Raw genomic sequence first — 57,671 nt, 5'->3', positions numbered from 1 at the left:
GAGTTCCTTCTTCGAGATCTATCACAAATTTTCCATTTGCATCGGTAGTGGTTGTTCTGCCAGGAGTGGCAATAGTTACACCAATCAGGCTATTATTAAGTGAGTCTACTACATTTCCCGTTACCGTTATAATGTGTTTATTTTTTTGAGCGCATAAACAGTTTGAGGGATCAGCAATACCAAATAGAAACAACAGTAAAAGCAGCAAAATCTGTCTTTTTAACATGGCAAAACAATTTTTAAATTGTGGTTTAAAATTTTCCACAAGAACGGATTTTTATCAAAAAAAGTAAATGGATAAACCTATGTTTCGTATGGACGATTCATCGAATTAGCAGGTTCTTTATACCATTACATACAAAAACGCGTTGAAGAGAAAATAACTGTACCCTTATTATAAATGTGTGCGACCATATCACAAATTGATTAACTTTAAACTGATCTTATATCTTGCGAATATGAACTATAAAAAAGATGGGTTCAATGGCCAGCGGGCGATTGTATTACCCAAGTCCGTCATTCATAAATTTTGTTTGCCTAATCAAATCATAAACAGGTTTTATTTCACAGATATCGGGCACTATCCAAAAGCAATGTTTCATTTTAGAAAAAGGCCACTCGGTTGTGCACAAAATATATTAATCTATTGCATAGCCGGCTCCGGAGAAGTAACCATACAAACAAATAACTATACTATAGGGCCAGGAGATTATTTTATAATACCCAGCAATACACCTCATTATTATAAAAGTGATGAAAAAAATCCCTGGACTATTTATTGGTGTCATTTTAAGGGCGAACAGGCTGACGCCCTGGCTCAGGCCATCGTTAATAAATATGCTTCTCACAAATCTAAGGTTGGATTTGTAGAAGAACGGATAGACATTTTTAATACGCTATATGCCAGCCTGGAAAAAGGTTACAGTCAGGATAATCTGGTGTTTGTCAATGTGCTGTTTTTCCAGTTCGTGTCTAGCTTTCTCTTTAGTGATAGATTATATTCCAGCTTAAAAGATGATACAGATGAGTTTTTTGAAAAAACAATTATTCATATGAGAAATCATATTGGAGAGAACCTTACTTTATCAGATTTTGCCACACATGTGAATTACTCTGCCAGTCATTTTAGCTACAGATTCAGAAATAAAACCGGATTTTCACCGATCGAATATTTTAACCAATTAAAAATACAGAAGGCTTGTCAATATTTACAGTTCACCAATTTACGCATCAATGAAATTGCATCTAAATTAGGAATGGCAGACCCTTTTTATTTTACAAGGCTTTTTAGAAAGACCATGGGATTTTCTCCAAAGTATTATCGCCAATCGCTCACCTTCGCTAAATAAATGTTCGCTGTTAAATAGCTTCATATGGTATATGCATAAAGAATACCGTAATAAATATATTTGAATGTAAAGATTGCCTTAAGCGAATTACTCTTATTAACGTGTAAGCGACGGTATAAGCTGGCAATGTTGTTTAGCGCCAAGATGTGCTGCATCGTTTTCCAAAACCCATTGGAAAGCCTTTTCTGCCAGTACGTAATGACTTAAACCTAAATTGCCTAACCCCTGCAGGTAGGAACAATGTACTTTATTTCGGAGATTTAAATCATCATCAAAGGTTAAAAGGTCCGGTAAAGAAACAGCGAAATAATCAATCTTTATTTCGTCATTAAAATGAGCGGCTCCATATTGGATTAATTTATCAAACATTCTATCCGCCTTATCTGAATCTCCCAATTTTCTCCAGGCCATTGCCTGGTAGAAAAATTTATCAGGCTGCTGATCGTTATAATAAATAGCTGCAGACAATTCACCCAAACCTGAACTTGCTTTTATGAATGCTTCTTTAGCGTTTTCCTCCTCCCCTTTTCCTGCATACGCAACCCCAAGCCAATAATAAACATCGTTTTCCTGCATACCGTATAATTTCCCCTCGCCCAAATTATGAGGATAAGAATCTTTCTTAGCCATATTTAATAATCCAATAGCTACATCATAGTTCTTTTGTTCAATTTCCTTTCTGGCAGATTGCACTAACGCATATAAATACTGACCGGTTACTTTTCCCTCGCCGCCTTCCCATGGATGAAATTGCCTGGACGCTATCAACTGTAGTACTTTTGCGTGATCACCTTTAAAATTATACAAGGACAATTTCTCTAAATAAATATCATCTCTTTCAGTTACCACATCAGCGTTTTCTTCCAGGAAAGACAACCTTCTTGCAACCGGGTAATTCATTCTTTTGTACAATTGATCAAGCTCCATAAGCACGCGAGCATCTGTATTATCTAAAGAGTATGCTTTCTCGTAATAAGCCAATGCTTTGTCTCTGTCATTTTTTTTATTGAAATAAGCAATACCCAGATTACGATAAACCGTTGCAAAATCCGCTCCCCTGCTTTCAGAAAGCTCCCAATATTTAATCGCATCATCATACTGACGCTTATCATAAAACAAATTACCAAGATAGTATGGTGCTTTATAGTCAGCAGCGTTATTTTCAATAGCAAATTGTAAAACACCTATATCCTGCAATCTGTCGGGAAAACAAAGATAAGCGTCTGCCGAAGCCGCGTGTTGTAAGCAACCCAACACTTCTTTTTTATTAAACAAATGATTATGGAAGTATGCCAGGTAATAATACAGCATCGGGTATTTACTATTTTCCAATGCAAGATTTATTAATGAAACAGCTTCCTTAAACAACCCCGCATCTGAATAGTCCAATGCATACTCGATAAAATTTCTCGGGTCATTGCGAGCCAGTTTTTTTAGTTGACTGATATGTATATCAGCAACATCTTTATCTAGTAAACTTGATTCATACCATAGACCTAAATTGAACTTATCGCGTTGCAAGCCCGTATGGCAAGTGAGTTTAGCATCATTCAATAAACTCAACTTTCTTGCTGCGGCAGTTTTCAATACATAAGCTTTACTGCTGTTTGCATTGTTGTCAATTGCATAAGTTGAGTGTTCCAGAGCTAATGCGTAATTACCACGAAGCATATCAATTTGAGCCAGGGACAAATAACCAATATCTTTCCAGGCAGAACTCCATACTGCTTTATAAAAAGCATTATAAGCTTCATCAATGCTGCCCTGGTATTTCAAACTTAATCCCAGGTTATAATAAGGTTCGTTATCATAAGGGTTCGGATTTCGCTGTGTAAGGGTTTTGATGGCAGTGCGAAAATAAGGTTCGCTTTTTGCAAACTTTCCACGACGCAGATACCACAATCCCAAAGCATTATTATTTCGCATATCTGTTGTATCTCTTTTCAATGCTTCTTCATAATATGGAACAGGGTTATATGTAGCATGCCGATATTGTTCTAAATGCTGGCCCGTCAAAAATAGTTGCTCACAGGAATTGATTTCTTCGGGCTGTAACGCAGGCTGCGCAGGTTGCGGAATATCGTTCTGCTTATTCAGGGAAGGCTCATATTTTAATAATTCCTGTCCGGTCTTTGAGCTGATAACAATTTTGACTTTGCCTTCATCATATGGCTCATCAAGATCTAACTCTTTTTTAAAAACGTTTTCGGGACAAACAGTTGCAGTTTCGTCGAATACCCTTTCATTATTAATGAATACAGCTATTTGAAGTTCTTTTTGCTCAGATGTTACATATACATTCAGTAATAACTTTCGGGCTTCATTTTTTACAGAAACCAATACATCCTTTGTCGCATTTTTTACTACGCCCAGCTCTCGATAAGGCATAAAATATTGCGTAAAAACCTTGGTTTCATAAGGATGTAACCACGTAAAATCAGGTTGATTATCGGTATAAACGCCCGTCATCAATTCAATGTATGGGCCGTCTTCATCTGTAAGGTTCCGGTCCCAGGCCTGTCCGAAATCACTATGCCCCCAGGTCCATTGTTTCTTGCCTGGTGACACATGATGGTTGGCCACATGTAATAAACCTGCCTGTGTATCATGTTCATAACCTCCTACAAAATCGTAATCAGAATTGATTGCCATGTACGAAGTCGGAACAGGAATATTTTTGTACATGGAGATGTCCGTTCCCGGCGCATAATTAACCTTATAATAGGTTCCAGTTGCTATGGGAAAGGCAGACACGTCCCGCTTTCCGTGATCGAGCACAGCATTTACATCCGAAGGAAAAACGGATTGGTAATCATCATTCACTTTAACGGCGGGGTTTGCCCACCATAAAAACGTTTGTGGCAACGGGGAGCGGTTGTACAGCTTTGCTTTAATTTCAATATATGCAGTATCCGGATATAATGTAAAAGCAACAGTTGATTTGGTATGAAACATCTTTTCTACTTCATTTATCCATACGGTTTTACTACCGTCAACGTTTTCTTCCAGCATAAAGTCAACAGGTTCAAATGTGCTTGGACGATGATGCTGGGGCCAGTTAAACTCAATTCCTCCTGATATCCATGGACCGGTTAAACCAACCAGCGCAGGTTTAATTACCTGGTTATAATAAATGAAATGGCGCTCTTTTATTTTGTCATAAGCCATTTGAATGCGGCCGCCGAGCTCAGGCAGGATCATCACTTTAAGAAATTTATTCTCTAAGTATAAACCTATGTATTCTTTGTCAGTTTTCTCATCATAAATTTTTTCAATCACGGGATTTGGGTACACCACTCCACTGCTACCCTGATAAACACGCTTTTCAAAAAACATAGGGTTTTTATCAGGCTTACCCGTTTCGTATGTCGGTATCTTGACTTTTTCCTCCCAAACCCTTACAGACTGATTCATATATCGTTCTTTAATTTTATTTAATGCCCAACCAGATTTTCTTCTAATTCTTCCAGCGACTTACCTTTGGTCTCTTTTACTTTTAATAATACAAACATAAAACCCAAAGCACATATAGACGCATAGATATAAAATGTATGATCTTTAAATTTTTCAAACAAAGGAGGAAATGAAAAGACTAGCAGAAAATAGGCGCCCCATAAAAAAATAGTTGCAATAGAAATAGCTGCGCTCCTGATTTTTGTAGGGAAAATTTCGGCAATCAATACCCAGGTCACCGGGGCCAGCGACATTGCATAAGTACCAATTGCAGCCATCATAAACCATGAAACCGACGAAGAATTGGTTCCTAATAGTTTTACGATAATAATGTATAAAATTGTTAATCCTCCTGCACCAATAAGCATTAATGGCTTGCGTCCTGCTTTATCCACCAGCAACATAGCAAGAATAGTGAATACCAGGTTAATACCGCCTATAAAAACCGTTTGAATTAACTGGTCGTCCTGCGATGCGCCGATGCTTGCAAAAATCTTTGGCGCATAATTAAAAATAACATTGCTGCCGCACCATTGCTGAAATACAGCTAACCCTATACCAATAAGCGTTACAGGCAGAAATGTTTTAGAAAACACTTCTCCATAGTTTACTTTTATTATACCACTTAAGGATTTCTTTATTTTGTTTATGGATTCGTTCGCATAAGCCTCATTGCCAATTTTTCTCAAAATATTTTCGGCTTGGTCATCCCGTTTTTCTTTCAACAGCCATCGCGGGCTTTCAGGCAAAAAACACGCACCGAGTAAAAATAATCCTGAAGGAATTACACCCAAACCAAACATCCATCGCCATGCATCTTCGCCTATATCTCTTAAAGCATAGTTTACTAAATTGGTAATTAAAATTCCTATAACCACCGTTAGCTGGTTAATTGCCACCATCCTTCCGCGCATATGTGCAGGTGATATTTCAGCAATGTACATAGGAGATAACATAGAGGCCATACCTACTCCCACACCTGATATAAACCTTGCAGTGATGAAAATATTTCTTGTTGGCGAAAACGCCATTAGTATAGAAGAAACAGCAAAGACAGCGGCTGCTGATAGTAAGCCTGGGCGACGGCCATATTTATCCGCAATTCTTCCGGCAAATAAACAACCGAGCATTGCTCCAAGTGCCAAACTGCCGGTTGCAAACCCTTCCCAATAAGCATCTAACATAAATTTCTTTTGCAGAAAAGGTAATGCCCCTGCAATAACGGCAAAATCAAAGCCGAAGAGGTACCCGCCCAAAGCAGAAATAAAAGAGATGCCAAGAATGTATCTATTATCAAATTTCATATTTTATTTTTTCACACCCAACGGAATTAAAATTTTAAAAATCTATCTTATAACTCTATTAAAACTACTTTTATTTTTTGAAGGATCGCAATCACTAATAACAAACTGCTACAAGTGAGCCATGCAATTACCCTCATTAACTTTTGCGTTAATATTGAAATAATTTCTTTCATGCCAAAGTTGGCATCTAACGAATTATTAAAAAATAGAGAAAGTGATGATAAAGCTGGATTAAATAATTTATTATCAATTCTGTTTATAGTTAAAATGGCCCCAATCAGCATAGCGCTTATATAAAATACAAGTAGTTATTATCGTTATTTAGTCCAGTTATACCGTAACAACGTCTATTGTGTCAGATCATTCTCTTCTTTATTTTTGAAAACAAATCTGCCTCAGGCCTCTGGCCCGAACCAGGTTTGTGTGCGTCTTGCCTTTAATGCAGAAAGAGCTTACCACTCCTTCTCTTCTCTTTTCTTTAATCGAACCAGACAATAAAAAATGACAACTATGTATAAGCAGGCAATCAAGCTCAATATTGTTTTTCTACTGGTAACAGTAGCCGCTTTTGGGCAAAAATCGAAAACCGGGTCCGGAAATGACCTGATGGGGAATCGTTTCCTAACCCTCAATACCGTAATCCGGGTAAACCAGATAGAAGTTTCCAGGACACGGAATGTAGGAGAAGATGAACGGGCGCTTCACACACCTGAACGAGTAGCCGCATATAGAAATGCTGTAACGGAAGGTTTTCCTGGAGGAAAAATGACCTGGTCTTTCAGTTGGCTTGCCTTAAACGATACCAGCGCTGATTACCGGGCTATAAGAAAGCTTGTTGTTGATTATCACTACAAATATGGAGACGATGTTACATTTATACCCGGTGCTTACTTTGCTAATGCATATAATACCACCGATCAGGTGAACAGGGATATTCATGATGCCTTGCAGATCATAACAAAAATGGTTGGGAATGGTTACCGGCCCAAGAGTATTGTAGCCGGATTTTTGTCATCGAAGAACCAGCAATACCTGGCTGAAAAAGAAGGTATACATGTATGCCAGGGAAATATCTGGAGCCAGTTCAATATTGATAACCAGGATGGGGATGGTTCGGTTGCTTATCCATTTTATCCTTCCAAAGAGCACTTTTGTAAACCGGCACAAAATAAGTCAGATTTTATTGACTGTGTAAACCTGGATGGCTGGTCGATTGACTTTCTTGCCGGCAGAAGGGCTGGTTTTGCAGAAGGGTTTAACAGCCGTATGGGAGTAGGACCGATAGAAACCATCGGTAAGCATGGAAAGGAAAAGGGATTAAGAGAAATGATGCATACCACTGCCATTCATTTTGATGAGGGGTTTAAGCTCAATGGTTTTGGATGGGTAACTAACTGCTGGGAACTTTGCCTGCCTTACGATGTGGCCTATTTGAAAGATTGGTTGGCTGCTATACGGAAGCGTTGGCCCGATACCAGGTTAATAACACAGGGTGAATTCGGCTTAATCTGGAGAAAACATTATAAAAGCAATAGTTTCAATTACCGGTTTGTAGAGAAAGGCTCAGGCATAGGAGGTTCGGATGCAGATAAGGAAATTAAATGGTTCATGAATAAAGATTTTCGTTTAGCGCTATTGAAAGATCTGGCGGGGCAAACTCCCGAAAAGGTAATCGACTTTACAAATTACAAAACTCCCGCAGCAGAACCTACGGAAATGACGCGCCGATGGAGTCTTTTAGGATTGATCAATCAAAAGCAAACAAGACCACAGGATCGTCCGGTCCCGATTGATTCGCTATCTGCAGAAGCACGAAACCTGATAAGCAAGCAATACAAAGACCTGATTAAATAATCTTACAGTTTTTCATCGGCCGCTTATACTTAAAAATCGGATACAGATATCCGAAGCGCTTATTTATTAGAACATTCTTAGAGAAATCTATTCACTTTTTATCATACAAAAGATCCCATGACGTTTAGAATATTTAATTACAAAATAATATCTGTAAAAAGTATCTTCTTATTACTAGGAATATTCCCGGTTCAGTTAAAACTAACCGGTCAAATCATCAATTTTGATAAAGGTGGCAGACAACTGGTTAAGTTTGATTTGTTAGGTAATGCAGTCGATGCACACGACGGAGAGATTGCTAAATTTAATGGCGTTTATTATCTTTATGGTACAAGTTATAACTGCGGTTACGAGTGGGGAAATAAAGATGCCCCGTTCTGCGGATTTAAAGTTTATACTTCTACTAACCTAAAAGATTGGAAAGACAATGGGTTTCTGTTCGATGCTCAAACAGCAATATGGCAAAGAAGGTGTAATGGCAAAACCTATGGTTGTTATCGTCCTCATGTTATTTACAATAAGAAAACCAAATTGTATGTACTTTGGATTAATGTATACGACAATATAGTAGGTTACCGCGTGTTTACATCACCTACGCCGGCCGGGCCATTTTCAGAAGTGGCAGAACCTAAATTGGCTGTTAACGCTAACATGCCGGTTGCTGGTCTCAACAATGGCGATCATGATACCTTTATCGATGATGATGGAACAGCTTACCTGGCTTATACCGACTGGCGTGCCAATGGCGTTATCATGATTGAACAATTAAGTGATGATTATTTAACCGGCACAGGAAAACATGTAAAATCAGTTACTGCAGAAAAAACAGAAGCACCATGTCTGTTCAAAAGAAATAATTTATACTATGTCGTATATTCTGATCCTAACTGTGGATACTGTTCCGGAACAGGCAGTTCTTACAAAACCTCCGAATCTCCATTAGGTCCCTGGTCTGATCCGGTAAGTATCAGTAACAATTCTTGTGGTGGCCAGCCTTCTTTTGTATCCAAACTTAAGGTGGACGGAGAAATCATTTATCTCTATGGTAGTGACCTGTGGAATAACGCAGCGAAGAATGAAGCCTTAGCGAATTACTACTGGGCGCCTTTGGAATTTACTGAAACCGGTGCAATCAAACCATTGGCCTGTGCAGAGACTTACCTGATGAAGAAGAAAACTCAGTCAGCAGCATCATCTAAAAACAAAACAGGGGCTGATGGTTTCAGCATAAAAGATGATATAAAAGATGATAGCCATTATGCACAGTCATTTACCATAAGACGATCGGGCAAATTAAATCATATTTCAATTACGTTGTTTAAAAACAATCATCCGGATAGTGATCTTATGTTGGAATTGTATAACACAGATAAAAATGGATTACCAACAGGTAATGTTGTTTTTAGTAAATACCTGAAACCCGAGCAACTCGGATGGTCTCCCCGCAAGATAGTTATCCATCCTGAGATTCAGGTTGTAAAAGGTAAAGTATACTCGTTGGTATTACGTACAAATACTACCACCGGCAATTACGGCTTCGTTATGAAAGAAACAAGCACTCCCGGAGAAACGCTCGCGTGGCGAGGCGGAAAGGCACAACAATTCACTTTGCTACCCCAAAAAACTATCCAATTGGAGACTAACGTAATTTCTATAAAGTAGTAACGGTTGCCCAAAAACGACTCAACGACCAACTCAAAAAGTATAATAATGGATAAAACAAAAGCGAATAATATTAAGGTTGGTTTATTCGGAATAGGCCTGGAGGCTTACTGGCGCCAGTTTGAAGGACTAAAAGAAAAGCTCGAAGGCTATCTTGATATCGTTGAAAGAAATATAGCAAAAAATGGAGTTACCGTCATCAACCCCGGATTAATAGACACGTCCGAAAAGGCATTCGAAGCAGGGCGTATATTCCGCACAAATGATGTAGATATCATTTTTCTATATGTTACTACCTATGCCCTCTCTTCAACGGTATTACCTGTTGTGCAAAGAGCAAAAGTACCAGTGATTGTATTGAATCTTTCACCAAAAGCAAGTATCAACTACCAGGAGTTCAATATAATGAAAGACCGGGTAAAGATGACTGGCGAGTGGCTGGCTTATTGCTCAGCATGTCCTGTGCCTGAAATAGCCAGTGTATTTAAACGGTCAGATATTGCGTTCTACCAGATAACAGGGGTATTACAGGATGATCCTTCTGTATGGAAGGAAGTGAAAGATTGGATAGAAGCAGCAAAGGTTGCTTTTACGATGTACCACAACCGTCTGGGTTTGATGGGCAGTTACTATAGCGGAATGTTGGATATTTATTCTAACCTGACATTACATTGTTCGTGTTTCGGCGGCCATATAGAGATTATTGAGGTAGATGAGCTGGCAGCACTCCGAAACAATTTAAGTAATACAGAAATCAAACAACGGGTTGAGGAATTTTATGAGGTATTTGAAATACAAGATGACTGTTCTTTAGCAGAACTGGAGCGAGCAGCAAAAACCTCGATAGCGCTTGATTTGCTGGTAGCAAAGTATAAGCTTGGATCTATGGCTTACTATCATAAGGGAAGCGGTAGTGATGCCAATCAGGACACTATGAGCTCTGTTATACTTGGTAATTCTTTGCTTACCGCACGCGGTATTCCTGTTGCCGGCGAGTATGAAGTAAAGAATGCTCAGGCAATGAAAATCATAGATAGTTTTGGTGCAGGAGGATCCTTTACAGAATATTATGCAATGGACTATAATGACGATGTGGTGCTGATGGGACACGACGGCCCTGGCCATATTAAAATAGCAGAAGGCAAAACAAAAGTTCGTCCCTTAAATGTCTATCACGGAAAAGTAGGAAATGGGCTTTCAGTTGAAATGTCCGTTAAAAACGGCCCCGTAACTCTATTATCAGTAGTGGAAAGAAATGATGGCACACTCATGCTGCTTTGTGCTGAAGGAGAATCAGTACCCGGCCCAATTTTAGAAATTGGCAATACCAATAGCCGATACCGGTTTTCAATCGGTGCAAAAAGATTTGTTGAAAACTGGAACAATGAAGGACCGGCGCACCATTGTGCAGTTGGCGTTGGGCATATTGCAAAAAAAATACAAAAACTGGGTAAACTTCTTAATATGCAAGTCATTCAGATATGTTAGCATAGTTTGAAATCTAAGAGTTTTAAATTTTTATGAAACGTTTTTCACCCTTAACTGCTAGCCCAATAGGTAAATTTTCAAAAATCAAGCGACCTGCGTTTAAATAGTCGTTTGGATCAACTTCATATTCAAATATCGGCTTGATAGATTCTTTATTTAAAGCACGTTTATTTGAGTGGCCCTCCGGAATCTGGTATTTTTGGTCAGCTGAATATTCTGAATGCTCCACCAGGGTGCATATTCCCTGCGTGGATCCCATTCGCTTAACAGGGGCAAACGCATGGGACCATACAGGTTGCCCGTGTAGTCAACAGTTAGCCCGATAATAAGTTAGATTAATCTAATAAAATTATTTTTATACCATTCTGCATCAGGAGGCATTAATCTGGTGTATTTTCGTTTTATGATTTCCCAGACAGAAGAAAACTATCTGAAGGTGTTGTATGCCTTAACCAGCATAAAAGGTGAGGCCAGCGTAAATGAACTCAGCAAGCAACTGGATATAAAAATGCCTACCGTAAACAGCATGATGAAACGCCTGGCGGGGAAAGGAATGGTATTGTATGAAAGTTATAAGCCGTTAAAGCTTACAGACAAGGGAAAACATACGGCTGCTTTAATCATACGGAAACATCGTTTGACGGAAATGTACCTGGTAGAAAAAATGGGGTTCGGGTGGGAAGAGGTTCATGATATTGCCGAACAGATAGAACACATACAGTCGCCGCTGTTTTTTAATAAAATGGATGAGCTTTTAGGATATCCGGAAGTAGACCCACACGGCTCGCCTATACCGGATATACATGGAAAGATAAAAACGGATCTGCAGTATAAGAAGCTAAGCGACTGCAAGGCAGGTGACAGCGTTAAGCTTATGGCAATAGGCCATTCCTCTGACGAACTGCTTCAGTTTTTGAACAGCCGCAAACTGCTATTGGGCACTACGATTACCGTTGTATCGCGGGAAAATTTTGACAACAGCATGACAGTGTCTTACAGCAAAAAAAAGGAAATGTTCAGCAGCAAGGTATGCGATAAGCTGCTGGTACAATCTAAAAAGTAAGATTACTATTATAGCGTGCGCGGTGCACATTTACCATATAGGGAACGCCTGCTACACTTGTTATAACAAATACAAATTGTCTCAAAACCTTATTACAGGCCAATCTGCAAACCTACATTTATCACCCGCTGGTTCATATACGCATCGCCTGCCGTATTACCGGCTACTTCAGGATCCTGCTGGTACAAATTGTAATTTGTAAACGTAATCAGGTTGTAGGCGCTCAGATATATACGCGCATTATTGATCTTAAAAGGAAGCAGGCGACTGGGCAACTGATAGCCCATATCAACAGTTTTTAAGCGCACGTACATCGCATCTAACAGCCAGAAATCAGACGGATAAGACGAAGGGCTGTTTACTGAACTGGGATTAGTAGTGAGCCTGGGAAACTTCGCATGATCCGCATTATCGGGAGTCCACCTTAACTCGTGTATGGGTTGGAACTGGCTTTGCAAAGGTTCTATACCTGTGCCTTTAATATAAAAGCTATAACCGAACGATCCCTGGAACAGAATACTTAAACTGAAACCCTTGTAATTCATGCCCAGGGTTAAACCTGCAGTAGTATTAGGTAAATTAGGCTTACCTATCGGGCCCATATCGTTTTCATCAACCACGCCGTCTCCATTCAGATCTTTGTATTTAAAATCACCGGGCTGTACCGGAACCAATGGTTTGGCGCTGTTGTCAATATCCGCCTGATCCTTGTAAAATCCAAGGAAAGTATATCCAAACTCCTGCCCTATCGGGTGGCCGGTTTTCAGCAGCCAGGGAAATGCAGGCGTTGCCTCATCCTGAAATATAATTTTATTTTTTGCATAGGATAGCACACCCCTTATATTGTACTGGAAGTCATTTATATGGTTGTTATAGGATATGTCTGCTTCAAAACCACTATTGCGCACTTCTCCCATATTAAACCTTGCCGTACCCACGCCCAGTATTTGCGAAACAGATCCTCTTTGAATAAGCTGGTCAAACCTGTTATCCCTGAAATAATCTAACGTTACAGCTATTTTATCATTAAGTATATTCAGGTCAATACCTACAGCAAACTTTTTCGCTTTTTCCCAGGTTACATTATGGTTTCCCAGATCACCTTCTTTAACAGACCCATAACTTTTAATGCTGCTTTCTCCAAAAGGATAACCGTCCCCGTTCTCGTATCGCTGATAGTAAAGGTACCTGTTGCCCACCACAACATCCGATCCTACAACACCATAGGTAGCGCGTAATTTCAGCAGGTTGATCTCTTTTATATTAAAGAAGCTTTCTTTACTGATATTCCAGCCTAAACCAACAGCGGGAAAAAAGCCATAACGCTTACTGGCCTGGAACCTGTCGGATCCGTTATACCCCAGGTCAAAGTCAAACATATAGGTTTGTAAATAATCGTATCCCAATTTAAAACTATATCCCTTAAACTTGCTAGGAACCGAAGCACCTTTCTGATCGGTAGCACTTTGCTGGTTATACAGTAACATCGATGTAAAATGATGCTCTTTAAATACTTTCTCATAGTCCAGCCTACCCTGCAAGTTGATATTTTTATTATAATCGTTTGTTATACCCAGCAGTGTATATCCCGATAGCTGGTACTGCCCGCGCGGGTCTAAAGTATAGCTTCCATCTTCAGGATTGTAGTAGTACGATGGAGGAGAATAACCCTCAATCGGTCCGCCTCTGAATAAATGACGTGCTGCAGATTCGGTACTGGCATAAGCCACACGCCCTGTAAACGACAGTCCCTTAGTGATCATATCCAGCTTTTCAACGATTCCGAACAGCACGTTCAGGTCGGTTCTTTTATCTCTTGAATAACCGCTGTTAGCCAGGCGCGCGTTAAGCGTGGAAAGGTTTCCGGGATTATAGCGGTCATAGGAATAACTGCCGTTGGGGTTAAGGAACGGAGCCGAATAAGGTCGTATCTTTTGAAAATTATAAATCTCCGAAACGATATTCTGGGCATGCGGCTGGTTTACGTCTCCAAACCTTGTAGTAACATCCAGTCTTACCGACAAACTTTTTGAAGCCTTAATATCGAGGTTGCTTCTGAAATTATACCGGCGAAAATAATAGTTGTTATCCAGCTCATTTCTTGGATCCGAAAAATCCTTCAATGCCCCGTTTTGCAGGAAGCCGCCGCCGGAAACAAAATATCTTATGATATCATTGCCTCCCGACACATCAATATTAGCATTAGTTTGCTGCGAGTACCGCTTGAATATAGCCTCGTACCAATTTACATCAGGATGCCCGTACGGATCATCACCGGTTCTGAAATGCTCCAGGTCCGACTGTGTGAACGGAGCATTTAACCCGTCATTGGTGTAAGCTTCATTTTCGAGCAAAACGCTGTGATAAGCGTCCAGGAATTTTAGCTTCCGTACGGGGCTTTGCATACCGCCTTCAACACGGGCATTGATCCTGGGACGGCCGGTAACACCCCGCCTTGTGGTTACAATCAATACACCATTGGCTCCTTTAATACCATATACGGCGGTGGTAGAAGCATCTTTCAGGATAGAAATATTTTCAATTTCATTTACATTGATCTGCGCTAACTGATCATAAGTATATTCGATATCATCAACAATAATGAGCGGTTTGTTTCCATCAGGATTTAACGAGCTTATACCCCTGATAAAAAAGTCAGAAGCATCCTTACCCGGCTGCCCCGAGCGTTGCTGAGAGAAAAACCCGGGAAGCCTTCCTACAAGGGCATTCTGAACATTTGCCGTTGGTACGGTTCTTATGGCATCGGCCGATATAGAGCTTACAGCCCCGGTAACAGTTACCCGCTTTTTGGTACCATACCCCACTACCATCACTTCATCCATTCCCTGCTGGTTGGGCTGAAGTACAATATCCAACGTTTTCCCCTGTTCGGCACGGGCCTCGAAAGGCATGTATCCCACTAAAGTAAAAACAAGCGTGTTGGTATCCGCAACTGCAATAGAAAACCTGCCATCCTGATCCGTTACTGTACCCTCCGGCTGCCCCTTTATGGTCACAGAAACTTTTTCGAGGGGCCCTGTTTCACTTTTAACCGTACCTGATACCGTTCCTTTCTGGGCAAAAACAACTGCCGAAAAAAACAAACAAAGGATCAATAAATATATTCGATGCATATAAGAGCTATTAAAGCAGTTTATTAATTAATTTTTTTCTATTACAATGAACATTTACCAGCCCGGGTTCTGAACCATTTTCGGGTTTTTAACCTTTTCATCATAAGGAATGGGATACAGGTACTGCCTGGTTTTAAATACCGGTGTAAAAACCGGGGTTTTGCTATAGGTAACCCTTCCCGACGATCCTTTTACAATGCTCATTCCATGCAATGGTGTATTGGCAACGGTTTCTGCTATTTTCCATCTTCTTATGTCCCAGAAACGATGTTCTTCAAAAGCCAGTTCGATACGGCGTTCGTTCCGGATCGCTTCTCTCATTTCCCCTTGGGTCATACCCGATTTAAGCCCGTACATATCACCGGCTCCCGCCTCAATACCCGCGCGCTTTCTGATATCTTTTAACGCCTGGTACACATCAGCATCAGGGCCTGCAAACTCATTCTGCGCTTCGGCAAAATTCAGCAGCACTTCGGCGTACCGGAACAGGATAAAATCGTGATATACATCGGCGAAATCATTAGTGGTTTCAAAAGGCCCCAGGAACTTACGCATATAATAACTGGTTCTTGTTTCCTGGTTTAATGTGTTGGGATGGCTTCTGCCGCCTTCGAAGGTTTCGAGCTGTGTGCCAAGCCAGAAATGACCATTATAAAAAATACTCATACCCAGCCTCGGGTCCCTGTTCTCGTAAGGGTTGCTTACATCATAGCCCGAGCCTACATCGTTTATGCCAAGACCGTTTTTCATAGGGAAGGCATCTACCAGCTCCTGTGTGGGACTTGTTGCTCCATTTGCTGTACCAGGCGCATAACCTACCGGGCCGTTGTTCACCTCCACACTCTTACTTTGTCCATCTTCTCTTACAAAAATCACTTCTTTATTGATCTTACTGTTCATGCCATCTACAGTAATAAATACATCGGAGAATAGCTCCGGCAACAGGCTGTATTCATTTCTGTTTATTAACTCCTTTGCCGCATCGGCGGCCAGCTTCCAGCGGTTGGCATTATAACTGGTGTAACCCGTTTTATCATTGCCTTCGTCTATATTCTGGCCGTTAAATAATGGGCTTGCTGCATATAATAACACACGTGCCTTTAAGGCCAGGCAGGCACCTTTGGTAACCGAGTGGTATTCGCCTGTGGCTTTTGTCTGCGATAATGTACGCAGGCTGTCCTTTATCTGGTCGCATTCGCCAACAATATAATTCACACAATCCCCGAATGAACTGCGGGGCAACTGTACATCGCCTTTGAGATCGCGTACTTCATCACCAACAAGCGGCACACCACCATAACGTTTTAGGAGTTCAAAGTACATGAGCGCCCTTATAAACCTTACTTCTGCCTTGTAAGCATGCTTTTTAGGAAAACCGGGCGCCACCATCTTATTCAGCGGCACCACATCAATATTATTGATAAAAATATTGGCTTTCCTGATGCCTGCGTAACCAGTGCCCCAAAAGTTTTCGTCCGAGGGAAAAGCTGAAGAAGTATATCCCCCGGTAGCCAGCCTATATACATCGTTACTACCTATGGCTGACGAAACAGCATCATCGGTAGCGGCATCCAGTATATTTCCTCCTACCCGGTTATAGCCCCTTGGAATGCTATAGTAAATTCCGCTCAGATACTTCTCTGCATTTACACCCAGCGAGTCGTCCTTATCAAAAATGTATTCGATCGTATTCAGTTCCAAAGGGATCTTCTCTATGTTTTTAGCACAGGCCCCCAAAACAAGTGTGATGCCAAGTAATGTTTTATATGGAATACTTTTCATGCGTATGCCTTTTATTTATTTAAAGCAGGTTTTCTAAAATTTAATATTGACACCCATATTATACACCTTTTGAATAGGGTAAGCGCCAAACCCTACCTCCGGATCCACCCGGTCATAAGCCGACCATGTGAAAAGGTTCTGGGCATTGGCAAACGCTGTTATGCCGGCCACCCTAAAGCGCGAAGTCCATTTAAAAGGAAATGTATATTGCAGGTTGATATTTTTAATGCGCCAGTAGTCGCCGGAGTGCATCCAGAACGTACTTGAGCTCAGCGTATAACCATCGGCGCCATTGGGCCTCAATCTCGGGTAAGTAGCTATACCCGCTGTTTCGGGTGTCCACCTGTTCAGTATCTGTTCATATAGCTGCCTGTAAACCTGCCCGGTGGGTGTCAGTACTTCCGTGTTCGAGTTGTCTATATACCGGTCCCTGTTCTTTACACCCTGGAACAGTATGCTAAAACCGATACCTTTATAATTAAAGCCCGTGGTTAAACCATAATACAACAGGGGTTTATTTGTTCCGATAGCGGTTTGGTCAAACTGATCTATCATGCCATCCCCGTTAAGGTCTTTATACTTAATGTCGCCGGGCAGCACTTCATAACCCGCTATTACAGCGCTTGACTTAATTTCCTCTTCTGTCTGAAACAACCCTTCGGCTATATAGCCAAACCTTATATCTACCGGAAGTCCGGTCCTCACATTCCAGGGATAATCTCTTTGCTGCTCATCCATGAAAAGCGTTTTGCTTTTTTCGAGCGATCCGTTAGCAGTAAAAAAGTAATTAAATGCGTTTATATTGTTTTGATAAGAAACCTGCAACTCTCCCCCTGTATAAAGCCTTCTGCCAATATTTTCTGAAGGATAGCCGGTGCCCAGCAGCGCTATGCTTTTTCCCCTGACCTGTAAAAGGTCGAAATACACATCCCGGTAATAATCCGCGCTGATGGATAAGTGATCCTTAAATAAAGAGATGTCCACCCCTGCACTAAATTTATTACCCTGTTCCCAACTGATATCTGTATTGGCCAGCCCGTTCTCAGCAATAGCCTGTTGTGCCCGCACGTGATCAATACCGGCAATACCTGTCTGGCCCTCATTTGCAGAATATGTCTGGCGCCAGATAAAATAACCGGAATTGTCAACACCGTTACCGGTATGCGCATAAGTAGCCCGCAGTTTCAGTAGGTTGATCCAGTCCACATTATCTTTTATAAAATCTTCTTTTGCCATATTCCATCCGGCACCGGCAGCATAAAACAGCCCATACTGTCGGCCGGGCGGATACCTGTCGTAGCCACTATAGTTAAGGGCGCCTTCCAGCATATACTTCTCTTTATAATTATATTGCAGCTTAGCCATATAATTTTTAGCAGTGCCCGGCATATCAAAATTGAGGGTCATGCGCCTGGAGTCGGCCATTAAAGAAGCTGTAAATGAGTGGTACTCATTCAATACCTTCGAGTACCCTATCTCACCCTGTGCATACCAGTACCTTGCATTAGAAAGGGCCACAAATGAATTTTGCTGTGAATTTGCGCTGCCATACTGGTTATAAGTAGTATCACCGCTGTTACTAACCTGCATCTGGAAAACGGGCACCCGCAGGCTCCGGTCGGTTACTGTAGCAGACTGAACAGACAGGTTGCCCTTTATTTTTACCCAAAGGCCTTTGACCCAATTGTCAAAATTATATTTCATGTCCACGTTGGCCATGATATCCCTGTCGGTATTCATCATGTACCCCGAGTTATCGAGCATGGCTTTTAAGTTTTGCTGGAAGGAATTGTTCCCTCCCAAAGACCCATTTGGATTATATACCGGGTAAGCATTATTAGGAGTGGTTAAAAGGGCGCTTAAAATATTCCCCGTTCCGGTCCCGGGCTGGTTACCATCCTGTATGCGGCCAAACAACTGCACGCCAATATTAAAATCTTTTGTAACACTAATATCTACTTTTGAGTTGATCATGTAGCGCTGTAATTGCAGCTTCGCATCCGAATTTTGAATATTCAGCAGCCCCTCCTGGTTCATGTAGTTTAATGAAACCATGTATCTTGCTACCTGGCTACCGCCGCCAAGGTTCATGTTGTACCGGTACAACGGTGCATTTTTTCTAAGCACCACGTCGTACCAGTTTACGTCAGGATGCAGATAAGGGTCGCTGCCGTTTTTAAAAGCTTCCAGGTCGTTAACGGTATACAGCGTTTTACGCCCTGCATTTTGCAATGCCTCGTTTACAAGGTAAGAGTAGGTAAATGCATCCAAAGGCTTTGGTTGCTTTATCGCTTCCTGTGTGCCCACCTCCGCTGTAAAGGAAAACTGGGGAGGCCCCATCTGAGGTTTTTTGGTAGTTACCAGTAGCAATCCTTTAGAGCTTCGCTGGCCTAATGCAATGGTCGATAAACCATCTTTTAAAACAGATACGCTTTCGATACTTTCGGGGTCGAGCGAAAAAATATTCCGCTGAATGCCATCTACCATAACAGTTGTACCCTGCCCCCTCAACCTCAGTAATATTTCGTTATTATCACTAAACTGTCCTAAGCCGGTTCTTGCCAGCGACCCTACCAGGTCTTGTTTAGAAATGGCGTCATCCGTTCCTGAAAACGTACGGAATCCCTGCAACTGCTCGGTATATAAACCTGCAAGCCTGCCTGTAAGCGCGTAAGGATACAGCGTTGCCGGTGTGGTAGATAACTGTGGGGTATATACCGTGGATGCTGCACCTAAAAAGAGCGATTTTTTTTGTTCACCATACAAAACATCCAGCGTATCTTCCGTTATCAGGTAGCTTTGTCTCACCAAAACAGTAATGTCATTGTCCGTGTCAGACAGTTTATAAATGGTTGCATCGACCGATTTTCCTGAAAAATAAAGTGTAGCGGGAGGCGTCACACTTATTTCGAAAACGCCATCTTCGTTGCTCATTACCGAGGTACCGCTTTTCTTTTCCTCCACCCGGATATTTTCAACCGCATGGCCATATTCATTTACCACCTTGCCTCTTACCGTTTTACCGGTTTGAGCAAGGCACACATTGCACATTAAAAGCGCCAAAGCCACAACGCAGGTTCTTTTAAAGAAAGTATTTAATAGCAGCATAAATATTTTTCGTTTATAGTGATCCTGCAAGCAGGAGGTATTAATCTGTTGATCGTTATTGACAATTAAATGTGAACCTGAAAGGGTCGGTTTCCGCAGTGCTTCCACCATAACCTATTTTTTTAGCGCCGGTTGCATCTGTTAAAAAATACTCCATCCGTTGTATGGTTTGGGTTTCAGTGAGCCCAAAGTAAGACCGGGGCCAGAAATCAAACCTGAACTTGTTGATGCCGGCCACTGGCTTAAAGGCCGAACGTTCCGTTCTTTCGCAGCGATCAATCACCTCCCCGGTAGCAGTATAAGCTTTGGCACACAGGTATATCGCGGATTCGCTGCTTAAAGGGGTTTCCACCAGGTCACCATCGTAAAAAATGGTTTGTATATCATTATCTGTGGCCTTTGCCAGCTCCATCATAGCGATTTGCGGGTTTACGAAATCGATCATATCGCCGGTTCCGTTCACTACTGTAAGGCGGGCATATTTGCCATCGTGGTATTTATCACTTCCGGGAGCAGCCAGGCCATCGTTAGCATTACCTATAAAATAGCCTAGGTTCACCAGCATATTCTCCTGGCCCACTTTGGTTACAATCTTTACAGTAAACGTAATGCCGCTGTTTACATCATAAGTTTTGGTGGAACGGAACACCACCCATTCCAGGTCGTTGACGATATTTCCCATGAGGGCGTACCTCTTATCCGACATAAGCGCATCAGCCCAGGGCAGCTGCGTTTTTGATTCTTTTTCAGAAACAGGCATCAGGCTCATTTTTTCGTTATCGGCCCCCATTGGGATACAGGTATAGTAAGCTGATGTATTTTGCCTTGCGTTCCACGACTTTGGCGCCAGGAAGCCCACTACAAGCGTGCTGCCATTGTTGGTACCGGCCGGATCTATTTTACAGTTTACCGTTACTGTCAATTCGCTGCCCGCTTCGGCTTCAGAGGGCTGATCCACGCTTACTATATCGGTACTGCAGGCAAATATTAACGCCAGTAACACCGCAACGGTCAGAAACTTCCAGAGATTCTTTTTCCTAAAATATTTTTTGATGCTCATATATGAGAATTGAGATATTTATATATTATTCCGCAGCCACTAATGCGTATTGATAGGTATTCATAGTGCAACCCGGCGAACCTTTTAAAATGATCCTTCGCGCGCCCTCCACTACCGGGTACTCGAACTCATTTACAAAAGTCTGCGAACCACCCTGCTGAATAAAAGACAGACGTAAAGGATATGCGCCATCGTCCAGAGACCAGGTGCCGTCTTTTGAAATCACAAAGGGAGCTTCATGGCCTACGATATAGCTGCCGTCATCCTTAAACTGAATTTTAAAGGCCGAAAAATCAAAAAAGTTGGTTATATCCACCCCGTTTCTCGTAACAGAAGCAATTTTCCAGGTGCCTACAATATTCTTTTGAGCCTCGGGGTTGATTTTAGTACTCTCTTTCTGGCAAGAGTTTACCAGCAATAATAACAACAGGGTAAACGCTGTTGAAAATATATACCTGCTTTGGTTCATAACTGATTTATTGAATTTTATAGTGCTGATCTACAGTTTTTATTGCGCGCTTGTGCTCCAGTATGGGTTTTGTAACAGCTGAGTTGATTTTGCAACCTCACCCTGGGGTATGGGGAACAGGTACATGGCATTTCTGAAATTACGTTTCCTCACATCAAAAGTTTCGAATACCGGGGTCGCGGTTGCGCTGCTTCTTGTTACTTTCATTCCGTGCATCACAGTATTTTCAGTGGTTTCGGCAATCATCCAGCGGCGCACATCCCAAAACCAGTGCTCTTCAAACGCGAGCTCTATCCGACGCTCGTTTCTTATAACGGCCCTCATGTCCGCTTGTGACATACCTGCTGTAAGGCCGTAGCCATTATCCGCACCCGGTTCAATACCGGCTCTTTTTCTAAGGGCGATAATGGCATCATATACTTCCTGGGTAGGGCCGGCAAACTCGTTCTCGGCTTCGGCAAAATCAAGGTACATTTCTCCCAGCCGGATCAAAGGCCAGCAACGATCGGTGCCATGAATACAGTTCCCCGCTATATCGGGCTTCAGCATTTTATTTACATAGTAGCCGGTAGTGGTCCGCTTAAATACGGCATCCGACCCGGCATCTACATAAAATTTTACAGGCTGCCCCATAATAGGCTGAAGACCATCGGTATATAAAACAATCAAGGAAGAATCATGCATTATCGTATAATCCAGGCGGGGGTCGCGGTTATCGTAAGGCCTCGCCGGGTTGTAACCCGATCCCACACTACCGATCATTTTCCCGTTTTTCATAAGAAAAGCATCTACCAGTTCCTGGTAAGGGTAGGCCCCTTTGCCATCTCCCCCGCGGGTGGGCGGCATCCAGCAGGTTTCGAAATCTTTTACACCCTTTTGCATCCTGGCAAAAATGTACTCGTTGTTCACCCGCTGGTAAAACAGATCCTGGAATGGCTGGATCGTTTGTCCGGATACCGATCCGGTATTATTATATATCTGGTAAGTGCCAAGCGCTATCACCGCTCTTGCCGCATCGGCGGCCAGTTTCCAGCGGTTATTATCCGCACTGGTATAACCAACGGCGGAGCGTAACGGTTCGCTAAGCGCTGTATTAAAATTATTGGGGCCATTAAACAAAGGGCTGGCCGCATATAAAAGCACCCTTGCCTTCAACGCCTTGCATGCACCAGCGCCTGCTCTTCCATATTCCAGGCCCTGCTGGCGCACGGGCAGGTTTTTTGCAGCCTCATCACATTCTGACACAATATAATTAACACATTCTTCAAAGCTGTTCCGTTCGCCTGAAATCCGATCTTTATCACTGAAAATAGTATCTCCCACCAACGGCACGCCTCCATAGTGTTTTAAAAGATTGAAATAGTACCAGGCCCTCAAAAACCGGGCTTCTGCGGCGGTTCTTTTTTGCAGGTTCTGATCAAAAGGCAAGGTAGGAACATGCTTTAAGTACTGGTTCACAGCTCTTATTTGCGCATAACAGGTTTTCCAGGCATCATCCGTTACAGTGGCCGGCGTTATGGAGCCGGTTGCAAACCCCATAGATGTAGCGGCAACCCCTGCCCTGGGCACATCTGCTTCCGAGGAAGCAGCATCCAACCCTCCATTTTCCGAAAACCGGGTAGGACTGAAACTAAAGCCTACTTTAGAATAGATTTCGTTCAAAAAGCCCATTGCATAGGAACTATCGCTAAAAACGGTCTGTTCGTTCAGGTTGGTAGTGGTCGTTTCTTCCAAAAACTTGCTTTTGGAACAACCGGAGGCTAATAAAAGCATCACTACGCTAATAATCAGCCCTGACAACAGCTTCGCATGGTTAAATCTTTTCATAATTTTAAGAATCGTTTATCTTTCCTAAGATTAGGTAACTTAAATCAATACATACCCCTACTCCGGTAATATCTTATTTTTTTCATCAATAAAAGATATGGGTACATTCCAAATTGTCGCACAGAAAACACCTTCTTATTAATTCATATACTGCCTCGCCCCTACAAAACCTCCGAATTTCAGGGAATTGCCACTTTTTATAGATTGAGGTGAAAGAGTTGTACCGTTACATTATATCTAATGTCTTATATTCATATGATCGAAACCAACTATTATTAACAGTGTATCCTGATTTATTTTATTTGCTGAGAGAGACGACAGGGTTAACGTGGCCGTTCCTGCACCATATCACCACATTAGGCCTTTCCATAGCGCTGTCCTTTATATTCGGCATGTACTATTTAAGGAAGGATCTGCGGCAGAAAGAAAAGCTGGGATATTACAGTTCCCGGAAGGATACGCTCATTAACCCTGGCAAGCCCGCAGCCGCTTTACCCTCAAAAACCCTGGGCACCATTGCCCTGCTTAATACAATATGCGGAATTTTAATCGGTAAAATTTTTTATTTGTTTGAAAACAGCAATGAGCTGCAAAATATTCATAGCATCTTTTCATTTGCGGGAATTAATTATTTGGGCGCGCTTATGGGTATGTTAGTTTCCTCTACTGTTTATTATTACCGCAACAATATTAATCCCTTATCCGTTTTTGATTCAGCTGCGCCCGGTTTTATTCTTTCGTATTCTATAGGAAGACTTGGCTGCCACGTTTCGGGGGACGGGGACTGGGGAATTGAAAATACGATGGCCAAACCGCTTGCCTGGCTACCGGACTGGTTCTGGGCATACGACTATCCTCATAATATCATCCGCGAGGGGGTTATTATGAATCATTGCGATTGGGGCAACTATTGCTATAAGCTTGCAGCGCCTGTTTTTCCCACCTCCCTGTATGAAGCCATCATTTGCTTTTTACTGTTCCTCCTTCTTTGGCGAATAAGAAAAAAAATGCGTCCGACAGGATTTGTAATGAGCATTTACCTGATCCTGGCCGGACTGGAAAGATTCCTGATCGAAGAAATCCGTATCAACCCCTTAATTAAAGGACTGCATATCACCCAGGCTCAATTAGTAAGCATTATATTGATGATAGCGGGAGCTGCCCTCATGGCCGGCAGGTGGTATCGCTCAAAAAATGGAGGTGCAGAACCAGTTTAAGTGACTATTATACTATGAAATGAGCATAAAAAAATATAAAAAATAAACAGATGAAATATACTTTTTTGATCATCTCCTGTTTCCTGTCATATACAATAAATGCCTATTCCGGCTTTGCAGTCCCATCATCTCTCAGGCCATGGAATGCACAATGGATCGGTACCGGTAACCTGCCAGGCAACGGGCAGGATTATGGCGTATTTTATTTTCGCAAACATATAGACCTGGCGGAAAAGCCAGCCTCCTTTAAGATCCATGTATCTGCTGACAATCGCTATAAATTGTACGTCAACAATTCCCTGGTTTCTGATGGCCCCACACGTGGTGACCTCTACAACTGGAACTATGAAACTGTTGATATCGCTCCTTTTCTCGCCCAGGGCAACAACAGCATCGCGGCTGTTGTATGGAATGAAGCCAATTTTCGCCCGGAATGGCAGTATTCACTGCGTACGGCTTTTATTGTTCAGGGCGCTACTGAAAAAGAAGAGATACTGAATACCAATAACACCTGGAAAAGTATTGAGGACAAGGCTTTCGGGCCGGCCTGGACGCCATTCGTTGCCGTGAACGGGCAATTTGTAGATATGAACAAAACAATAACCGGCTGGTCGGAACCTGATTTTGATGACAGCAGTTGGAGACCGGCAGCACATTTATTTGGCGGTCAGCCAAAAGGACTTTCCGATGGATTTGGCTATATGCTGGTACCCTCTCCCCTTCCGCCAAGAGAGCGCACTTACCAACCCATCGAAGTAGTGCGTGAAGCATCGGGGATAACATTACCACTAAATACACCACGTAAGATATTTCCTTTACAAATACCAGCAAACAGTACGGTTACCATTTTACTCGATCAGACTTTTGAAACCAATGCCTACCCGACCATACAGTTCAGCGGAGGTAAAAATGCAGGGCTATCACTCAGCTATGCCGAAGCCCTTTTTAATAACGACCCTTTACGCGGAACAGGAAAAAGCAACCGCAATGAAGTAAAAGACAAGGAGTTCAGAGGACTGAAAGACACACTGGCATCTAATGGAAATGACAACCAGTCTTTCACCCCTTTTCATTTTCGCACCTTCCGTTACCTGCGCTTAATTGTACAAACTAAAGACACACCACTTACGATTGATAGCCTGTATGGGACTTTTACGGGTTACCCGTTCAAGCAATCAGCCGTTTTTAACGCTGCAGATGCCGGCATACAGCAGATCCTTGATATCGGCTGGCGAACTGCCAGGCTTAATGCTTTTGAAACCTATACCGACTGTCCTTATTACGAACAGCTTCAGTATATAGGCGATACACGCATACAGGCCATGGTATCTTATTATTACAGTGGTGATGACCGGCTGGCCAGGTATGCATTAAATCTTATGGACGCTTCCCGCCTGCCGGAAGGTGTTACACTAAGCCGTTATCCAACGCACAGCACACAGATAATCCCTACGTTTTCTCTATGGTATATTGGTATGCTGCACGACTACTGGATGTACAGGAATGACCCCTCCTTCTTAAAAACCAAGCTGCAAGGAACAAGAGCCATTCTTGACTTTTTCAACAAATATCAAATGGCTGACGGATCCTTAAGCAACACTCCCTACTGGACCTTTGTGGACTGGGCCAATGGCAAAAACTGGTCAATGGGTGCACCGCCAAAAGGATCGGATGGGAGCACAGCCACCATTGACCTCCAGCTTTTATGGGCCTTTGAATGGGCCGCGGAACTGGAACGTAATTTAGGTGTTACAGCTTATGCAGACCTGTACGATCAAAAGGCCAGACAGCTAAGGCAAACTATTAAGCTGAAATATTGGGATAGTACCAAAATGCTGTATGCAGACACAAATGAAAAAAAATCGTTTTCACAGCATGCGAACGCGCTTGCACTGCTCACCGGCCTGGTAGATCAAAAAAGTGCAGGAGCATTCTGCAAAAGATTACTTACCGATAACAGCTTAACCCAATGCACTATTTATTTTAAATACTACCTGCACCAGGCGCTTGTGAAAGGAGGCCTTGGTAATGATTATATGCGCTGGCTGGATGTATGGCGGGATAATATAAAGATGGGACTTACCACCTGGGCAGAAGAACCCGATCTTTATAAAACCCGTTCTGACTGCCATGCCTGGGGAAGCAGCCCTAATATTGAATTTTTCAGAACGGTATTGGGTATTGACAGCGACGCTCCCGGCTTTAGTAAAATAAAGATTAAGCCTCATTTGGGCAGCCTGTTGAAAGTAAGTGGTTCTATACCGCATCCCAATGGCAAGGTTGGAGCTTCGTACACTTTTAAACAAAATAAGTGGATGGTTAGCATTTCTCTTCCGCAAAGCACATCCGGCGTCTTTATATGGAAAGGGAAAGACTATATGATTAAAGCAGGTGAGAACAGCTTTACTTTGAATTGATTCCTCCACAGCCCATAAATTAATCTATGTATTCTATTTATACAATAATGGCTGTGGCCTGCTGCCCATAACGAGTTCCAGCTTACCACCTTTCATAATATCATAATAATCGATATAACATTTATTGTAAGGCATTCCATTAAGAAACGCTTTTTGTATATAAATATTGGACGCGGAATTATCTTTTGCTACTATAGAGAAAGTTTTGCCAGCGGGCAAATGAATAACTGACTGCTTAAACAACGGGCTTGTTATTTCAAACCTGGTACTGCCAGGAGATACAGGATGAATACCAACAGATGCCAATACATACCAGGCGCTCATCTGGCCCACATCTTCATTTCCCACCAAACCTTCTACCGAATTATGATAAGCGCTGTCGCAGATAATTCTTGTCCATTTTTGAGTAAGCCAGGGCTCTCCCAGGCGGTTAAACAAAAAAGGAACATGATGCACCGGTTCATTCGCATGATTGTAGTAACTGTTCCACATAAAATTCCGGGGGGTGCTGTCAAAAAAATGATTGAGGTCTGCAATAACCTTTTCTTTGCCACCCATCAATGCTACCATACCTTCCACGTCGTGCGGCACAAACCAACCCTGCTGGTAAGGATTGGTTTCAAAAGTGCCGTACCAATCGGTTAAACGGCCATCTTTTGGCCAGGGCTGCCAGCTACCATCCGCATTACGCGGGCGAAACCAGTGATGTGCTGTATCCCATATATTTTTATAGGCGAGCGACCGTGTAGCATATTTCTTTGCATCGCCGTGCCTGCCTAAACTGTCTGCCAACTGAGAAAGGCACCAGTCGGCAAAAGCGTATTCCAGTGTTTTCGCGATGCTGCCGGGATCATATCCAAGGTTGCCGTTACCAAACTTCTCATTGGTAGTTACTGCATACTGGTAAGCCTTCTGCACATCATAATTACGGATGCCTTTTACGTAAGCGTCTGCCAGTACCACAACCGCCGGATTGCCCAGCATACACCCGCTATACGCATTCAGCAGCTCCCAGCGCTCTAGGTAACTGCTGTCCGATTCATCGGCCAGTGTTACCAGCGAACTGATCATATCATTGACCAAAAGAGGATTAATAATTGTTTGCAAAGGAAACTGGCTCCGGAACACGTCCCAGCCACTGAATATGCTACGTTTTTTAAACCCTGTTGCTTTGTGCATTTTACCATCGCCGCCGGTATAATTCCCATCCACATCGGTTACAATACGGGGATCGATCATGGTATGATACAATGCCGTATAGAAAACACGCTTTTGCTCTTCTGTAGCACCATCAATAGCAATCACATTCAAAGCATCATTCCAAAGCTGCACTGCATGCTGATACACCCTGTCAAAATCCCAATCTTTAATTTCTGTTTCCAGATTCTTTTTAGCGCCTGCTATACTCACAAACGATATCCCGGCTTTCATCAACACCTGCTCATCAGCTTTTGTCTCAAACTCAGTGTAAAAGCCCAGGTGCTTTCCCTGGACCTCAGTTATATTTCTTTCAACGGAGGCATTGGCTATCCTCTGCTGGTAATAATCGCTTTCTATTGCCTCGCGCTTACGGCTGGCTGTATCAGGAATATGTGCACTCCATACACCATAATCTTTTAACGGCTTGCTGAACTGCGCGTAAAAATAAACAGTATAATTTGCTTTCCCGTCCCCATTGCCCCAGCCACCACCATCGGGTGTACATGTCATCCAGCCTGCAATGGTGTTCTCATCCACCACTTTTACATATTGCGAGGTAGCCGTGCCTCCTATCCTTCTTGCCAGGTCTACCTGAATACGTGATTGTTGATTTGCAGGAAATGTGAACCGCAACATACCGCTGTGCGGCACTGCAGTCATTTCTGCTTTGATATTATGATCGGTTAAACGCACAGCATAATATCCCGCCGAAGCCTTTTCGCTTTTCTTGTCATAGCGGGACCTGTAACCCTTACCGGGCGGATCTTCCAGCTTACCAGAAGCAGTTTTAAGTGGTCCGGTAGCCGGCATCACCAGGAAATTACCGAGATCGCCAAACCACCCAATACCACTCATTTGTGTAAATGCAAACCCTTCAATACTTTCATGCTCATAACTATACCCCGAACCATTGTCCCCGCCAGTGATCGTATTAGGACTCACCTGTACCATGCCATAAGGAGTAGTAGCCCCCGGGAAAGTTTTGCCCAAACCATGATAAATACCGGCTTTACCGGTACTGGTACTGGCGCCGATAAACGGGTTCACATACTCAGCCGGTGGCTCTATCTGTGCCCTGCCACAGGCAACCGTTAATACTGATATGACCCATAATTTTAATTTTAAACGTTTAATCATTTATAGCTCGCGTATATAGAACGTATGTTTTTTAGGTTTATTGATCTGGTATATCTGATTCACCAGCACATCCATCTGGCTCTGCCAGCCCTGCCTCACTTCGGGGTAACGGGCCTTGAGATAAATATCCAGATTCCCTCTTACAAACCCTTCGTTAAGATGTGCATAAATAGTATCCAGGGTTGACAGGTCATCCTTCATCAATAAGCCTCTATCCATTAAGAAATCATACTCCATCCAGGCATAGTCCCTGAACCGCCGCTCTATCTGCCATCTTTCCTCGTTTAATTTTTTTACAACCATTGCCTGTTCATATTGCGGTGTCCTGCGCAGTTCGGCCATGTTAATACCGGCCTTTAATTCAGCACCGTTCCATTCGCCTATCTTTTGGCCATCAATCTCTACCGCATACTTACTGCCGTTCAGGCCTGTTATACGCAACATTTCCTCGTTCAGCTCTTTATTAAAAGGAATAATTGTTAAAGCATCTGTTTCCCGCCGTTGCATGGCGCCCCACTCCCCGGTTGGCATTGTGTCTACAGGATAAGGCAGCGCCCTGGCCAGGTAATCGAACTTTAATGTTCCTTTTCCGGGTTGGATGTTGGTAATATTGCAATTGATTTGGTTTTCAGCTTTTGCAGTTGCAGCATTTACCGTAAAATCAGCTACTTTCTTATTGGCCAGCCCCTGTGCTTTTAAAAACAGGTAGGCCATCACTAAATGTCCGTCAACTCCAGGGTGGATCCTATCGTTACCTATCAATGTATAGGTAGAATCCTTTGCCTGTTCGCGTACATTAATAGCTGTCATCGGGCGCGTAAAGTCAACAAACCCCCAACCGCTTTTTTTCGCAACCGCTTCCTGAAACTCAGCTACTTTAAGCATTGCATTTGCTTTACCGGGAAAAAGATTATTGTTCCCGAATTTGCTTGTTTCGTCATAAGGCGAACCGGCGATGATCACTTTTTTGATTTCCGGATGCTTTTTAAAAGAAGCATCCATTTGCAGTAAAGCATTGTACGACCGCTCTAATTTTTCTTTTGATTTTTCAGCACTGTCGGATTGTAAAAATTCAAAATACCCGGTATCATTCATCCCGAAAGTGAGGGTAATAACCGTTGGTTTTTTTGCATAAACATCTGTTTCAAGACGTTTATACATCTGTTCTGCAATCTCACCGCCAATGCCTGCGTTCATAATAGTAATGGGCATGTCGGGGAACCGTGTCATATAATATAACCAGATGTACTGGTGATATCGCCCTCCGTGCGTGATACTGTTACCGATAAACGCGACCCTGTCATTTTTTTTGAAAGGTGCAATCTGTTGGGCGCCTGCGGGAAAACAGGCAAGTGCCAAAAGAGAAAACCATAAGTAATTCAGAAACTTCATCAGATATATTTTAAAACATAATTATTTCCAATTAAATACCCTTACAAAATATGGCCTGTACCGGTCTGCACTGCCAGGGTTATTAAAGTTGCTCCAGAAATCAGTAGGATTGATATTGTATGAGATCACCAGCTCCCCTTGCCTGCTAAGCGCATGATGTACGAAGGCATTGTAGGTGATGATATCCTTGCCGTCGTATTTTTCGGGTATACGGTACAGAGTGCGCTTATTGGTCCAGGGGCCTACGGGACTGTCGGATTCGAGAATATAAATATCCTGCCCGAAAATAATTTGCTGTGATACCAGGTAATACTTGCCATCCTGGTAAAACACATTGGGTTGAGTGATATCGCTGCAAACATTATATTTGGAAGGTGTGGTACTCCACCCCTTTTCCCCGTAATATTCCCAGGTACCCTTCAGGTCATTACCGGCCACGCGTGCCACATACATAAAAGAAGTAAGAAAGCCGTTTTCCGTGGCATACATATAAGTGTATCCATCGGGCGCCTGCATGCTTCCTGCATCGTAGTTATTGGTCACATCCTTGTCTTTTATTATTTCGCGCATTTGCATAGAAGGCAGGTCAAAGATGGCGACATCTGTACTTGTATGTGCAAAATCCCAGGCCCCATCACCTGTTTTACGCACATGACCAAGTAGTACCTGCAGCTCATTGTTATATACCTGCCCGGCGCCAGGCCAGTACCAGTCCTGGTCTTCTGCGGCGCCGTCATATTTTATCCAGGTCTGTGACTGATTACCGGAACCAGGATTCAGCTGTATAAAGCTCTCTACTGACATACCTTCCTGTAATATGCCGGTATTTCGTACAAAAGTGTTATTAATTCTTGCCCGCTCCGGTGTTACCTCACCAAAAAAGCTGTCCTGGAAGGTCCATAGTAAACTTCCATTGGGTAATAACGTGGAGTAACATCCATCTGCTCCATTCCATCCGGAATAACGGGTAAGGTAATTATTATAGAGCGTATCGCTGTAAACTTTAACATTAGCGTCCCATTTCCCTTCATTAGGTATAGGAACGAGCCAGGGCAGGGGTACCTCATTCACTTGTATGCGTACCTCCCATTCGCGCTTTTGGCCGTCCTGCGAGGTTACTGTATACATATGTGTCTTATCACCTGAAAAATCAACTGTTTTACCCGAAGCCGGCGTAATAGTTGCTCCGTCCGAAACCGTTATTACCGGCTTTATTGCCGTAAGATCTGTAGTGTAAGGCACGGTAACCACTACAACAGAGCTGTCTACTGTTCTGCTTATTACAGTTTTGCCGATCTGGTTCTCAACAGTGAAAAAAAGAATAGCTCTCTGAGGGCTTTTATAATTTTTAAAAACATCTTTTTGACACGATGTTAGCAACAGACCGCTAATAATAATACTTAAAGGAACTCTTTTCATTTCAAAAGGTTTAAAAATGCATCAGTTCAATTCAGCAGAAGTAAAGGATGATGCAGGTAGCCCTTTACCATTGAAAAGCGAGCCTACGGACGTTGCATAAAATGCATATCGTACCCCAACGGGGTTTGAAATGGCGTTGCTGCCAACAATAACCTTATTACCTTCGATCACAGCTTTGGCAGATTTCCAGGTACCAACGGGGTCCTGCAGCTCAAACCCTTCCAAAGAACCATTACCGGACTTTAAACCACCTTCGGTATTTGTAAACGAAACAATTACTTTATTGCCCTTAATTTCAAAACTTTTATATAGCGGCCCGGAATAAACAACACCAACATTCCTATATGTTTTATTCAAGGCCCAAAGCGCTAACCGACGGCCAACTTCCTGCTTGTTCGCGGGATGAATATTATTGATATCGCCAATATCCAGGGTAACTGCCATGCCTGTATTGGCGGCAAACGAAAGCGTTCTACGCTGGGCATCGCGTAGCTGAGCGGCATCTGTTTGGTTCCCGCCATATTTAAAAGGAGCTATCTGGACAAAGTAAAAAGGGAAGTCTCCTTCATTCCATTGTTTCCTCCATTCACTGATCATTAAAGGAAATAAAGTAGTGTATTGCTTTGCCCTGCCTACGTTTGATTCACCCTGGTACCATATAGCGCCCTTTATTGCAAAAGGCACCAACGGCGCTATCATTGCATTATAAAGAACTGATGGCTGGTTAGGCCAAGTGTTTAACAGGGGTTTAGGTTTTATGGCTGCCAGGCTATAATACCATTCCCCGCTAAGGCTAATTCCCGATGCATTGTTTGCGGCTGCAGGATATAAAACCATTTGATCTGCTTTCCCGTACATACCACCATCGCCTCCATCATCAATAACTTTAACAGCTATAACATTGTTGCCGGCTTTTACCAGACTGCCCGGTATAGTGTAATGCCGTTCTGCCGCCCAGGTAAAACCGCTCATGGTGCTATCCACCGCTTCACCATTAAAAAACATGACGTCCCTGTCGTCAATAGGGCCTAGGTTCAGCTTTAGCTCCTTTCCTGCCCAGGCGTCCGGAATGTTTACAATGCGTTTAAACCACACAATTCCATCTATATCAGGCAACCCGGCCTTTTCCCATATACCCGGCAATAGCATGGTATTCCACCCCGAAGTATTGCTTCCTTTGATATGCTCATTCCCATTATCAGCTACAGCCGACAGCCATTTCAACTGGTTGATGCTATCTCTTGCCCGCATACCTTCCCTGTCTTTATTTACCGAATCCATTGTATTCAGCTCTTTATCAAAATCGCCCATCAGCCGCAGCGATGCTTCACTTGTCCAGGCTTCGGCAATCGTACCGCCCCAGCTTGTGTGTATGAGACCTATCGGTACTTTCAGCTTATTATGCAATTGTCTACCAAAGAAATAGGCCGCAGCACTGAAAGCGCCAACCGTTGCCGGGGAACAAACTGCCCACGCCCCTCTCACATCGTTTTTTGGAGCATAGGCTATTTCCTTTTCAACCGTAAATAATCTTATAGCAGGATAGTTCGCGCCCGCTATTTCCTGCGCCGAATTTTTGATCGGATCTGTAGCCCAGCCTGAAACAGGCATTTCCATATTAGACTGGCCGGAGCAGATCCACACTTCTCCAATCAATACGTTTTTTAACACCTTTATTTCATCCGTCTTTATGCTTACAGTAAAAGGCCCGCCAGCTTTTGGAGTAGGCAGCTTCACCATCCATTTGCCGTTTTGGCCGGCCACGGCCTGTACAACTGTAGCAGACCAGCTGCCACTAACCTCCACTTTCCGGCCTGGCTTTGCCCAGCCCCATACAGAGGCATTGGCATTTTGCTGCAATACTATATTGTCTGCAAAGATTGCAGGTAATGCAAGCTGAGCACAAGCAGTAACAATACTGCCTGCTGTAATAATAACTAATAAAAAAAAAGGCTTCATTTGCTAATTTATTATTTTCTATAGACACGCAACAAAGGTTTTACCTCTATTTAAAATTGTTAAATCTCGGTACGCTAATAGAGGTAAGTGCCTGCTGAGTGTACTTATTATTTGTTTCACGAAAATGCTATGAAGTTAAGATCCATAAATCCCCGTTTAGTGCCAGCACAGTGTAAACAAAATGCGTCCCGCTGCCTTATACAACTATTTGCTGTTATATGCGCCCTCTTTCCTGTACTAAATATAAACGCCCAAAATACAGATAATAAGGAAAAGGAGGACTCTTCCTGGATCAAATTCCAGCAATACATTGAGTATATGATCCATAACGACTGGGCCCATCTTTCTAAATATAAAGATGCCAATGCCACGCTTGGCCTGCCCACGGCAGGTGAGAACCGTGTGGTGTTTATGGGCAACTCCATAACAGAAGGATGGAACGAGGCTGATCCGGATTTTTTTAAAGAAAACAAGTATATTAACCGGGGCATTGGCGGGCAAACAACCCCCCAAATGCTGGTACGCTTTCGTGCCGATGTCATTAACCTTCGCCCGAAGGTAGTAGTTATACTGGCAGGGACCAATGATATTGCGGGCAACACTGGCCCCTCCACTCCTGAAATGATCCAAAATAATATTGCATCAATGGCAGAACTGGCGCAGGCCCATCATATAAAAGTGGTTCTATGTTCCGTAACACCTGTTTATGATTATCCGTGGAAACCCGGCCTGCAGCCCGCTGAAAAAATTGTTGCGCTAAATGCATGGATAAAGCAATATGCTTTAAAGAACAACTGCATATATGCTGATTACTGGTCGACGATGGCCGACGAGCGAAAAGGGATGAGAACAGCATTATCAAAAGATGGGGTGCATCCAATTTTGGAAGGGTACAAAATAATGGAACCGATAGTACAGCAAGCTATTAAAAAAGCATTACAAAATAAGAAATAAAGTTTGCAATGAAGTTGAAGTGTATGCTTATTATATGGTTCTTTATATGCCCGGTTATAACAAAAGCCAATGTAGCGCTTTCCAGCCTGTTTCAAAGCAATATGGTGTTACAAAGAGATAAGCCCTGCAACATCTGGGGAACAGCAGGCAGGGGCGAAAGAATTTCGGTATTTTTAAATAATGCCACTTATAATACCATTGCCAAAAACGGGACATGGAAAATAACACTGCCTGCCCAGCCGGCAGGCGGACCACACACTATTACTGTGAAAGGCAGGAATACTATAACACTTTCGAACGTTTTATTTGGAGATGTGTGGATCTGCAGCGGACAAAGCAATATGCAGTTCAGTGTACAGGAAGCAAGGCCGCAACCTGATACGGCTACGTTTAATAACAATAATATAAGATTGTTTACTGTTGGGATTGGTACCGACTTTGTTCCACAGGATACCGTTAAAGGTGGTACATGGAAGATAGCCACCGTAAAAGAGGTAAATGGCTTTAGCGCAGCAGGCTTTTTCTTTGGCAGCTACCTGCAGCAGCATTTAAATGTTCCAATAGGTTTGATCAGCAACAGCCTTGGCGCAACGGCTATTGAACAATGGACGAGTAATGAAGCACTCCGGCAGTTTCCACAATTTGATAATTTTTACAACACCTATCTTGCTCCAAAGAAAAGCATGAAACAGATGAGTGACGATTTTGAAAAAATAAAATCATCATGGAATAAAGAATATTACCTGAAAGATGATCCCGGGTTAGCACAACAATGGTATTTGCCTGAAACGGATACCAGCGGCTGGAAAACGATGAACCAACCCTCACATTGGGAGGACAACGAATTGAAAGATTATGATGGCTCGGTATGGTTTAGAAAAAGCTACGATTCTTTCCCAAAAGATATTTTTGGCAATACCAATATCAGTCTCGGTCAGGTGGACGATTACAATATCTGCTGGGTGAACGGCGTAAAAATAGGAGAAGGCTATGGCAATATGAACCTATACACTTATAAGATCCCCGACAGTATTATCAGGCACAAAAACAATGTGGTCGTTGTACGTGTATTTGATTCGGGAGGCAAGGGAGGTATGTATAATATGTTCTGGAATCCCTTTCTTGCCGGAACATGGAAATATAAAAAAGGAACGCCAATTGATGCTTCGAAATTTAAAAAGCCCCTGGTGGCCAACTCTTATATATTCGGTACACCGGCCATTCTATATAACGCCAATATGGCGCCGTTAAAACAGTTAAGCGTCAAAGGCTTTGCCTGGTACCAGGGAGAAGCTAATACCGGCAGAGCCGAAGAATACAAACAGTTACTGCCCGCATTGATAACTGACTGGCGCAAACAGTTTAACCAGGGCGACCTTCCTTTTTTAATAGTGCAACTGCCCAATTTAGGTAAAGAGTCCGAAGAACCTGAAAACAGCGAATGGGCCGAGCTGCGCGATGCCCAATCAGCAGCCCTCACACTTCCCAATACCGGCCTGGCAGTAACCATCGATATTGGCGAGGCCAATAACCTCCATCCGCATAATAAACTGGAGGTGGGGAACCGGCTCGGAATGACAGCGCTTAGTATGGTATATGGCATTGACAGCATTGAAACAAGCCCCGAATACAAAAGCATGCAGGTCGAAAGGGACAGTATCATTGTAACATTTAATCAACATATCATATGCCGAAACAAATACGGCTATATAGATGGTTTTGCTATTGCCGGCAACGATAATGTTTTTCATTGGGCAAGGGCTTATGTAAAGAACAATCATTCAGTGGTCGTTTACAGCCCGGCTGTAAAATCTCCTGCAAACGTAAGATACCTTTGGAGCGATGAACCGGGATCCATTGACCTGTATAATAAAAACGGGCTGCCGGCCGCGCCGTTCAGAACAGATGATATCCCGTTAAAAACGGCAGGGAAAACGTACCGGTTCCTGCCGTAAAGGAAAAGAAGGTTATTCATAGCAGTTACATCAATCAGACGCCTTAAATAGCGCTAAAAGGCCCTTTAATCGTACTATATTCTAAAGGCAGTCTCTATCGTTTCATTGATCTTACCATGCAAACTTTCACTGCAATAATAGTGCAGTGAACAGGGATAACTTTGGGTTCTATGCGCTGAAAAAGGGCTGGTCTTAAAACAGGTTCGTAAAATACAATTAGCTTATGAGACTCTTGGATTTTTTATTTTTAACGATCATCATTTGTTCATGTAACAGCCACCCGAGAGTCACCAATTATATCAGCAATATCAATAATTGTGATTCAGAAGTTGTTATCCGTAACTGGGAATTTACCAACCTGGTGTACCTGGAAAAAAACAGGGAAGATGCCGCTATTGAAGCTTTTAAGGATACAATCAATGCTGATCTCGGCGACCAGTTAAAAAACTATGCGGATTTTAGTAAATACTTTAATAAAGTAGCACAGGAGGATACTATTCCTCTGGAAGCCAAGGAAAATTTCAGGTATGGCTTTACCCAAACCGGTAGTTACTTTTCTGTGGATACTTTATACCGGCTTCCAAAAGTTGGCTTTTTTCATGATGTATTGCCAAAATATACTTATGCCGCTACCATTATAAGAAGCACAAAAGAGCAAGAAGTAGTACTTATACCAGCTGCAAATAACGGGATCCGGTTATGGGTAAACGGGGAGCAAAAACTGTTAAGCTATGTTCACGATTTTATAAGCGGCTACCAGTACCTGGTGAAGGTGCGTTTGAAAAAAGGGGACAATTTTATACTGGCTAAATTGCTTCACGGGGATGGAGACTGGAGGTTTTTTCTAAAAGCATGTTCAATAGCGTATGCTACTGAAAATTCTTTAGGTCGCGATTATTTCAGCGTCTGCGAAAACTATCTCTTACATAATGAGCGGGACACGCTGAAGCTTAGGATCACCTCTCCTGCAACAGTAATAACGCGACCGGTAAAGCTCGAAATCTCCGATGTAAACCGTAATGTAGTGATCGAAAAAATGTTGCCGGTGGGCCATGCCTGGGAAATACCTGTAGTTGATTTACCTACGGGACCTTATACCGTAAAATTGAATACCGACAACGAAACATTCAAACAAAGATTTTTCAAAGGCGATTATCATACCTGGTTCAATAAAATGATTAAAAACCTGGAACAGTTCTATACTGACGATCAGGCAAGAGCGCATATAGAGATCCTGGGAAAAAGATTCCGGTATGTGGATTCAGTGGACGTGAACCATGACAATCCCTATGAACGGAAACTTTCCGCGCTTCTTTTTGAAATTGCGGAAATACACAGGCGGCTCAAAAATAAGCAGTCAGCCTTTGCTCATATTCCTGGGCTGCATTTAAGAAACCAGATCGATAAAGAACATGAGGAAGATTCTTACATGATCTATGTGCCGGAATCGTATAACGGGAAGCCGGTTCCTTTAGTGGTTATGATGCCCTATGAATCGAGTGTGCGGCCTTTTAACATCAGTACGTATGTGTCCAATATTGAACGGATCGAGCATATAAAAAAGCTGGCTGAAAAATACCGGTTTGCCGTATTATGGTCGAGTTACCGGGTGTACACCAATCATAATTTTATCAATATGTTCTGCAATACGGTATTTGAGCGGATCAATGATGTGAAAAAAGATTACCATATTGACAGCAGCCGGATCTTTGTATATGGCGACTGTGCCGGCGGCGCCCTGGCGCTGTATATGGCCGGTAAATATCCCTCATACTTTGCAGCGCTGGCGGCTGAAGGCCCGGCAATACCCGGTTATGGCGATAATGAAGAGGATGATCATGAAGTGATGTATTCACAAAGAGACGCGGTATATAATTTTTATAATACACCGGAAAACTTCAAAAACTTTTCCAGCTATATTGTTCACTCTGTAAACGATGAAAAAAGCTCATTCGACCTATCACAGGGATTATATGACCGGGTTAAAAAAGCGGGCGGCAATATAAAGCTAAAAAAACTGTATGTACGAAAAGGCACCGACCTGTTTTTTATGAACCTGGTGCCGGAGAACAAGATCATGACGGATATTTTCGCTTTCTTTAATACTAAAAAGAAAGTAACTCCCAACAAAATAGCTTTTTCAACCCGGCTGCTAAAATACAATCATTGCTTCTGGGTAACGCTTGATGATATTGCTTACAGGAAAAAAGCCTACGTAAATGCCGATTTTTCCGAATCCCGCAATTCAATAACCATTACCGCTCAAAATGTAAACCGGCTTACGCTTGATCTGAGCCAGCTGAAGATCCGGGATAAAAAAGAACAGATAACCGTAATGGCTAATGGCCGGCCTGGCCATTACTCTTACCCGGAAAACAACCAATTGAGCATTTCGTTAAGCACGGACACAAAAAGTGAATTCCTGAAAAATCATGATACGGAAGGCCCGGTGAATGATTTCTTTTCGCGCCCCTTTTTACTGGTATATGGCAGCGGTGGCTCTGTAAAGGAGCAGGCGCTCTGTAAGGCTATCGCAGACAGCTTTGCATTAAACTGGAAGGCCAACTTCCTTGCAGCGCAGTTCTCCATTAAAAAAGATGTGGAGGTAAATGATCCTGATATAAAAAATTACAACCTGATTGTTGTGGGTAATAATAATACAAATGCGCTGCTGGATAAAGTATATAGCAGGCTGCCGGTAAAAATAGAAAAACAATATATTACTATTGGCGGCAGGCATTTTGACGGAACCGGTTTGTCTTATACGTTCATTTACCCTAACCCCTTGAATACCGCAAAGTATATATTGGTGATTGGCTCCAATGGAGACAAGTTCAATTATGAAATGATCAAAGATCTTTCTTTTAACGGTTGGGAAGATTTTTATGTAAATAGCAGCTCCGGTGAATTTGATCAGCACTGGCAATAAAAATCATAAAAAACAAACAGATGAAAGGCATAAAATTGTTTTCAGGGATCCTTTGCATTACCGGATGGAGCACGGCATTCCTGTTTTTTATGTTTCACTACCGGTTTGCCTTTAACTACGAAACTGAGATAAACGATCATTATTACCTTGTATTTTCTATACCATTTTTGTTGCTGGTGCTGGTATTGAATACCTTAGGTAACCCGGGAGCAGTATCTCTAAAAAAAATACTATGGCTGCTGCCGGTAATAGCTATTTGCCTGCTGCTGCTGTTCAGCAACAAGTATTCTTTTGGCAACGAATATTTTGTAGTATTGGTATCTGTATTTTTCCTTAGCAGTACCGTAGCGCTTACTAAGAACAAAAAAGTGCTTTACGGAATCATTACAGTCATTATCGCCACCTTTTTCTTTGAACTATATACAGGGCTGCAGCAATGGCTGGAGGCCAAAAGTTATGGAGATCATACGGCCCTTGCCATTAAAGGCACGCTGCAAAACTCTGGTGTTTATGCCTGCTATTTGGTGGTTCATTTGCCGATGTTAAGCCACCTCACCCCCCAGGCCCCTCTCCGGGCGGAGAGGGGGAGTTGCTTACGCCCGATTTTTACCCGCCGAAGGCAGGTGAGGTGTTTGCTCCTTTTGCACTGGCTGCGTATCATATTGCCGCTGGCAGCTTTTGTGCTAAGCGGCCTGTTAATATACCATACCCAAAGCCGCACCGCATATATAGCTTTTTTCATAACGGTTGCGGGCTGGGCCTTTAGCAGGTATGGAAGCATTATTGGCCAAAAGCTAAAGCCGCTGCCCAAAGCGCTTATAGTATGCACCGGGTTGGGCATGTTGGCGCTAACGGCCTTTGCAGGATATTATTTGTTTGGCTTAAAAAAAATGAGCGCTATGGGCAGGCTGATGAAGACAGAGATTGCCCTACAGCATATTGCCGACCATTTCTGGACGGGTACCGGCATAGGGCGTTTTGCCTGGTACTACCCGCAATGGCAGGCGCAGTATTTTAAAGAAACGCCCCTGCCACCACAGGATTATTTTTTAAGCGCCGGGGAAAGCTATATCATTTTTAATGAGTACCTGCAATGGTTTCCAACCGTGGGTATTATCGGCGCTATTATTACAATAGTATTATTGGTTTATTTTTTTAAAACAAAACCAGCTACAAACAATCGCCTGGCTGCAATGCTAAAGCTAACAGCGGTAGCCATCATGGCCTGCGGCTTCACCTCCTACCCTCTGCATATAAACGCGCTTTTATCACTGCTGGCGTTTTGCATAGTTGGTCTATTTGTACTATATACGGTAGAAAAAGGCGACCCGACAACAACCGGGATTCCAAAGTTGGTAACGTCGCCCCCTTCTCCATTATCTCCTTCTCCAAAAGGAAACCTTTGGACCAGAGAGGGTTGGAGTGAAATAAAACCTGGGGCGTTTCCCTTCACGGGCAAAAAGCGCTCTCCGGCATTACAATACAGTTTGCTAATAGCCTGCCCCCTCCTGCTAAGCGCTACAGCGTATAAGGGCATTGTGGCTTACAGGGCCGCAACGCTGTGGCAGCAGGCAAGAGAGGACGGCACCGGGCAGGATGAAGCCACGAAGTTGTATGCGACATTATACAGCCCTCTAAAAACAGACGGGAAATTTTTAACCGATTATGGAACGCTATTGTCTGCCGACAGTGTAACCTGTGCCACTGCCGCCACATTACTGCAAGGCGCCGCTCAACTGCATATTTCAAGGCAGGGTACAGAACAATTGGTGCAAGTGTATAAAAAGCTAAACCGCCTGCCAGAGGCGATAGCCCTGCAGCAGTGGCTATGCCATTTTTTGCCCAACCGATTTTTGCCTAGGCTAGAGCTGATGCAGCTATACCAGGCTGTAGGCGATAGTGCAAAGGCAAAGGAGGTGGCAGCAGATATACTGGCCATGCCCGTAAAACTGCCATCCGCAGAAGTAGAAAGCATAAAGCACGAGGCGGAAAAACTAATGAACGAACCATAAAAAACCATATCATGTCACACTATACTTTATACCAGTTAGAGCGACTGCACCTCATGATAGCTGCAAAAAATACAGGCACGCTAAATAAGCTGACCAGGAAATTGCACATTTCAACACGCTGCATGCATAATTATACTGAGCATGGATACTAAAACTTTCACCCGGATTAAAAAAATAAATGATTATATATGCAGAGCAGATACTGGCAAACCAAAAGAATTAGCAATAAAACTAAAACTTTCGGAAAGTCAACTTTATCAATATATCAATGTTATGAAGCAGCTCGGTGCACCAATTGTTTACTGTCGAAAAAAGAATACCTATTATTATACAAAACCGGGTTCATTCAGTTTAGGTTTTGAAGATTTTTAATTTCGAACAAATCAATACTTAATTCATGCAGGATATTTATTTGCATAAAAAAATCAGAATAATTTCAATACTGCTGTTCTATGTATCCTTTATACCTTTTAATTCTATTGCTCAACAGAAGGATTCAATTTTTATTACAGCCGTTAAGGGAAAGATAAAAGACAGCACCTATAATTTTATGCTTACTAATGCTACGGTAGCTGTATATAAAGATGCGGATAGCAGTTTATTACAATTTGGCCTGCCCAACAATTTTGGAGAGTTTAATATTACTCACCTGCCTGTAAATATCCCTTTGCAACTAATCATTACGCATATAGGCTATGCGCCTTTCTTCAGGAAATTTGCACTTACTAAAGAAACCGAAACCCTCGATTTCGGGTTGCTTTATATGCATCAAAATACCGATAAAGACGGCAAACTGATGGAAGAAGTTATTGTGAAGTCCATCCCGCCCATGCGCATGAATGGAGATACACTGGAGTTTAACGCGGATGCCTTTAAAATGGATGCAAACGCCACAGGAGAAGACTGGATGCGCATTTTACCCGGTCTTACTATTTGGGGCGATGGAGAAATTACCTTTAACGGTAAGAAAATACAAGCACTTATGGTAGACGGAAAACCTTTTATGGGAGGGGCAACTACTGTAGCCACTCAAAATTTACCTAAAGAAGCGCTGGATAAACTACAAATATATCAGCGATACGATGAAAAAAATCCTTTAGATTCTACCATGTTTGCTAATTTAAGGCTTAAAGATGATAAAAAAATGGGGTACTTTGGTAAGATAGGCGCCGGTTATGGCAAAAGCCCTCAAAAGAAAACTATAAGCAAGCAGAATAGTCCCGATTTGTTTTTCAGCTCCGATGGGCAAAGAAGTAATCCCTATGCTATTGATGGTATGATTTCGGGATTCAATAAAAAAATACAGTTAAATGTGGTTGGGGCCGTCAATAATATTAATAAATCCGCTTCGGGTATTGATGTACTGATGAAAAACAGTTCTTATAAAGGCGAAGGGGCGGATACTGATTACCAAAGTGATTTTTCGTTACCCGGCATCAACCGACTCATTGCAGCAGGTATCAAATTTCAATATGATTTCATCCCCGACCCGGCTTACCAAAAACGCTCGCGTTTTAATGCCGACTATTTTATTAACGACAACCAGGCAATTACCAACAGGAATAGCACTTCCAATAATTATATTTCTAATGATACTATTCTTTCAAACAATAGCGCAGACAGCGAAAATAAGCACACTACTAGCCAGCAGGCCGTGTCACAGTATGAGCTAAGTTCTCCAACTATGAATCTCATATTCAACTCAGCGCTTGTTTCCAGTAACAGCTATAACACCGGTAGAAGTGTTGCTGAACAACGAAAAACAGGCGTAGGCCTCATTGCCAATAGTGAATTAAACAGCAGCAGTGAAAATAGCGGAAGGGGCATTAATGTAGGCGTAGATTATGGCCATCGCCAGGTGTTAGGCCGCAAACACCGGCGCATATCTGATGAATTTAATATTGGGTACCAGTTTTCAGCCAATGAGCATAAAGGCAGCTCCCGTAATTTTGCTAAATATACATACCTTCAAAACCCACTTGGTAACAGGGAGTTTGACAGATTCTATCAACAGCGTGATGCTACCAGTAGCGGGTATCGTATTACAGCCAGCTATCCCAGGTTAAAGCAGCTTATTTTTAACAGGAAGAACTTTGGCGATATTGATATTGCTCTTTCAGGCATTTTCGATTTTAAGAATAATACTTATACGGACAGGGTGTTAGATAAAGACACAGTTAATCAAACTTACATATTGAATAACTATCTTACTAATAACAGGAATGAGCAAATTAAGAACCTGGTACCCGCTGTAACTGTTTCAAAAATTTTTCAGAAAGGGCTTACCAATCGCTATAATAAATGGGTGAGCTTAAAAGCAGATTTTAAAAAACAATTTTATACCATAACCCATAACGCTAAGCATGTGATGCAGAACTTTGAACGCAGCTATGCTATGTTTATTCCTCAGGCCTCCGCAGAGTATTACAATCACCAATATGGCCTTTATGAAATGCGTTATACCCTGAATTACGCAAGTGATGTTACTTATCCCGGCGTTAACAATATTGCCCCGCTGGTGGACAGTAGCAACCTTTGGTATATACCCAAAGGAAATCTATTGATACAGCCACAATATAAACGGGAGATGACATTTCAGTATAGTTTTAATACACGCACGCCTAAAAACCCTTTGCGATTGGGTATAAACATAAGTATGGGCGCTATTGATAACAGCATGGCCGATAGTATTCTTTACAATGAAGAAGGTGTTCGCACGGTATATACCGTAAACGTCAATGGCAACCGTTATGTAAGAGGGGGAATGAACATTAAAAAGTCAATAGAAATGAAGATGCAGAGAACATTTGAGATAGGAGCCAATTATAATTTTGACCGTGGCAACGCCCCACAATATATAAATGATATGCTTGTTATAAGCAACGGTATTTATCACAATATGTCGTTCATCCTTAGCTATCGCTATAAAGAACTGATACTGCTAAAAGGAGAAGAAAGCCTGGGCTATTACAACAGCAAACAAAACGGTATGGCAACTGGCAATAATAATTTTAAAAGCGGCAACCAGTTCTCCCGGTTTAGCGGCTCTTTTCAATTTCCAAAAAATTTAGTATGGGCAAGCAATATAACTTACAATAGAAGTAGCTCAAATAATAATGAGCCGGTACATTATACGATATGGAATGCGGCGGTTACATACCGGTTTTTAAAAGGAAATCAGGGGGAGGTAAAATTTTCTGCAATGGATTTATTGCGACAGAATAAAGCTATTGTAAATACTGTAAATGGCAATACCCAAACCTTTAGCAGCAGTAATGTGCTTCAGCAGTATTTTATACTTTCGTTAGCCTACTATCCCCGGCAATTTGGAAATAAACGTTAGGCTTAAAACGAAAAAAACGGGTTTTGAAGATAACCAATTCTATTTTTTCACTGCTATCATATAATAGTAGTCAAGGTTAATTTCGCAACACTAAATCAAAAATTTTCTTAACCCGCCTAATCAGTTGATAGGCACAAAACAGTAAAATGATGAAGAAAAAAATTTTTCGGTTGGCGATAGTACCAACCTTAGCAATTGCAACTCTTTTAGGATTGTCATCTTTCGTGAGTTCCGGTGAATGGACTTGCAGAGTAAATGGAGGCGACCCTAGTCGAGTTTATGTTCAGATTATATATTCTGATTGTAGCTACATTTGTTACTATGGCGGGAATGCAGATTGCTGGTACACTTCCCCCATGTAATAATTTACATGAAGAATATACCTTACCTAAATCAACTTCACATCTTTTATTGAGCTACACATTACTTGGGTAATAATACGTAAGAAATGCTGTACTAACACGGTTTGTAAGGTTTCCATTGCAAAAAGTCTTTGATGTAAGATTTAATCTTATGTCAAAGACTTAAATATAGAATCAAATTAGAAAGTGTAGAAGATTATTCCTATAAACACGATTTAATTTGTAAAAATGATAAAAAATAAACAATGTTCTGGAAAGCACTGGAAAAAAGAATAATGATATTTAAAATACTTCTGTAAACCTATTGCTTTCATTTAAGTAGATTAACGCATGCAAATTCATTTTACTTTATCTAATGCTTTTATCAAGCATAGCAAAACTAACAAACTTCCATATTTTCTTATACTAATATTATACCTCCCGTTATGGTCTTGTTCAAATGAAGAAAACACGAACGATGATACTGTTGATCTTACTAAAATAATTATTCCGCCTAAGGTAAATGCCACTTATGAAACCCTTTTTGACTCTACTTTTTTCATTCCTCTTGAAACCAACAGTGAATGTATCATTAAGAAAATAGATTATATTGATTCTATGAGTAATTCAATATACATACTAGATATAGGAGGGCGACAAATATTAAAGTTTGGTTTTGATGGAAGGTTTCTAGGAAAGTATTCTAAAATAGGCGCTTCTGAATCGGAGTTTTATACACCAGTAGATTTTACAATCTTACACAATCAAAAGGAAATATGCCTATATGACCCAGGCAACGATAAACTTTTATATTTTGACGACTCTTTAAACTTTCTTCGAGAAAAGAAAGTACCGTTTCGGTTTAAAAAATTTACTATTAATAGCAATGGAGCGAGTTATTTATTTGATAAAGAATATAGCATTGAAGAAGATAAAAGAATGAAATATCAAATATTAAAAACTGATAGCGCCTTTAATATAAAATCAAGACAAATTCCATATAAAACAGAGTTAGGATTCTTTTTAGCCGGAGCCGATGGGAATGGCACTATAACAAAAGATTATCACAAGAACTTATATCTTCCTTTTTATTCACCAATAATTTTTCAGATAGACACAGTTGAAAAATGTACTGCTAAGTATATGATAAACTTTGAGAAAGGCAAATTACTTAGCGAAAAAACTGCTGAAAAATTAACAGCTATGAATTATACAAAAGTGCTTCAAGATACAAATACTATTACAGGGGTGGCGATAACGAATAATCAAAATAACCTTGTTGGTTTTTATAGAATAGCGAATTCCTATTTTCATTTTACGTATAACTTCAACACTCAAAAAGTTAAGTTACTACAAGCAAAGACTAACCCAGCGTGTGGATGTGGCCCTATTTATACGTTTAAAAGATTTTTTGAATCTTATTTAGCCGGATATGTAACATCTGCAAATTTTGAAGGCTTTGTAACGGAATTAAACTTTACAAAAAAGGACTCCGCCTCAAATAAATTAAATGAACTTAAAGTTTCTTCATCAAACAATCCTGTTCTTGTATTTAGTAAGTTGCGAGAACAAAATATTGTAGCAGTGACAGAGTAATTGAGGCATTCTAATTACTGGCAATGTATAAATTTTAAAAATCATCACATTAATGAAACATATTCATCTTGTACTCCTTTTTTTAGGACTAAACCAGAATACTTTCTCACAGGAACTTCCTAAAATCAGGATAAACCCTTATAATGCCTACGGGGGAAAAGTATCAGAGTATTTTAGCAAGGTTGACTATATACCGTTAGAAACAAATCCGGAAAGCAGGTTTGGTGATGCACATGAATTGATAATAACAGATAGCACAATAGTTGTTAGCGACTGGGACACAAAATCTGTGCTATTTTTTGCTTTAGACGGCAAATATATAAGAAAAGTAAAAGGCGCTAGCGGCAAAGCCTTTCACATCATGTATGACCCCGTATCAAACCAAATTCTTTTTACCCCTTTCACAATGTTTGCTAATACAAGAGAAAAAGTATCCTATTATACTATTAACGGGCTACCCTCGCGGGAACCTGCTTTTCAATTGCAGGTACTTGCAGATGACCCTTTTGGAGTGCGAAAAGCCATCCCGATTGGAAATAACTTTTTTGCCGTAACAAATACCTGTATGTATCCTATTGGCTCGCAACCTCCAGATAAAGAATACTCGCTGATAGAAATATATCAAGGCAATACACTATATCGATCGTTTCTAAACTATAACCCTTCAAAAGTGCCCGGAGTTTGTGCTTTATGTGGTGGCGGTATTGGCGCTGTCCAAAATGTGGGTGTAAAAAATAATAATTTTTATATTTCCGCGCCCGGTACCCATATTGTTTACAATATATCCAAAGATGCAGCTATACCTAAGTTTCAAATTGTATTTCCTGCAAACCTGTCAATTCCTGATAGTATCATTAATGCTACTGATGCAAAAACGATTGAGGGTTTGCGTATGAACTTTGGCGCCTTTTCAACTGAAACCATTATAGGTATAAACGACCTCCTTTTTTTTAATAACTACCTGTTTTTCCGGGTACAAAGGAGAGCTATCACTACCAGGAGCAGTTCAGGCCAGTCATCGTTATACAATTTTATATATGATACACTTACAGGGAAGACAGCCTCCTTGGAACGTATAATTCCCGATGAGATGAGCTGTTTCCTGCCTTTTTCTGATCCGCGAAAAATGGCTGCCACGGGATATAAGTATAGCAATGATGGGTATGTTTATAACGTGTTGTCATCATTGTTAATGTTTTCATCGCACGAAGACACAAAATCTAAAAACCCGCAGTATCCTCCTGTTCTCCAGCAATATTTTAAAACCCAGAACCGTAAAAGCAACCCGGTTATTGTGAGGATGAAGCTGAAGGAGTGAGGGCTAAATAATAACTAGGAATTAATAATTAATAATAATGGATTGGTGCAGGTATTTATTTTGTTTGGCAGCAGTTTTTGCAGCAACTGTATTGCAGGCGCAGGAAGTGTCAAAAATCCGCATTGACCCGGCACAGGCATATGGAGGAGTTGTATCCGATTATTTTACCAATATCGAGTATATACCTTTGGAAACAACCAAAGAGAGTTTATTTGGCACTTCAGACCAACTTATTGTTACAGACAGCGGCTACGTAATTAATGACAATCACGACACACATTCTGTTTTGTTTTTTAATTCAAAAGGAAAGTTTATTAAAAGAATTAAGGAGAAGAATCAGAACACCAGTATTACTATCAGAGATCTTACTACCGAGGGCCTTATTGGTATATCAACACTAAATTGGGATAATAATACATGGAGCAATAAAAGATTCTATAAAAACGGGGTCTTTATAGATGAACAATTATCAAAGAACAGATTATCAGAAAAAATCTCTTTAGGAAAGAACTATTTTGCTGCTTTTAATAGTTGTTATCTGGCAAGACACGAAAAAAATATTCATGCTGTAAAACCGCTTATAGAAGTTTTTAAAGGTGCGCAACTTTTCAGAAAATATTTTATCATTGATTCCATTGCTGATTTAGGCTTTTGTAAAATTTCAGGAAAAATAACTCCAGGAATTGTTGCAGATTTTGGAAATATGTATTTTGCGAAACCATTAACTCACGAAATATATCAGTTAAATAAGGATACTCTTATACAACTTTTTCAACTTGTTTTCCCGATAAACCGGTCTGTTCTTAGTCCGGGTAAACCATTTCCAACTGAATTGTTTAAGATTGACAGCCTCGAAAGAAAGGTCAGAAACGATCCTAAAATGATTTTTGAGGTGAATAATGTGTTTTTTAACAGGACGAATATGTTTTTCAGAGTGAGGTCGCTGATATATAATATTACTCCCGGATCGGCGTCTGAACAGCAATACAATTTTATCCTGGACACTGCGTCCAATTGGTTGGTTTCAATGGAACATATCACACCTGATGAAAAGTCCGGTTTTTTACCATTAACAGGAAATAATACTACGTTAAACGGGGTGAAAGTGCACAAGGAGGCACTCTACACTGTAGTTTCATCGCTAGAGATGTTCACTGCCCGTGAAGCTACCAAATCCCGCAATCCCCAATACCCGCCCACATTACAGGAATACTTCAGCACACAGAACCGCAAAAGCAACCCGGTTATTGTAAGGATGAAGCTGAAGGAATAAGGGTCAATTAATAATTAGTAATTTGGCTAATACAGGGCAGTCCATCAAAGTAACAGCATAATGGAAAAAGCCAATTGAAGTCACTTGAGGCACCTATTATTCATTACAGCTCAATATTTACAGAATGTGAAACTAAAGCCCCCTTCTTCTTTATAGTAATATGTCTGGCATTTCCGGCAAAACCCAATGGGGGCGCCCATATCTTTTAATACAACCAGGTCGTTATGTACCTGTCTCTCGGAAACTCTTAGTTTTTTTGATAATTCTGCTACGTGTCCCGTCTTTTTGCCGGTTATAAGCCGGTGCAGCAGGGCAAGGCGAAGGATTTGCTCTTTGATAGACATTAGTTTCAATTGATTAGACTGTTAGTAAAATAGTATTTTCATAAGTAAAAACAATTGGTTTTTACTATGGTAGTTAAATAATAGTCAATTCACCTGTCCTTTACCCCTACTCTTACCCTGATAAAGAATAAATTAAACGCCAGAAATGGGGGTCAACGCCCTTTAGATGTACTATATTATTATATAGATCGTTCCTATGATGCGTATTATTACACTTTTTTTTCTATTTATAGTGCCTGGTGTGGCAGCGGCGCAGAAAGTGCCGAAGATCCGCATTGATCCGGCACAGGCTTACGGAGGCAGCGCGTCAGAATATTTTGAATCAATAGAATATATTCCTTTGGAAACAACTAAAGAAAGCACTTTTGGTGAGGCCCGCAACATTCTTATTACAGACAGCAGTATCGTAGTTTATGATTACGATACAAGGTCTACTTTATTTTTTACACCTGACGGAAAATTCATCAGGAAAGTAAAGGAAAAGGAAAGTAGCTATTCCCGTATATATTTCGATCAATACAACCGGCAAATTGTGATTATTACGGAAGATGATTTTACAGGGATGCAGTATGCCAGCTACTATTCGAAAACCGGGATCGCCCAAAGTAAAGCGAAAATACAGACAGGCGGGACAACAGCGGTAAAATCAAGGACAATACCTATAGGTTCCGGATACTTTGCAACCGGTACCAGCTTTTTATTGTGGCCCGATAAAGATCCGGTAGACAGCAGCTTTGGCTTGGTTAAGATATACAAAAGTGAAAAATTATACAAATCGCTGCTCCCATATAATCAGCAAAAGCATTTAGCTGCTTCCATTTTAGTAGGCTCCGTTGAAATGGACGGATTTGTGGTAAACGGTACTTTTTATATTGGAACTCCTTTGGAACATGAAATTTATAAGCTTACAAAGGATACGGCTGTTAAAGTATGTAAGCTTGTGTTTCCTTCTGATTATAGCTTTCCTAAAGAAACTATAGAATCCGGAGATAGAAAAATGCTGGAAGATATAAACAGAACAATTTCAAATGATATGCAAAAAGTACTTTTTATAAATACTATACTTTTTCACAATAAACTTTTATTCTTTAAAGTAAACACAAAAGCTATCAGTTTTTCATCCGGGTCAGAAGCAAAATCCCAACGAAATTTTATTTATAATACAGAAAATGGTAAACTTGTGTCTATGGAGCGTATTAACCCGGATAGTCTTACTTATTTTTTGCCCATTACGGGATACAACACCAGCATCTCCGGGTTCATGTATTCCAATGGTAATTTTTATACGCAGATTGCTTCATTGAAAATGTTTGCAGAAATGGAAAAGAACAAATTCCGAAATCCTCAATACCCTCCGGCATTACAACAATATTTCAACACCCAGAACCGCAAAAGCAACCCGGTTATTGTGAGGATGAAGTTGAGAGATTATTAGGCATTGGCGTGGCGTAGGGTGTGTTCCAAATTGTCGCGATCGTCATGCCGGCTATAAGGATTTGCGATGCCAAATCAATGAGGTAATGACAAAAAAGAACCGTCACTTTGAGCGGAGCCGAAAAGTCTCCTGAATTTGAGGAGATTCCGCTCCAGCTTCGCAGGTATCGGAATGACGTTAAAAGTTGGCATTAACTTTTCAATGGATTAATATCTGTCATTGGCACTGTAAGGAGGCACCTGCCTGTCGGCTGGCGGGTCTTCTGAATCAGGGTAGAACCTTCACTTCGCTTAGGATGACGTTTAATAAGGTACTTGTTTTGTTCGATAATAATGCACCCATGGCATATCACTTTCCAAACTTCCGTAGATAATAGCTTAGTGTAAGCATAAAATATTGCTGTAATACATTGCTTGTTGTGAAAGTTTGGGTATTACCTGTGGAAGTATTAATAATACCTTTGTTCTGGCGCAGTAAATCCAATGCAGAAAATTTAGCTTCCCCCTGGTTGCCTTTTAAAAATCGGTACGTGAGGCTGGCATTCCAGATGGTGAAATGCAACGGGTCCGTACCGTTACTGGTGCTTTTGTTATAGGTAATATTAGTGCTCCATACCAGGTTTTTGGGTAATTGCAGGGTTCCGATAAAGCGGGTGTATTGATTGTTACTTTTAAACCGGCTGTCGTTAAATCCCTGCTGCCGGCTGTTATAAAAGCCAACGCCCTGCTCCGCTTTCAGTGTCACCAGGTCCTGGTGCCGGAAACTTACATCCAGGTTCACCTGCTGGTTCCTGCTGTTGGAAATATTCAGGATGCCATCGATATACTGGGGATAACGGTCTTCACTAAAACGATACCCCGTGTTCAGCTCGAGGGTGCTTTTGCCCAGTTCCTGCGACTTTCTAAACCCGATATCCCCGTTTACATATCGCCGGCCATCATGGTTTACCAGGTAAACCGTACGCACGCCATCGTTATTGTAAACTGCGCTGTCTGTTATCGCAGCATCGGTTTGCCCCAGCCTGGTTTTGAGCCAGAAGCTATAAGGGTTGCGCGATTTACGGCTGGTGAAGCGATAACCGAACGCAAGCAATCTCTGATATTCCGGTTGTATGTTCCGGTTGCCTTTAGGTATGTACCAGAGATTAGAGCTGTCCACCAGCGGCGCCACCTGGTTTTCATTAGGATAATTTACCTGTGTTGAAAATTCAAGCTTGTAGTTAACCTCGTAGCTGCCATACTGGTGATTATTGTACTCTATGCTCCCATTGGGTATGAACCGATGGTATTGATACGAAAAATCCTGAACATCCCTGGAAGCATCGTGCTGCATACCATACCATTGTTTTTTTAGTTCCGCATTCATATTTACCCATTTATTGTAGCGGTTGGTAAGTCCCTTATAAAAACTTTTCGACAATACGAATGCGGGCGTAAAATTGCTGGTACGCGCGTTCGTGCTATTGGTTAAATAGCCATTTAAAACATACCTGTTTAAAACGGTGTCCAGGTCCTGTACGCTGGTATTGGTGGCATTGGTTCTAAGGATATAGGTGGCCGTTATACCCATCTGTATGCCGCCAAAACTGTGCCTGTCAAATATCAGTTTGGTGAGGTTGGGATAGCCGGCATTCAACTGGTGGCTACTGCCGGAGCCATTGCGCTGCGCGTACAACCGGTCAAAGATCCTGTTGTCGGCGGTATTGGTCGCTGATTCAAATTGGGTGCGGGTGTGGCCGCTGCCTTCCTTGCCATTTGCGGAAAACTGGTAGCCCATGGTAAATTCACGCGGAATACGCGCTTTGTTTCCCCACTGCTGGCGGTTAGTATACGAAAAACCACCGGTAATATTCCGCGACCGGCTTTCATTATTTTCCCTGGAGCTGCTTTTGCCAATAATGCCCATACCTGTTTTTTCCTGCTCCGATGTGCTTTCGTTATCGCTGCTGCCGGACTGAACATTAAATGCCGCATTGGTTACCAGGTTCATTCTTTCCGTGCTGCGCGTGTAATTGCTGCTAAACCGCTGGTCATCAGAATAGTCGCGGTTCTGGGTAAGCGCACGCCGGGAAAGAATAGTATCCGCGCTTAAAAAGGTATTGGCAAGAGTATTGTCGTTTATATATGAATTATTATGATTGAAGAAATAATCGGCAGCAAGGCGGCTGCTTTTCTGGTATTGCACATCAGGTATAAAATCGTATTGCAACTTTGCCCCCGCAGCAAGCTGCCTGTTCAGTCCACGCATATTAAAATCGCTCTGGTACTCCAGGTTCGTACCTTCTCCTTTAAATGTGGTATTGCTCATCAGCACATCGGTGCTGCCGGCCATTTTGTTAATATTATTAAAAGCGCCAACCGTGCTGAGCTGTAACTTTTTATTAAACCCGCTGATCATGCCGTCAACCGCATACCTATCGTCTGTGCCATAAGCGCCGCTCAGTTTGCCAAAGTACCCCATCTTTTTATCCGCTTTCAGCTTGATGTTGGCAAACATAGTGGAATCCAGGGGGTTTTTTTCATCACGCTGCTGGTACACCTGTATTTTATCCAGGGCGTCTTTAGGCAGGTTTTGGGTAGCAATAGCCACATTGCTGCTTCCCATAAAAGGCTTGCCCTCTACCAATACCTGGTTAATTTTTTTGCCATTAAACGTAATCTCTCCATCTCCCCATATTGTAAAGCCGGGTAACCTTCTCATCAGGTCTTCGGCTGTGGCATTGCTGTCGAGCCTGAAAGCATCGGCATTAAACTCCAGGGTATCGCCGTTCATGCGCATGGGAGGTATGGCTTTTACCACTACTTCTTCCATTACGTTACCCTTCTCATCTGTATTTTGATGCATATATAGCAAGCCAAAATCCATCTCTTTTTTTTCTTTACTAAGAGAAAATTTCTGTAAAAAGGCAGAATAACCCACATGGGTAATGATCAGGCGTAGTTGTACATCAAGAGGTAAAGAATGGATGGCGAATTCGCCAAAATTATCAGGCAGGCTGAACTGGAGCAAAGAAGAGTCTTCATCTTTATACACTGCAACCGTGGCGCTTGTTAGCATAAAGTTATAGGTGCTGTCTTTAGCCCGGCCTTTTATACTTCCGGTATTTAAGGAGTCCGTTTTTTGTGAAAAACAGTTATAAGAGAAGCACAATAAACAAGCGATAAAGAAGCTACCTACATTGCAGACGCTCTTTTTTTTGAAAAGAGTTTCCGAAAGGCGATAAGTGGCTTTAGTTTTATTCAATTGCCTCATTCTTATTTTTGGAGAGGACGTTCAATCTTTACAAAACCTGAAGTTAAAACTGCCCTCTTCTTTATAATAATAAGTTTGACCTTTACGGCAGAAATCAATAGGAGCTCCATTTCTTTTAGCAAACTTAAGTAATTGTGCACCTGTCTTTCTGATACTTTTATTTTCTTTGCTAACTCCAGCGGGCCTCCTGTTTTTTCCCTGGAAATAAGCTGATGCATCAGGGCAAGGCGGTTGATCTGGCTTTTAACAGACATTGTTTTTCAGTTACAGAAGCTCGTTTATATAATGTCACCTGTAAAGGATTTTACCGCTATCCTTAGAGCACAGGGTAATATGCTTAAAAATACCTTATCCTGAAATAATCGAAAACAGCCGGGTCATCTCCCTGCTGTAATAAGCCTGGCCTCGGGCTCCTGTCCCAGGGTATGGAGAACCCTTCCCTTATATCAGTATCTGCTACAACTATTTCATTCCATTTATCCTGGCCTTCACCAAGAAAAAATCTAAAATCCCGTCCATTCCTGACAACCATCTTCAGTTGCGTTAAAACAGTTCTGTTTACTCTAACTGTTTTTAGCACTCTCCTTTGGTTATCCTTTACATACCATACTTCTGCCTGGTCGCCTTTTACGCCTATACCAATGGCCTGGTTTGCATCTCCATAAACAGTCAATCCCTTTAGAGACTCATTATGATCAGCCACGGCAGTTGATATTTCATAATCTGCATAAAATGGCTTTATGGTTAGCGCTGTACCCGTATTATTCCCTTCCTTCACCTGGCCTGACAGATAAAGATGCCCGTTTTTAATATTTACCTGCGGCTGCGTATGCCTGAAATCCCACTGCCACACGGCATTTAATGCTGTGCCCTGAAACGCATCCGCAAATCCTGCCGCAGCCTTTCCGGATACCGGATGAAAAGAAGGCCAACCGGTTTGTTTGTTCCAGCTCAGTTTAGCCAACATCCCCTGTCTGCCGGTGTACACATCGGTTATATTATGATAAGCATGAAACAGGTAATAGTCTTCTCCCTTTTTATTGGTTACTATAGTGCCGTGCCCGGTACACTTCCAACTGTCAAAAGCGTTGACCACAGGGTTTCCCTCATACTTCGTATATGGGCCTTTTAATGATCGGGACCTTGCCACATTTACATGATAACTGCATTGTATTCCACAACAGCCCCCGGCCGAATAAAACAAATAATAATAATAATCGTTTCTCCTGACAATACATTGTCCCTCCAAACCTATTTTTTCATCATCCCGCAATAACATAAAGGGTTCCCCAACGGTTTTCAATCCATCGTCCGATAGCTGATAGCCTAATAATTCGATCGGCCTGTAATCTAACCCATACGCTTTAAAAGTAATATACCAAACCCCGTTCTCTTCTGCCACAAAAGCATCGATCGCTTCTTTCCCGAACTCAATTATTATCCCCTTATCTGTAAAACCCTTTTCAGGATTCTTTGAGGTAGCCACTCCGATACAGGAAATACCATCTGATTTTTTTCTCGCAGTATAATAAACGTAATAGGTGCCGTTCCTGTACAATAATTCAGGCGCCCAGAAAGAAGATGACGTCCATTCAGGGGTTTTATCGAATACATACCCGGATGGCTTCCAGTTAATCAGATCAGTTGATTTAAAAAGCGGGTAATGTGGCGCCCATTCGGAAGAAGTGCCGGTTGCATAATAATTGTTCCCAACCCGTATCACGGAGGGATCAGCAAAATCACCATGAATAACCGGCTGATAGTTAGCCTTACTGTTTTTAACTGTTTGGCACAAAGCGGTACCGGTAGAAATACTACTAAATATCAAAAATAAAAATACACTACGCATAGTTGCTAAGATAGCTTGAACTTGTTTAAACTTTTCGAAAATGAGCGTAAAATGAATGTCAGGCTGAACTTGCCGAAGCCAATTCTCGAAAAATGTATCCTTCGTCTTCCGATAGCCATCGGAACAGGACGACATTTTTCTTTTAGAAAAAACTCAAATAATAAAAGTTGAAACAAGTTCGTTAAGAAATAACGATAGCTTTCCCAAAGAGTACATAAATACTTTTCGCAGTTTAGCTATTGGTCAAAAGACATAACAACGGCAGCACTGCCATTATTGGTATTTTCACCAACAATACCGTGAATACAAATCCTATGGAATCCAAACCGTGTTCTCCAGCGTATATTTTCTTATATCGCTCCTTCCCTCCCTGCTCAACCTTAACTTTCCTCCATGCAAAGCAATTGTAACCATATTGAACATTCCTTTTTCGTAATTAAAGCTCAGCCCATCATCCTCGAAAAGCTGTACCGGCTGATTCCGGGGCGTACCATATACCCGGCAGGAGAGATCAAACTTTGTATTTTCATCAATATACTGCACTGGCTCACATAAGGGCAAAATACACCCTTCTTTTACAAAAAGCGGGATATCACTTAAACCGAAAGATACGGTATAATTTTTTCCTCCTTCGTATTTTTTATTGGTATTGAAATTATACCAGTTTCCTTCGGGCAGATACACTTTCCTCGTATCCGCATCGCCAATAATGGGAGTGGCAAGCAGATCACTACCGATCATATATGCATCTGCTACTTCAAAAACGTTTTTATCTT

At 41.8% G+C, this 57,671-nt stretch carries 36 protein-coding genes (2 of these 36 cut by a window edge); 17 read left to right on the top strand and 19 right to left on the bottom strand.

The window, feature by feature from the left end; translation table 11 throughout:
• On the bottom strand, positions 1-226 hold the beginning of the coding sequence (locus ACYVBM_RS20480) for a SusC/RagA family TonB-linked outer membrane protein (protein ID WP_460687565.1). The gene continues 2,990 nt to the left of window position 1, outside the view; the window shows 226 of its 3,216 coding nt (coding positions 1-226); its start codon is at positions 224-226; the stop codon falls past the left edge of the window.
• 232 nt (positions 227-458) lie between these two features.
• Between ACYVBM_RS20480 and ACYVBM_RS20475 the strand changes: the two genes are divergently transcribed.
• Positions 459-1,349 carry an AraC family transcriptional regulator gene (locus tag ACYVBM_RS20475; RefSeq protein WP_460687564.1) on the top strand — a complete coding sequence of 297 codons (891 nt, stop codon included), beginning with the start codon at positions 459-461 and terminating at the stop codon, positions 1,347-1,349.
• Positions 1,350-1,445: 96 nt separating this feature from the next.
• Here ACYVBM_RS20475 and ACYVBM_RS20470 read toward each other — a convergent pair whose 3' ends face one another.
• A complete protein-coding gene (locus ACYVBM_RS20470) occupies positions 1,446-4,763 on the bottom strand; it encodes a tetratricopeptide repeat protein (RefSeq protein WP_460687563.1) in 3,318 nt (1,105 codons plus the stop codon).
• A gap of 20 nt (positions 4,764-4,783) precedes the next feature.
• Complete coding sequence (locus ACYVBM_RS20465; protein ID WP_460687562.1) at positions 4,784-6,106, bottom strand: sugar porter family MFS transporter; 1,323 nt, start codon at positions 6,104-6,106, stop codon at positions 4,784-4,786.
• A gap of 510 nt (positions 6,107-6,616) precedes the next feature.
• Here ACYVBM_RS20465 and ACYVBM_RS20460 point away from each other — a divergent pair.
• From ACYVBM_RS20460 to ACYVBM_RS20450, 3 genes are all read left to right on the top strand, one after another.
• Positions 6,617-7,960 (top strand): DUF3863 domain-containing protein, encoded by a 1,344-nt coding sequence (locus tag ACYVBM_RS20460; RefSeq protein ID WP_460687561.1) that lies wholly within the window; start codon positions 6,617-6,619, stop codon positions 7,958-7,960.
• A 117-nt stretch (positions 7,961-8,077) separates the two neighbouring features.
• Positions 8,078-9,622, top strand: a complete 1,545-nt coding sequence (locus ACYVBM_RS20455; protein WP_460687560.1) for a family 43 glycosylhydrolase — start codon at positions 8,078-8,080, stop codon at positions 9,620-9,622.
• A 48-nt stretch (positions 9,623-9,670) separates the two neighbouring features.
• The gene (locus tag ACYVBM_RS20450; protein ID WP_460687559.1) at positions 9,671-11,110 is read left to right on the top strand and encodes an arabinose isomerase; all 1,440 of its coding nucleotides are present in this window, start codon (positions 9,671-9,673) and stop codon (positions 11,108-11,110) included.
• A gap of 22 nt (positions 11,111-11,132) precedes the next feature.
• Here ACYVBM_RS20450 and ACYVBM_RS20445 read toward each other — a convergent pair whose 3' ends face one another.
• Positions 11,133-11,339, bottom strand: a complete 207-nt coding sequence (locus tag ACYVBM_RS20445) for a hypothetical protein (RefSeq protein ID WP_460687558.1) — start codon at positions 11,337-11,339, stop codon at positions 11,133-11,135.
• Positions 11,340-11,513: 174 nt separating this feature from the next.
• On the opposite strand from ACYVBM_RS20445, the gene ACYVBM_RS20440 reads away from it, so the two are divergent.
• A complete protein-coding gene (locus ACYVBM_RS20440) occupies positions 11,514-12,173 on the top strand; it encodes a metal-dependent transcriptional regulator (protein WP_460687557.1) in 660 nt (219 codons plus the stop codon).
• A 92-nt stretch (positions 12,174-12,265) separates the two neighbouring features.
• Here ACYVBM_RS20440 and ACYVBM_RS20435 read toward each other — a convergent pair whose 3' ends face one another.
• The 6 genes from ACYVBM_RS20435 to ACYVBM_RS20410 are packed head-to-tail and all read right to left on the bottom strand — an operon-like array spanning position 12,266 to position 23,553.
• On the bottom strand, positions 12,266-15,307 hold the full coding sequence (locus ACYVBM_RS20435) for a SusC/RagA family TonB-linked outer membrane protein (protein WP_460687556.1): 3,042 nt from the start codon (positions 15,305-15,307) through the stop codon (positions 12,266-12,268).
• Between the two features lie 54 nt (positions 15,308-15,361).
• Positions 15,362-17,089: a RagB/SusD family nutrient uptake outer membrane protein gene (locus tag ACYVBM_RS20430; RefSeq protein ID WP_460687555.1), complete on the bottom strand. Its 1,728-nt coding sequence runs from the start codon at positions 17,087-17,089 to the stop codon at positions 15,362-15,364.
• Between the two features lie 33 nt (positions 17,090-17,122).
• Positions 17,123-20,308 carry a SusC/RagA family TonB-linked outer membrane protein gene (locus ACYVBM_RS20425; RefSeq protein ID WP_460687554.1) on the bottom strand — a complete coding sequence of 1,062 codons (3,186 nt, stop codon included), beginning with the start codon at positions 20,306-20,308 and terminating at the stop codon, positions 17,123-17,125.
• On the bottom strand, positions 20,253-21,257 hold the full coding sequence (locus ACYVBM_RS20420) for a DUF4961 domain-containing protein (protein WP_460687553.1): 1,005 nt from the start codon (positions 21,255-21,257) through the stop codon (positions 20,253-20,255). The genes ACYVBM_RS20425 and ACYVBM_RS20420 overlap by 56 nt, the downstream gene beginning before the upstream one ends.
• Before the next feature lie 25 nt (positions 21,258-21,282).
• Positions 21,283-21,726: a DUF5004 domain-containing protein gene (locus ACYVBM_RS20415; protein WP_460687552.1), complete on the bottom strand. Its 444-nt coding sequence runs from the start codon at positions 21,724-21,726 to the stop codon at positions 21,283-21,285.
• A 39-nt stretch (positions 21,727-21,765) separates the two neighbouring features.
• Positions 21,766-23,553, bottom strand: coding sequence for a RagB/SusD family nutrient uptake outer membrane protein (locus ACYVBM_RS20410; RefSeq protein ID WP_460687551.1), 1,788 nt, complete (start codon positions 23,551-23,553; stop codon positions 21,766-21,768).
• A gap of 281 nt (positions 23,554-23,834) precedes the next feature.
• On the opposite strand from ACYVBM_RS20410, the gene ACYVBM_RS20405 reads away from it, so the two are divergent.
• Positions 23,835-24,770 (top strand): prolipoprotein diacylglyceryl transferase, encoded by a 936-nt coding sequence (locus ACYVBM_RS20405; RefSeq protein ID WP_460687550.1) that lies wholly within the window; start codon positions 23,835-23,837, stop codon positions 24,768-24,770.
• Positions 24,771-24,820: 50 nt separating this feature from the next.
• On the top strand, positions 24,821-27,187 hold the full coding sequence (locus ACYVBM_RS20400) for an alpha-L-rhamnosidase-related protein (RefSeq protein WP_460687549.1): 2,367 nt from the start codon (positions 24,821-24,823) through the stop codon (positions 27,185-27,187).
• A gap of 33 nt (positions 27,188-27,220) precedes the next feature.
• Here the strand turns inward: ACYVBM_RS20400 and ACYVBM_RS20395 are convergent, their stop codons facing one another.
• Genes ACYVBM_RS20395 through ACYVBM_RS20380 form a run of 4 tightly spaced genes read right to left on the bottom strand, consistent with a single transcriptional unit; the run spans position 27,221 to position 34,294 of the window.
• Positions 27,221-29,524 carry a GH92 family glycosyl hydrolase gene (locus ACYVBM_RS20395; protein WP_460687548.1) on the bottom strand — a complete coding sequence of 768 codons (2,304 nt, stop codon included), beginning with the start codon at positions 29,522-29,524 and terminating at the stop codon, positions 27,221-27,223.
• On the bottom strand, positions 29,525-30,916 hold the full coding sequence (locus ACYVBM_RS20390) for an SGNH/GDSL hydrolase family protein (RefSeq protein ID WP_460687547.1): 1,392 nt from the start codon (positions 30,914-30,916) through the stop codon (positions 29,525-29,527).
• A 21-nt stretch (positions 30,917-30,937) separates the two neighbouring features.
• Positions 30,938-32,335, bottom strand: a complete 1,398-nt coding sequence (locus tag ACYVBM_RS20385; protein WP_460687546.1) for a DUF5005 domain-containing protein — start codon at positions 32,333-32,335, stop codon at positions 30,938-30,940.
• 21 nt (positions 32,336-32,356) lie between these two features.
• Positions 32,357-34,294, bottom strand: a complete 1,938-nt coding sequence (locus ACYVBM_RS20380) for a sialate O-acetylesterase (protein WP_460687545.1) — start codon at positions 34,292-34,294, stop codon at positions 32,357-32,359.
• A gap of 159 nt (positions 34,295-34,453) precedes the next feature.
• Between ACYVBM_RS20380 and ACYVBM_RS20375 the strand changes: the two genes are divergently transcribed.
• The 9 genes from ACYVBM_RS20375 to ACYVBM_RS20335 all read left to right on the top strand — a co-directional run bounded on the left by ACYVBM_RS20375 (position 34,454) and on the right by ACYVBM_RS20335 (position 50,015).
• The gene (locus ACYVBM_RS20375) at positions 34,454-35,248 is read left to right on the top strand and encodes an SGNH/GDSL hydrolase family protein (RefSeq protein ID WP_460687544.1); all 795 of its coding nucleotides are present in this window, start codon (positions 34,454-34,456) and stop codon (positions 35,246-35,248) included.
• 8 nt (positions 35,249-35,256) lie between these two features.
• A complete protein-coding gene (locus ACYVBM_RS20370; protein WP_460687543.1) occupies positions 35,257-37,203 on the top strand; it encodes a sialate O-acetylesterase in 1,947 nt (648 codons plus the stop codon).
• A 223-nt stretch (positions 37,204-37,426) separates the two neighbouring features.
• Positions 37,427-40,132, top strand: a complete 2,706-nt coding sequence (locus tag ACYVBM_RS20365) for a prolyl oligopeptidase family serine peptidase (RefSeq protein WP_460687542.1) — start codon at positions 37,427-37,429, stop codon at positions 40,130-40,132.
• A 20-nt stretch (positions 40,133-40,152) separates the two neighbouring features.
• A complete protein-coding gene (locus tag ACYVBM_RS20360; RefSeq protein ID WP_460687541.1) occupies positions 40,153-42,144 on the top strand; it encodes an O-antigen ligase family protein in 1,992 nt (663 codons plus the stop codon).
• Between the two features lie 141 nt (positions 42,145-42,285).
• On the top strand, positions 42,286-42,516 hold the full coding sequence (locus ACYVBM_RS20355) for a hypothetical protein (RefSeq protein WP_460687540.1): 231 nt from the start codon (positions 42,286-42,288) through the stop codon (positions 42,514-42,516).
• Between the two features lie 25 nt (positions 42,517-42,541).
• Complete coding sequence (locus tag ACYVBM_RS20350; protein WP_460687539.1) at positions 42,542-45,487, top strand: porin family protein; 2,946 nt, start codon at positions 42,542-42,544, stop codon at positions 45,485-45,487.
• Positions 45,488-46,179: 692 nt separating this feature from the next.
• A complete protein-coding gene (locus ACYVBM_RS20345) occupies positions 46,180-47,424 on the top strand; it encodes a 6-bladed beta-propeller (RefSeq protein ID WP_460687538.1) in 1,245 nt (414 codons plus the stop codon).
• A gap of 52 nt (positions 47,425-47,476) precedes the next feature.
• The gene (locus tag ACYVBM_RS20340) at positions 47,477-48,742 is read left to right on the top strand and encodes a 6-bladed beta-propeller (RefSeq protein WP_460687537.1); all 1,266 of its coding nucleotides are present in this window, start codon (positions 47,477-47,479) and stop codon (positions 48,740-48,742) included.
• A 64-nt stretch (positions 48,743-48,806) separates the two neighbouring features.
• Entirely contained in the window at positions 48,807-50,015 is a 1,209-nt protein-coding gene (locus ACYVBM_RS20335; protein WP_460687536.1) for a 6-bladed beta-propeller, read from the top strand.
• A 110-nt stretch (positions 50,016-50,125) separates the two neighbouring features.
• Here the strand turns inward: ACYVBM_RS20335 and ACYVBM_RS20330 are convergent, their stop codons facing one another.
• Positions 50,126-50,359: an HTH domain-containing protein gene (locus ACYVBM_RS20330; protein WP_460687535.1), complete on the bottom strand. Its 234-nt coding sequence runs from the start codon at positions 50,357-50,359 to the stop codon at positions 50,126-50,128.
• A 196-nt stretch (positions 50,360-50,555) separates the two neighbouring features.
• Between ACYVBM_RS20330 and ACYVBM_RS20325 the strand changes: the two genes are divergently transcribed.
• A complete protein-coding gene (locus tag ACYVBM_RS20325; RefSeq protein ID WP_460687534.1) occupies positions 50,556-51,794 on the top strand; it encodes a 6-bladed beta-propeller in 1,239 nt (412 codons plus the stop codon).
• Positions 51,795-52,142: 348 nt separating this feature from the next.
• Here the strand turns inward: ACYVBM_RS20325 and ACYVBM_RS20320 are convergent, their stop codons facing one another.
• The 4 genes from ACYVBM_RS20320 to ACYVBM_RS20305 all read right to left on the bottom strand — a co-directional run.
• Positions 52,143-55,037 carry an outer membrane beta-barrel protein gene (locus ACYVBM_RS20320; protein ID WP_460687533.1) on the bottom strand — a complete coding sequence of 965 codons (2,895 nt, stop codon included), beginning with the start codon at positions 55,035-55,037 and terminating at the stop codon, positions 52,143-52,145.
• An 11-nt stretch (positions 55,038-55,048) separates the two neighbouring features.
• Positions 55,049-55,300, bottom strand: coding sequence for a hypothetical protein (locus ACYVBM_RS20315; protein WP_460687532.1), 252 nt, complete (start codon positions 55,298-55,300; stop codon positions 55,049-55,051).
• An 83-nt stretch (positions 55,301-55,383) separates the two neighbouring features.
• Entirely contained in the window at positions 55,384-56,895 is a 1,512-nt protein-coding gene (locus ACYVBM_RS20310) for a glycoside hydrolase family 43 protein (RefSeq protein ID WP_460687531.1), read from the bottom strand.
• A 312-nt stretch (positions 56,896-57,207) separates the two neighbouring features.
• Positions 57,208-57,671, bottom strand: the 3' portion of a protein-coding gene (locus tag ACYVBM_RS20305; protein ID WP_460687530.1) for a glycoside hydrolase family 31 protein. The gene runs 1,678 nt beyond the window's last position; 464 of the gene's 2,142 nt are visible here — the last part of the coding sequence; its start codon lies beyond the right edge, outside the window — the gene reads right to left on this strand; its stop codon occupies positions 57,208-57,210.

Source organism: Niabella aquatica (assembly GCF_054779315.1).
The sequence above is the reverse complement of the archived record's forward strand: the minus strand, read 5'-3'. Positions and strand labels throughout refer to the sequence as shown.

Excerpts from the sequence above, each read along its gene's own strand:
- ACYVBM_RS20475 (WP_460687564.1), top strand. The coding sequence starts at position 459 with ATGAACTATAAAAAAGATGGGTTCAATGGCCAGCGGGCGATTGTATTA.
- ACYVBM_RS20470 (WP_460687563.1), bottom strand. The coding sequence starts at position 4,763 with ATGAATCAGTCTGTAAGGGTTTGGGAGGAAAAAGTCAAGATACCGACA.
- ACYVBM_RS20465 (WP_460687562.1), bottom strand. The coding sequence starts at position 6,106 with ATGAAATTTGATAATAGATACATTCTTGGCATCTCTTTTATTTCTGCT.
- ACYVBM_RS20460 (WP_460687561.1), top strand. The coding sequence starts at position 6,617 with ATGTATAAGCAGGCAATCAAGCTCAATATTGTTTTTCTACTGGTAACA.
- ACYVBM_RS20455 (WP_460687560.1), top strand. The coding sequence starts at position 8,078 with ATGACGTTTAGAATATTTAATTACAAAATAATATCTGTAAAAAGTATC.
- ACYVBM_RS20450 (WP_460687559.1), top strand. The coding sequence starts at position 9,671 with ATGGATAAAACAAAAGCGAATAATATTAAGGTTGGTTTATTCGGAATA.
- ACYVBM_RS20440 (WP_460687557.1), top strand. The coding sequence starts at position 11,514 with ATGATTTCCCAGACAGAAGAAAACTATCTGAAGGTGTTGTATGCCTTA.
- ACYVBM_RS20435 (WP_460687556.1), bottom strand. The coding sequence starts at position 15,307 with ATGCATCGAATATATTTATTGATCCTTTGTTTGTTTTTTTCGGCAGTT.
- ACYVBM_RS20430 (WP_460687555.1), bottom strand. The coding sequence starts at position 17,089 with ATGAAAAGTATTCCATATAAAACATTACTTGGCATCACACTTGTTTTG.
- ACYVBM_RS20425 (WP_460687554.1), bottom strand. The coding sequence starts at position 20,308 with ATGGTGGAAGCACTGCGGAAACCGACCCTTTCAGGTTCACATTTAATT.
- ACYVBM_RS20420 (WP_460687553.1), bottom strand. The coding sequence starts at position 21,257 with ATGAGCATCAAAAAATATTTTAGGAAAAAGAATCTCTGGAAGTTTCTG.
- ACYVBM_RS20415 (WP_460687552.1), bottom strand. The coding sequence starts at position 21,726 with ATGAACCAAAGCAGGTATATATTTTCAACAGCGTTTACCCTGTTGTTA.
- ACYVBM_RS20410 (WP_460687551.1), bottom strand. The coding sequence starts at position 23,553 with ATGAAAAGATTTAACCATGCGAAGCTGTTGTCAGGGCTGATTATTAGC.
- ACYVBM_RS20400 (WP_460687549.1), top strand. The coding sequence starts at position 24,821 with ATGAAATATACTTTTTTGATCATCTCCTGTTTCCTGTCATATACAATA.
- ACYVBM_RS20395 (WP_460687548.1), bottom strand. The coding sequence starts at position 29,524 with ATGATTAAACGTTTAAAATTAAAATTATGGGTCATATCAGTATTAACG.
- ACYVBM_RS20390 (WP_460687547.1), bottom strand. The coding sequence starts at position 30,916 with ATGAAGTTTCTGAATTACTTATGGTTTTCTCTTTTGGCACTTGCCTGT.
- ACYVBM_RS20385 (WP_460687546.1), bottom strand. The coding sequence starts at position 32,335 with ATGAAAAGAGTTCCTTTAAGTATTATTATTAGCGGTCTGTTGCTAACA.
- ACYVBM_RS20380 (WP_460687545.1), bottom strand. The coding sequence starts at position 34,294 with ATGAAGCCTTTTTTTTTATTAGTTATTATTACAGCAGGCAGTATTGTT.
- ACYVBM_RS20370 (WP_460687543.1), top strand. The coding sequence starts at position 35,257 with ATGAAGTTGAAGTGTATGCTTATTATATGGTTCTTTATATGCCCGGTT.
- ACYVBM_RS20365 (WP_460687542.1), top strand. The coding sequence starts at position 37,427 with ATGAGACTCTTGGATTTTTTATTTTTAACGATCATCATTTGTTCATGT.
- ACYVBM_RS20360 (WP_460687541.1), top strand. The coding sequence starts at position 40,153 with ATGAAAGGCATAAAATTGTTTTCAGGGATCCTTTGCATTACCGGATGG.
- ACYVBM_RS20355 (WP_460687540.1), top strand. The coding sequence starts at position 42,286 with ATGGATACTAAAACTTTCACCCGGATTAAAAAAATAAATGATTATATA.
- ACYVBM_RS20350 (WP_460687539.1), top strand. The coding sequence starts at position 42,542 with ATGCAGGATATTTATTTGCATAAAAAAATCAGAATAATTTCAATACTG.
- ACYVBM_RS20345 (WP_460687538.1), top strand. The coding sequence starts at position 46,180 with ATGCAAATTCATTTTACTTTATCTAATGCTTTTATCAAGCATAGCAAA.
- ACYVBM_RS20340 (WP_460687537.1), top strand. The coding sequence starts at position 47,477 with ATGAAACATATTCATCTTGTACTCCTTTTTTTAGGACTAAACCAGAAT.
- ACYVBM_RS20330 (WP_460687535.1), bottom strand. The coding sequence starts at position 50,359 with ATGTCTATCAAAGAGCAAATCCTTCGCCTTGCCCTGCTGCACCGGCTT.
- ACYVBM_RS20325 (WP_460687534.1), top strand. The coding sequence starts at position 50,556 with ATGATGCGTATTATTACACTTTTTTTTCTATTTATAGTGCCTGGTGTG.
- ACYVBM_RS20315 (WP_460687532.1), bottom strand. The coding sequence starts at position 55,300 with ATGTCTGTTAAAAGCCAGATCAACCGCCTTGCCCTGATGCATCAGCTT.
- ACYVBM_RS20310 (WP_460687531.1), bottom strand. The coding sequence starts at position 56,895 with ATGCGTAGTGTATTTTTATTTTTGATATTTAGTAGTATTTCTACCGGT.